This is a genomic window from Paenibacillus sp. H1-7, from assembly GCF_022354825.1.
Lineage (GTDB): Bacteria > Bacillota > Bacilli > Paenibacillales > NBRC-103111 > Paenibacillus_S.
Genome location: NZ_CP031168.1, coordinates 7,932,229 through 7,989,899 on the forward strand (window position 1 = coordinate 7,932,229; position 57,671 = coordinate 7,989,899).

Annotated in this window: 54 protein-coding genes, 1 pseudogene and 2 riboswitches (2 of these 57 only partly in view); of the genes and pseudogenes, 24 read left to right on the top strand and 31 right to left on the bottom strand. The window is 53.1% G+C overall.

Translation table 11 applies throughout. The features are described 5' to 3' along the window. From DVH26_RS35010 to DVH26_RS35035, 6 genes are all read right to left on the bottom strand, one after another. A protein-coding gene (locus DVH26_RS35010) for an ABC transporter substrate-binding protein (protein ID WP_239630206.1) crosses the window boundary here: on the bottom strand, window positions 1-295 show its beginning. Its footprint begins 791 nt before the window's first position; the window shows 295 of its 1,086 coding nt (coding positions 1-295); its start codon is at window positions 293-295; its stop codon lies beyond the left edge, outside the window. Between the two features lie 608 nt (window positions 296-903). Next, entirely contained in the window at window positions 904-1,263 is a 360-nt protein-coding gene (locus DVH26_RS35015; RefSeq protein ID WP_239630207.1) for a DUF2294 domain-containing protein, read from the bottom strand. A gap of 218 nt (window positions 1,264-1,481) precedes the next feature. Beyond that, entirely contained in the window at window positions 1,482-1,886 is a 405-nt protein-coding gene (locus DVH26_RS35020; RefSeq protein ID WP_239630208.1) for a bleomycin resistance protein, read from the bottom strand. A gap of 20 nt (window positions 1,887-1,906) precedes the next feature. Next, on the bottom strand, window positions 1,907-2,656 hold the full coding sequence (locus tag DVH26_RS35025; RefSeq protein WP_239630209.1) for a response regulator transcription factor: 750 nt from the start codon (window positions 2,654-2,656) through the stop codon (window positions 1,907-1,909). Then, on the bottom strand, window positions 2,635-4,506 hold the full coding sequence (locus DVH26_RS35030) for a sensor histidine kinase (RefSeq protein ID WP_239630210.1): 1,872 nt from the start codon (window positions 4,504-4,506) through the stop codon (window positions 2,635-2,637). The genes DVH26_RS35025 and DVH26_RS35030 overlap by 22 nt, the downstream gene beginning before the upstream one ends. Before the next feature lie 138 nt (window positions 4,507-4,644). After that, window positions 4,645-5,193 carry a GNAT family N-acetyltransferase gene (locus DVH26_RS35035; protein WP_239630211.1) on the bottom strand — a complete coding sequence of 183 codons (549 nt, stop codon included), beginning with the start codon at window positions 5,191-5,193 and terminating at the stop codon, window positions 4,645-4,647. Between the two features lie 97 nt (window positions 5,194-5,290). Between DVH26_RS35035 and DVH26_RS35040 the strand changes: the two genes are divergently transcribed. Next, window positions 5,291-5,950 (top strand): DUF2306 domain-containing protein, encoded by a 660-nt coding sequence (locus tag DVH26_RS35040; RefSeq protein WP_239630212.1) that lies wholly within the window; start codon window positions 5,291-5,293, stop codon window positions 5,948-5,950. A gap of 61 nt (window positions 5,951-6,011) precedes the next feature. On the opposite strand, the gene DVH26_RS35045 is transcribed toward DVH26_RS35040, so the two are convergent. Together DVH26_RS35045 and DVH26_RS35050 are read right to left on the bottom strand one after the other, a co-directional pair. Continuing rightward, window positions 6,012-6,440 carry a YdeI/OmpD-associated family protein gene (locus DVH26_RS35045; RefSeq protein ID WP_239630213.1) on the bottom strand — a complete coding sequence of 143 codons (429 nt, stop codon included), beginning with the start codon at window positions 6,438-6,440 and terminating at the stop codon, window positions 6,012-6,014. 263 nt (window positions 6,441-6,703) lie between these two features. Continuing rightward, window positions 6,704-6,985, bottom strand: coding sequence for a hypothetical protein (locus DVH26_RS35050; RefSeq protein ID WP_239630214.1), 282 nt, complete (start codon window positions 6,983-6,985; stop codon window positions 6,704-6,706). A 236-nt stretch (window positions 6,986-7,221) separates the two neighbouring features. On the opposite strand from DVH26_RS35050, the gene DVH26_RS35055 reads away from it, so the two are divergent. The 3 genes from DVH26_RS35055 (at window position 7,222) to DVH26_RS35065 (ending at window position 9,859) form a co-directional block, all read left to right on the top strand. Continuing rightward, the gene (locus DVH26_RS35055) at window positions 7,222-7,539 is read left to right on the top strand and encodes an antibiotic biosynthesis monooxygenase (protein ID WP_239630215.1); all 318 of its coding nucleotides are present in this window, start codon (window positions 7,222-7,224) and stop codon (window positions 7,537-7,539) included. Window positions 7,540-7,686: 147 nt separating this feature from the next. Beyond that, window positions 7,687-8,670: a glycerophosphodiester phosphodiesterase family protein gene (locus DVH26_RS35060; protein WP_239630216.1), complete on the top strand. Its 984-nt coding sequence runs from the start codon at window positions 7,687-7,689 to the stop codon at window positions 8,668-8,670. Between the two features lie 250 nt (window positions 8,671-8,920). Then, window positions 8,921-9,859, top strand: a complete 939-nt coding sequence (locus DVH26_RS35065) for a DMT family transporter (RefSeq protein ID WP_239630217.1) — start codon at window positions 8,921-8,923, stop codon at window positions 9,857-9,859. Between the two features lie 361 nt (window positions 9,860-10,220). Here the strand turns inward: DVH26_RS35065 and DVH26_RS35070 are convergent, their stop codons facing one another. The 5 genes from DVH26_RS35070 to DVH26_RS35090 all read right to left on the bottom strand — a co-directional run bounded on the left by DVH26_RS35070 (window position 10,221) and on the right by DVH26_RS35090 (window position 14,584). Beyond that, window positions 10,221-10,808, bottom strand: a complete 588-nt coding sequence (locus DVH26_RS35070) for an LOG family protein (protein ID WP_239635594.1) — start codon at window positions 10,806-10,808, stop codon at window positions 10,221-10,223. 264 nt (window positions 10,809-11,072) lie between these two features. Further along, the gene (locus DVH26_RS35075; RefSeq protein WP_239630218.1) at window positions 11,073-11,570 is read right to left on the bottom strand and encodes a DinB family protein; all 498 of its coding nucleotides are present in this window, start codon (window positions 11,568-11,570) and stop codon (window positions 11,073-11,075) included. Between the two features lie 122 nt (window positions 11,571-11,692). Then, the gene (locus DVH26_RS35080; protein WP_239630219.1) at window positions 11,693-12,730 is read right to left on the bottom strand and encodes a TRAP transporter substrate-binding protein; all 1,038 of its coding nucleotides are present in this window, start codon (window positions 12,728-12,730) and stop codon (window positions 11,693-11,695) included. 54 nt (window positions 12,731-12,784) lie between these two features. Then, window positions 12,785-14,083, bottom strand: a complete 1,299-nt coding sequence (locus DVH26_RS35085) for a TRAP transporter large permease (RefSeq protein WP_239630220.1) — start codon at window positions 14,081-14,083, stop codon at window positions 12,785-12,787. Beyond that, on the bottom strand, window positions 14,084-14,584 hold the full coding sequence (locus tag DVH26_RS35090; protein ID WP_239630221.1) for a TRAP transporter small permease: 501 nt from the start codon (window positions 14,582-14,584) through the stop codon (window positions 14,084-14,086). It lies immediately after the preceding gene. A gap of 232 nt (window positions 14,585-14,816) precedes the next feature. On the opposite strand from DVH26_RS35090, the gene DVH26_RS35095 reads away from it, so the two are divergent. Then, on the top strand, window positions 14,817-15,773 hold the full coding sequence (locus DVH26_RS35095; RefSeq protein WP_239630222.1) for an SPL family radical SAM protein: 957 nt from the start codon (window positions 14,817-14,819) through the stop codon (window positions 15,771-15,773). Window positions 15,774-16,013: 240 nt separating this feature from the next. Here DVH26_RS35095 and DVH26_RS35100 read toward each other — a convergent pair whose 3' ends face one another. Then, a complete protein-coding gene (locus DVH26_RS35100) occupies window positions 16,014-17,189 on the bottom strand; it encodes a glycine C-acetyltransferase (protein WP_239630223.1) in 1,176 nt (391 codons plus the stop codon). Further along, entirely contained in the window at window positions 17,164-18,273 is a 1,110-nt protein-coding gene (tdh, locus tag DVH26_RS35105) for an L-threonine 3-dehydrogenase (RefSeq protein ID WP_239630224.1), read from the bottom strand. Before tdh ends, DVH26_RS35100 begins: the two co-directional genes overlap by 26 nt. 227 nt (window positions 18,274-18,500) lie before the next feature. Between tdh and DVH26_RS35110 the strand changes: the two genes are divergently transcribed. Beyond that, window positions 18,501-19,064 carry a helix-turn-helix domain-containing protein gene (locus DVH26_RS35110; RefSeq protein WP_239630225.1) on the top strand — a complete coding sequence of 188 codons (564 nt, stop codon included), beginning with the start codon at window positions 18,501-18,503 and terminating at the stop codon, window positions 19,062-19,064. A 115-nt stretch (window positions 19,065-19,179) separates the two neighbouring features. Here the strand turns inward: DVH26_RS35110 and DVH26_RS35115 are convergent, their stop codons facing one another. From DVH26_RS35115 to DVH26_RS35130, 4 genes are read right to left on the bottom strand one after another with little or no spacing between them, the layout of a single operon-like run. Further along, on the bottom strand, window positions 19,180-20,364 hold the full coding sequence (locus tag DVH26_RS35115) for a Gfo/Idh/MocA family protein (RefSeq protein WP_239630226.1): 1,185 nt from the start codon (window positions 20,362-20,364) through the stop codon (window positions 19,180-19,182). Window positions 20,365-20,388: 24 nt separating this feature from the next. Then, window positions 20,389-21,786, bottom strand: coding sequence for an enolase C-terminal domain-like protein (locus DVH26_RS35120; RefSeq protein WP_239630227.1), 1,398 nt, complete (start codon window positions 21,784-21,786; stop codon window positions 20,389-20,391). After that, on the bottom strand, window positions 21,783-22,634 hold the full coding sequence (locus DVH26_RS35125) for a sugar phosphate isomerase/epimerase family protein (RefSeq protein WP_239630228.1): 852 nt from the start codon (window positions 22,632-22,634) through the stop codon (window positions 21,783-21,785). Before DVH26_RS35125 ends, DVH26_RS35120 begins: the two co-directional genes overlap by 4 nt. A gap of 18 nt (window positions 22,635-22,652) precedes the next feature. Next, window positions 22,653-23,615 (bottom strand): hydroxyacid dehydrogenase, encoded by a 963-nt coding sequence (locus DVH26_RS35130; RefSeq protein ID WP_239630229.1) that lies wholly within the window; start codon window positions 23,613-23,615, stop codon window positions 22,653-22,655. Window positions 23,616-23,788: 173 nt separating this feature from the next. Between DVH26_RS35130 and DVH26_RS35135 the strand changes: the two genes are divergently transcribed. Further along, complete coding sequence (locus tag DVH26_RS35135; RefSeq protein ID WP_239630230.1) at window positions 23,789-24,541, top strand: helix-turn-helix transcriptional regulator; 753 nt, start codon at window positions 23,789-23,791, stop codon at window positions 24,539-24,541. 77 nt (window positions 24,542-24,618) lie between these two features. Here the strand turns inward: DVH26_RS35135 and DVH26_RS35140 are convergent, their stop codons facing one another. Next, window positions 24,619-25,974: a dicarboxylate/amino acid:cation symporter gene (locus DVH26_RS35140; RefSeq protein WP_239630231.1), complete on the bottom strand. Its 1,356-nt coding sequence runs from the start codon at window positions 25,972-25,974 to the stop codon at window positions 24,619-24,621. A 404-nt stretch (window positions 25,975-26,378) separates the two neighbouring features. Then, on the bottom strand, window positions 26,379-27,245 hold the full coding sequence (locus DVH26_RS35145; protein WP_239630232.1) for a helix-turn-helix transcriptional regulator: 867 nt from the start codon (window positions 27,243-27,245) through the stop codon (window positions 26,379-26,381). Window positions 27,246-27,386: 141 nt separating this feature from the next. On the opposite strand from DVH26_RS35145, the gene fabF reads away from it, so the two are divergent. Both fabF and DVH26_RS35155 read left to right on the top strand, forming a co-directional pair. Beyond that, complete coding sequence (fabF, locus tag DVH26_RS35150; protein WP_239630233.1) at window positions 27,387-28,625, top strand: beta-ketoacyl-ACP synthase II; 1,239 nt, start codon at window positions 27,387-27,389, stop codon at window positions 28,623-28,625. A gap of 391 nt (window positions 28,626-29,016) precedes the next feature. After that, complete coding sequence (locus DVH26_RS35155) at window positions 29,017-30,579, top strand: MDR family MFS transporter (RefSeq protein WP_239630234.1); 1,563 nt, start codon at window positions 29,017-29,019, stop codon at window positions 30,577-30,579. Window positions 30,580-30,662: 83 nt separating this feature from the next. On the opposite strand, the pseudogene DVH26_RS35160 reads toward DVH26_RS35155, so the two are convergent. From DVH26_RS35160 to DVH26_RS35180, 5 genes and pseudogenes are all read right to left on the bottom strand, one after another. Beyond that, window positions 30,663-31,423, bottom strand: a pseudogene (locus DVH26_RS35160) (sulfite exporter TauE/SafE family protein). A 42-nt stretch (window positions 31,424-31,465) separates the two neighbouring features. Continuing rightward, window positions 31,466-32,116: an amino acid ABC transporter permease gene (locus tag DVH26_RS35165; protein WP_239630235.1), complete on the bottom strand. Its 651-nt coding sequence runs from the start codon at window positions 32,114-32,116 to the stop codon at window positions 31,466-31,468. Between the two features lie 18 nt (window positions 32,117-32,134). Then, the gene (locus DVH26_RS35170) at window positions 32,135-32,788 is read right to left on the bottom strand and encodes an amino acid ABC transporter permease (RefSeq protein ID WP_239635595.1); all 654 of its coding nucleotides are present in this window, start codon (window positions 32,786-32,788) and stop codon (window positions 32,135-32,137) included. 87 nt (window positions 32,789-32,875) lie between these two features. After that, window positions 32,876-33,742, bottom strand: coding sequence for a glutamate ABC transporter substrate-binding protein (locus DVH26_RS35175; protein WP_239630236.1), 867 nt, complete (start codon window positions 33,740-33,742; stop codon window positions 32,876-32,878). Window positions 33,743-33,763: 21 nt separating this feature from the next. After that, entirely contained in the window at window positions 33,764-34,492 is a 729-nt protein-coding gene (locus DVH26_RS35180) for an amino acid ABC transporter ATP-binding protein (RefSeq protein WP_239630237.1), read from the bottom strand. A gap of 432 nt (window positions 34,493-34,924) precedes the next feature. On the opposite strand from DVH26_RS35180, the gene DVH26_RS35185 reads away from it, so the two are divergent. Next, entirely contained in the window at window positions 34,925-35,560 is a 636-nt protein-coding gene (locus DVH26_RS35185) for an FMN-dependent NADH-azoreductase (protein WP_239630238.1), read from the top strand. 92 nt (window positions 35,561-35,652) lie between these two features. Here DVH26_RS35185 and DVH26_RS35190 read toward each other — a convergent pair whose 3' ends face one another. The 3 genes from DVH26_RS35190 to DVH26_RS35200 all read right to left on the bottom strand — a co-directional run bounded on the left by DVH26_RS35190 (window position 35,653) and on the right by DVH26_RS35200 (window position 38,539). After that, window positions 35,653-35,811, bottom strand: coding sequence for a hypothetical protein (locus tag DVH26_RS35190; protein WP_239630239.1), 159 nt, complete (start codon window positions 35,809-35,811; stop codon window positions 35,653-35,655). Between the two features lie 186 nt (window positions 35,812-35,997). After that, window positions 35,998-36,615: a nitroreductase family protein gene (locus tag DVH26_RS35195; protein ID WP_239630240.1), complete on the bottom strand. Its 618-nt coding sequence runs from the start codon at window positions 36,613-36,615 to the stop codon at window positions 35,998-36,000. A 235-nt stretch (window positions 36,616-36,850) separates the two neighbouring features. Then, on the bottom strand, window positions 36,851-38,539 hold the full coding sequence (locus DVH26_RS35200; protein WP_239630241.1) for a methyl-accepting chemotaxis protein: 1,689 nt from the start codon (window positions 38,537-38,539) through the stop codon (window positions 36,851-36,853). 164 nt (window positions 38,540-38,703) lie between these two features. Between DVH26_RS35200 and DVH26_RS35205 the strand changes: the two genes are divergently transcribed. Together DVH26_RS35205 and hisJ are read left to right on the top strand one after the other, a co-directional pair. Next, complete coding sequence (locus tag DVH26_RS35205) at window positions 38,704-39,192, top strand: DnaJ family domain-containing protein (protein WP_239630242.1); 489 nt, start codon at window positions 38,704-38,706, stop codon at window positions 39,190-39,192. 106 nt (window positions 39,193-39,298) lie between these two features. Further along, window positions 39,299-40,132 carry a histidinol-phosphatase HisJ gene (hisJ, locus tag DVH26_RS35210; RefSeq protein ID WP_239630243.1) on the top strand — a complete coding sequence of 278 codons (834 nt, stop codon included), beginning with the start codon at window positions 39,299-39,301 and terminating at the stop codon, window positions 40,130-40,132. On the opposite strand, the gene DVH26_RS35215 is transcribed toward hisJ, so the two are convergent. After that, on the bottom strand, window positions 40,129-40,968 hold the full coding sequence (locus tag DVH26_RS35215) for a protein-glutamine gamma-glutamyltransferase (RefSeq protein WP_239630244.1): 840 nt from the start codon (window positions 40,966-40,968) through the stop codon (window positions 40,129-40,131). The genes hisJ and DVH26_RS35215 overlap by 4 nt on opposite strands. 239 nt (window positions 40,969-41,207) lie before the next feature. Here DVH26_RS35215 and DVH26_RS35220 point away from each other — a divergent pair, with 239 nt between their 5' ends. From DVH26_RS35220 to DVH26_RS35235, 4 genes are all read left to right on the top strand, one after another. Then, a complete protein-coding gene (locus DVH26_RS35220) occupies window positions 41,208-41,666 on the top strand; it encodes a MarR family winged helix-turn-helix transcriptional regulator (protein WP_239630245.1) in 459 nt (152 codons plus the stop codon). A 161-nt stretch (window positions 41,667-41,827) separates the two neighbouring features. Then, entirely contained in the window at window positions 41,828-43,354 is a 1,527-nt protein-coding gene (locus DVH26_RS35225; protein ID WP_239635596.1) for an MDR family MFS transporter, read from the top strand. Window positions 43,355-43,803: 449 nt separating this feature from the next. Continuing rightward, on the top strand, window positions 43,804-44,004 hold the full coding sequence (locus tag DVH26_RS35230) for a cold-shock protein (RefSeq protein WP_239630246.1): 201 nt from the start codon (window positions 43,804-43,806) through the stop codon (window positions 44,002-44,004). Window positions 44,005-44,262: 258 nt separating this feature from the next. After that, window positions 44,263-44,406 carry a cold-inducible protein YdjO-related protein gene (locus DVH26_RS35235; protein WP_481857630.1) on the top strand — a complete coding sequence of 48 codons (144 nt, stop codon included), beginning with the start codon at window positions 44,263-44,265 and terminating at the stop codon, window positions 44,404-44,406. Window positions 44,407-44,520: 114 nt separating this feature from the next. Here DVH26_RS35235 and DVH26_RS35240 read toward each other — a convergent pair whose 3' ends face one another. Next, window positions 44,521-46,503 (bottom strand): LTA synthase family protein, encoded by a 1,983-nt coding sequence (locus tag DVH26_RS35240; protein ID WP_239630248.1) that lies wholly within the window; start codon window positions 46,501-46,503, stop codon window positions 44,521-44,523. A gap of 226 nt (window positions 46,504-46,729) precedes the next feature. Between DVH26_RS35240 and DVH26_RS35245 the strand changes: the two genes are divergently transcribed. The 8 genes from DVH26_RS35245 to DVH26_RS35280 form a co-directional block, all read left to right on the top strand. After that, the gene (locus DVH26_RS35245; RefSeq protein ID WP_239630249.1) at window positions 46,730-47,479 is read left to right on the top strand and encodes a YwmB family TATA-box binding protein; all 750 of its coding nucleotides are present in this window, start codon (window positions 46,730-46,732) and stop codon (window positions 47,477-47,479) included. A gap of 135 nt (window positions 47,480-47,614) precedes the next feature. After that, window positions 47,615-49,978, top strand: a complete 2,364-nt coding sequence (locus tag DVH26_RS35250; RefSeq protein WP_239630250.1) for a UvrD-helicase domain-containing protein — start codon at window positions 47,615-47,617, stop codon at window positions 49,976-49,978. Between the two features lie 165 nt (window positions 49,979-50,143). Continuing rightward, window positions 50,144-50,989, top strand: coding sequence for a YitT family protein (locus DVH26_RS35255; RefSeq protein ID WP_239630251.1), 846 nt, complete (start codon window positions 50,144-50,146; stop codon window positions 50,987-50,989). A gap of 97 nt (window positions 50,990-51,086) precedes the next feature. After that, a riboswitch (cyclic di-GMP riboswitch) is annotated at window positions 51,087-51,170 on the top strand. A gap of 42 nt (window positions 51,171-51,212) precedes the next feature. Further along, window positions 51,213-51,479, top strand: a complete 267-nt coding sequence (locus tag DVH26_RS35260) for a hypothetical protein (protein ID WP_239630252.1) — start codon at window positions 51,213-51,215, stop codon at window positions 51,477-51,479. 127 nt (window positions 51,480-51,606) lie between these two features. After that, a complete protein-coding gene (locus tag DVH26_RS35265; RefSeq protein WP_239630253.1) occupies window positions 51,607-55,572 on the top strand; it encodes a collagen binding domain-containing protein in 3,966 nt (1,321 codons plus the stop codon). A gap of 14 nt (window positions 55,573-55,586) precedes the next feature. After that, window positions 55,587-56,279, top strand: coding sequence for a class D sortase (locus DVH26_RS35270; RefSeq protein ID WP_239630254.1), 693 nt, complete (start codon window positions 55,587-55,589; stop codon window positions 56,277-56,279). Between the two features lie 74 nt (window positions 56,280-56,353). Further along, window positions 56,354-56,446, top strand: a riboswitch (cyclic di-GMP riboswitch). A 16-nt stretch (window positions 56,447-56,462) separates the two neighbouring features. Next, window positions 56,463-57,263, top strand: a complete 801-nt coding sequence (locus DVH26_RS35275) for a transglutaminase-like domain-containing protein (RefSeq protein ID WP_239630255.1) — start codon at window positions 56,463-56,465, stop codon at window positions 57,261-57,263. A 261-nt stretch (window positions 57,264-57,524) separates the two neighbouring features. After that, window positions 57,525-57,671, top strand: partial view of a hypothetical protein gene (locus DVH26_RS35280; protein WP_239630256.1) — the 5' portion only. It continues 255 nt past the right edge of the window; the window shows 147 of its 402 coding nt (coding positions 1-147); the start codon lies at window positions 57,525-57,527; its stop codon lies off the right edge, out of view.

The following is a 57,671-nucleotide window of genomic DNA, read 5'->3' on the forward strand; positions in this document are numbered from 1 at the left end:
AAATCAGGTCGACGTTGGAGCTGCCTTGCTTCACTTTGTTCAAGCGCTCGGCGTTGTTGCCGATTTCCAGCACGATTTTGACATTATGCTCTTTCTCGAACGGCGCATAAATTTCTTTGCGGAAGAAGTCCTCCGAGAAGCCCCAGGTGGAAATGACGAGCTGTGTCGGCTCTCCTTTGCCTGCAGCCTTGTTGTCTGCTGCTGCTCCGCCTTGTTCTTTCGGCGCCCCGCATCCTGTAAGTGCAAGTCCTAGTACGGATAAAGATAGAATCCCGGAAACCCATTGTTTTTTCATCTGTCATAACCCTCCAATTTTTGGTCTGAATCGTGTCAGGATCGGTCCAAGAAATATTTACTAGTATTTTTCAAACGCGGCAATCTAATGCATTCGCCCGCGCCGAATTCCCGGCTTCTATTTCTTCCGATGCCCCCCTGTTGCGGTTTTATGAAATGAGTGTTTAAAAAGTCCGGTTTCAGAACCGAGAAGGTTGGACGAAAGTCGAGGAAGGAGGAACGGAGCGTAGGCGTAACCTACGTGAGTACCTCAGAGCTTTCCGAAGGAAAGCTTGCATCGTAAGCATATCTTCCCGGCTTTGTTCAAGATTCGATGTCGAACTTCTTCTCGATTCGCTTCGTTATAAGAAAACCTCCGATCGAAGTCATTCAAAGTAGAACGACCGCTAATAGATGTTGGTTTTCTTGTGGCAAAGAATGCTTTCAGTTTCTTTGCCGTTCAAAGTGGACTTTTTAAATTTCCTCATAAGAAAAAAAAGAAAAGTACCCTTGGTAGAAATAAATCTTCTAACAAGAGCACTTTCCATTGTAAACAATGTCCAGCGGCATCCGTTGATGTTACGTGGGTTCGGTTTCCTCTTAAGATAAATCAAAAGAGAAACGGCCGATCTATTCGGTTGTTCTTTCGTTATCCACCACAATGATGTTCGTGATAGCCCACTGCGTGTGCGGATCGTAATCTCTTAAAACCGCCTCGATAGCCAGTCCCATATCTTGTTCGAGCTTTTCCCGGATCCGCTTCTTGTAAATCGACGACATGTAGAAATCGACCTCGTACTTCAGCGACGGCGCTTCGCCCTCTAACGCGGTAGACCGCGGTGAGCGGCGGTGCCTTGCTTGAAAGGTGACCATATTGTTGTCGATCGTTGCTTTAAGCAGAATCGTACCGAAACCGAACAATTCCTTCGAAACTTCATTGTAGATGTGACACAGCTTCTTCTTAAACTCATTCGAATCGGTTAGGGGCATATGTTCACCTTCTAAAACCATCATCGGATTCGGTAACACTCATAGATTCATAATACTGAAAAACGACTCTTTTTTCAAGACAATCGTTCGGGTTTCTTTACTAGAATCGACTTCCAGCCCTAATTTTTGACAGAAAACAGGGAATTTCCCGAATGAAAACAAGCGAGCGTTAGGCAAAAAGCGCCCTTGTCCTTGCCCATGCCCATTCAACGTCTCCTCTATGAAATGCGTCTCTCGTAAAATGTAATCAGGTTGCCGTCCGGGTCCAGGACATCAAACTCCCTCACACCCCATGGCCGGTCCCCAAGCTTGGTGTTAGGATGCATTATGCCGAATGGCATGAGACGCGAATGCAGCTCATCCACTCCCTCGACCCGTATGCGGAAGCTTGCCGTACCCGCAATGAACGATTCGGCACCGGAGATAATCGGTCGCTTGTCCTCCCGCGTACGCCAGCTTTCATCGCCCGAGTGCCACAAGTGCACCTCCACCCCGCCGCATTCCAGCACAGCGAAGCCGCCTTCCCAGTGGCGTACGGTAAACCCGAGCAGGTCGCGGTAAAAGCCCACGCTCCGCTCCATCTCCCGAACCGGCATGGCCGGAATAGCTTGCAGCATGTTCATCCGTATCTTCTCCCTTGCCTTTAGCTTTGTACGGCTGCTTTGCGAAATTCCGTAGGCGTACAGCCGTTCCATTTCTTGAACGTGTTGCTGAAATAAGCGACATCCGCATAGCCCACCCGGTCGGCAACTTCACTGATGCGCAGCGAGGTGACCTGCAGCAGGCGCTTGGCCTCGTCCATTCTCGCTTCGACGATGAAGTCGACGAAATTGCGGTTCAGCTGCTGCTTGAACAGCTGGCTCAAATAGCTCGGGTTCAGATGCACCCTCGCCGCCGCTTCGGTTAGCGTCAGGTCGCCGGCAAGGTTGGCGCGAATATAATCGATCACTTGCTCGACGGGAGACAGCGCCGCAGAATCGGAAGGAACCGCAGCATTCGCTTGCATGGACCGGCGCTGCGCTTCCCGCTCCATCCACTTGCCCAAGCATTGCGCCATGTCCTCGGTCTCTACCGGTTTAAGCAAATAATCATACACACCGGAGCGCAGCGCCTGTTGAACATAATGAAAATCGTCATAGCCGCTAATAACAATGATGTGCTGCTCACGGCTTCGCTCGCGGATTTCGCGGACGAACTGCAGCCCTTCCATCACCGGCATTTTCACATCGGTTATGATTAGGTCGGCCTCATGCTCCTTTAGCCAGTCCAAACCTTCCAGGCCGTGCGAGGCCTCCTTGACTACCGTAAAAGGCAATTCCGTCTTCTCGATCACCCGCTTCAGCGACGTGCGGACCCACCGCTCATCGTCAATCAGCAAGATTCGATACGCCATTCGCCTCCTCCTTCCTCAATGGCAGGCTCGCCCTTTTCCTTGTATGGCAGCCGGATATGAACCATCGTGCCCTCCCCTCTCTTGCTCTGCAGCAGCAAACCATAGACTGTGCCATACAAATAAGCGATTCTCCGGTGCACGTTGGCAATACCGATATGTGCTCCGCCAGCCAATACGTCCTTCCCTTTCAAATCTTGATGGATGCTGTGCAGCTGCTCCTCCGACATCCCGACTCCCGTATCTTGAACCGACACGTGAAAGGAATGCTCCGTATCCCGAGACGCAGTTATATGAATGTGCATGAGGCCGATTCCCGGCTCGATGCCGTGAATCATGCTGTTCTCCACGATCGGCTGAAGCGAAAACTTCGCGATTTCCTGATCCATCGCCCACTCGGGCACACTCAGCTCGTATTCGAGCTTATCGTCGAACCGGTACTTCTGAATGCGCAAGTACAGCTCGCAAAAGCGCAATTCCTCCCGCAGCGTGACGATGGGCGAATCGTTCTTCAAATGATACCGCAGCAGCTTTGCGAGCGACGCCGTCATACCGGCCATATCGTCCATATCCTGATCCAGCGCCATTCCTCGTAGCGTTTCAAGAGAGTTGTACAGGAAATGCGGATTCATCTGCGATTGCAGCGCTTTGAGCTCCGTCTCCTTTTGCCGGAGCAGCGCCTCCGTTTCCCGCAGCCGAGTGAAGTAGATTTCCTCCAGAAGCTCCTCGAGCTTCTCCACCATTTTGTTGAAGCCGTGCGTCAGCAGCCCCAGCTCATCCTTGGAGCGAACCTCCAGCTTGCCCGAAAAGTCGCCGACCTCGACCTTTTTCATAAACCGGTGCAGCCGGCGAATCGGACGAAGCAGGCTTGCTGCGAACCCGATGCCGAGCACATACGCAGCGACCAAAGTGACGGCAAGCGTCCCAAATATCGTCCGCCCGATATACCCCGTCCCGCTCGTCAATTCCGAATAGGGAATCGACGTGACGAGGCGCCAGCCTAAATAGTGCGATAAGCTGAACGTGAGAAAATGGCTTCCCTGCTCATCCTCCATCATGGAACCGCTTTCGGTCCGCTTCAAGGTTTCGAAGTTCCGCGCATTGGCTGGCTTGCCGACCTGCTGCAAATCCGGGTGGTACACATAATGGTTTTGTGAATCGATCATGTACAGGAAGCCGGTTCGTCCGATGGCAACCTTCTCGGCGATTTCCTGAATGCGCTTGAAATTGACGTCCATGATCATGATCCCGACCGGCTCCAGCGTATTCGGGCTAATAAGCCGGCGAACGATCGAGATGACCTGCTCCGGGTGGTCCTTCCACCGGATCACGCGGCTGATCAGCTTCGGCGTGCTGTCCTCCGGAATCGTCTCGTACCAATATTCCTGCTCCAGCTGCCGTGCCGAATAAGGGCTGTCGAAATCTATCGCGTCGATCACCTGCTCGTCATGCAGAACGACCGTAATGTTCGAAATGTCCGAACGCGAATAGGCCGCATTTTTCAGCACCTGCTCGATATCCGCCCGGATGCCGCTTTGCCGTATCTCATCCGTCGTCCGCATTTTCAGAAACCGGTTCATATCCGGATGGTTAATTATGCGCAGCGTATCGATCTCGAAATCCTGCACGTAGTATTCGACGTGCGTCTTCACCTGCTCGATAATTTGCCAGCTGTACTGCCCCGCCTCCTGCTCCAGCACCTCCGACGACCGTTGGTACGAGATCGCACCGACGAGCAGCAGCGGGAAGACGACGATCAATGCGGAGTAAAAAAACATTTTGACCGTCAAAGGCCGGTTTCGCAGCAAAATATACCGTTGAAACCTATCCAAGAAACGTGTCCATGATAGCAAGCTTGGCAGCAGCTCCTTTCCGTTTCAAACGTGCAGCTTGAGGCTTGCCTAGGTCTGCATGTGCTTCTGCATGTGCTTCTGCATGTGCTTCTGCATGTGCTTCTGCATGTGCATGTGCATCTGCATCGGCCGCCTGCTTCAGCTTTCCGGCTTTTCGGTTCCCGATTTTCTTCCCAGAAGGGTCATGTCGCTCCAGCCCAATGCCGTTTCCATCAACGTGCCGGAGCCGATTTTTATAGGCTTCTCACTTATGAATTGCCCGCCCAGCCGCCTATAAAACCCAATAGAAGGATTGTCCGTCAGCACCCAAACCATCATCGAACGGTAGCCTCTCGCCATCAGCTCTTCCGCCAGCGCAGTACATAGACGCCTCCCGCATCCGCTTCCTTGAGCCTCCTCCAACAAATAGAGGGCATAAATCTCCGCTTCGTACGGCATATCGGATTCTCTGCACGCGCCGCCGGTAACGAATCCGGCAATTTTCCCGTTGGAGCCAGCCGCTACATAAATGATTTGATCCCGATAAGGATGCTCGAAGGTCCGCTGCCAGCGCCGTATTCCTTGCTCCACCGTCAGTCCGGATAAATGCTTCTCATCGATAATCCCCTTGTATGTGCTTTGCCAGCTTGCCACATGGACCTTCGAGATCGCCTGAATGTCCGTCGGCTCTCCTATCCTTATATGCATTTCGATGCACCTCCCAACCACTTTATTTGGAAAATGAAGGGATGATTTCCGCTTCAGCGTCTTGTAGTGCAGTAATTATAGAAGGGATGGAAATAAAATGGTAAAAAAGACAATCGTTCGGCTGATCGTTTCCTTGCTGGCCTTTGTACTTCTGTATTATGTCGTCACGCAGTACGGACTTTCGGATCCGACGAGCAAGGGGCTCCTGCATGTTAAGCTCTCCGAGCCCGACTTCAGTCTCTCTCCGTGGATCTATGTGCTGTATGCCCATATAATTACGGCCTGTCTAGCGGTAGCCATAGGACCTTTTCAATTGTTCATCAAGCCCAAAAGAAGAGGTGTCCGCCTTCACCGCGTATTAGGCTATATTTATGTGGCGTCAATCTATATTAGCGGACTCGTCAGCATTTATTTATGTATATTCGCGACAGGCGGCTGGAAAGCCGGTTTAGGCTTTTTCTCGCTGGATATTTTATGGATGGCCTCGACATGGATCGCAATACGCCAAGCCGTAAAAAAGAACATAACGGCTCACCGAGAGTGGATGCTGCGCAGCTACGCGCTGACGTTGGCGGCGTTTTCTTTTCGGGTATGGCTCATGCTGGCGACTCCGCTGTTCGGAGACCAATTCCTGTCGGCGTATCAGCTGTCGGCATGGCTGTGCTGGGTTGGCAATCTAGTGTTCATGGAGCTATTCATTGTCATGACGCGTAAGAAAAAAGGCATCCAAACCGGCAGCGGCTTAAACTTGAGGTAAAAGAGCAGCCCTGGACTAAAAGGACTGCTCCGCGCCTAAGCTGCAATAGTGGAATGGGCGGCTACAGCCTTTGCCCTTGCTCCGACTTCTCGATCAGCTGCGCAAGCCGCTTGAGCCGCGTCTCTTCCTTTTTAGCGCTGCCAATCCAGTGGATGGACACCTTCCGGTAGTAGGGAGGCTGCGACTGAAAAAACTCCCATGCCTTCGGATGAGCGCGAAACTGCTTCTCAAGCGCTTCTCGGCCGGACCTTCCCGCTCGTACGAATAGACGGCGGACTTGTCCTCCTTGCGCTGCTCGAATGCCCGCAATCCTGCCGGATGCATGAGACCCAGCCGACTCAGCTCCTCCATCCGCGCTATATTGACGGCACTCCAAGTGCTGCCCGGCTTGCGCGGCGTGAACCGGATCGAGTAGCTGGCATCGTCGATTCTTCGGCGGACGCCGTCGATCCAGCCGAAGCACAGCGCCTCGTCTACCGATTCGGGCCATGTAATGCTTGGCCGTCCGCTGTCTTTTTTATAAAATCCGACCAGCAGCTCCGCAGCCTTTTCGTGATTCTGCTCCAGCCATGCACGGAACTCGGAAGGAGTTGCAAAAAATTCGGCACTCATAGCTTACGCCTCCTTAAAGTGCTGTTGGATTTTTATCCTTAAATAACAATTTCCATTTCCAGAGGTTGTTTTCCTTTCCGGCTTCCCTGTCTCGGAACAAAAAGAAAAGGAAGGACTGCCCCTTCCTTTCCTCCGATTTCATTACCAGCAATATTGTGCATCGTAAATGTTAGCACTGTACTCGGGATACATGTACAAGTATTCGTCTGCAGCCGCCTGAGCGTCGGCATAGTCCTCGAACGGGCCCATAGTCGTGATTTCCGTCGTCCCGGAAGAATTTACAAGATCAATGTCTACAAAATATTTGTAAAGATTGCAGGTACATCCGTGACACTGGTATCGTCCGTCTGCAAAAGCAGTCGAAACCGATGCCGTAAACATGGTAAAAGCGAATAATATCGTCGCGAGCTTTTTCATTCTCATCAACATCACCCCCTTTCCATTATTTAGTATATAGAACGAGAATTTGATTTAATATACTCATTTAACATAATTATTAAATATTTCTATAAATTGGTTTAAACAAGGATTAACCTTCATACCATCCTCGCTTCCCGAGCCTGATAAGCCTGACTGCCGCCAATTGAAAATGAGAATCTTTATCAAATACAATGTTGTGTGTAAAATGTATCCATTTATTCTAGGGGGCGTACTGATTCATGATCATAGAAACGTTAACCATCGTCGTCAAAGAAGGCTTCGCCGATCAGGTCGTTCACGGCTTCAGCCAAGAGGCTGCGGTAGAAAAGTCCCCGGGCTTTATCGACCTGAGCGTCTTGGTGAAAAGAGCGAGCAAAGGCGAGGAGGAAGTCATTGTCATGATCCGCTGGGAAAACGAGGAGCGCTGGAAGCAGTGGGAGCTGAGCGAGGCTCACCTCGAAGGCCATCGCAGAGAACGCGAGCGCGGCAAACCGGATTTTGTGCTCAGCTCCAAAAGCAGCATTTATGAAGTGAAAGCCGTTAAGCTGCCGGGCTAGGAGGATTAGCTCGTTCCCCTCATTTCCCGTCCATCATCGAATTGTTATGGATCAGCCATTGTCTCGATTCCTTATGTTGGGTATGCTTGATCTCGTTCCCCATCCCGTTTTCGGGACGCTGACGCATTTTTCACATCCGTTGGAGGCATGATCATGAACCTATTGAAGCGAAAACGACTATGGCTGGCGCTCCTGCTGCTTGCTATTGTGTACATAACGAACAGCTCCCTGCTTGCCAAGCCCCGAGACGAAGCCCCGCTGCTGCTGGCTCACCGCGGGCTCGCCCAAACGTTTCATATGGAGGGTATTACCGACGAAACCTGCACCGCTGAACGTATATACGAGCCAGAGCACCCTTACCTCGAAAATACACTGGCTTCCATGGACGCCGCCTTCCGGGAAGGAGCCGACATCGTGGAATTTGACGTGCAGCCTACCAAAGACCGTAATTTTGTCGTCTTCCATGACTGGACACTGGATTGCCGCACGAACGGCAAAGGCGTAACAAGGGAGCATACAACGGCGGAGCTGAAGGTGCTCGACATCGGCTACGGCTATACGGCGGACGGCGGGGCGACGTACCCGTTTCGCGGCAAAGGCATCGGCATGATGCCGACGTTGGACGAAGTGATGAGTACTTTTCCGGACCGGCAATTCCTCATTCACGTCAAAAGCAACGATCCCGCGGAAGGCGTCCAGCTTGCCGAATATTTGCAGGCGCTGCCTGCGCAAAGGCTGGAGCAGCTGACCGTATACGGCGGCGACGAGCCGATTGCGGCGCTGAGCAAGCAAATGCCTCAGCTGCGGACGATGTCCAAGGCTTCGCTGATCAAGTTCGTGCTCACCTACACCGCCGTCGGATGGACCGGCTATGTCCCCGCTTCGATCGGCCATACCCAGGTGCATATCCCGGAAAAGATCGCTCCTTGGCTGTGGGGCTGGCCTACACGGTTTATCAACCGCATGGAGGACGCCGATACGAGGGTCATTCTGGTCGGCGGAGACGGAAGAGAAGCTTCCAGCGGCTTCGATACTCCGGAGGATGCAGCGCAGCGGATTCCGCACAGCTATACCGGGGGGATCTGGACCAACCGAATCGATCTCGTAGCGCCGATGTATTTGAACCGGTAATGCTGCACCAGGCCGTATACCCCGCCCCGCACGCGGAGAGCGGCTTTTTTCATTGCCCAACACTCCGTTCCCCTAACACTAACAAATGGTGGAACCCGCCGATTTACGATTTCCCTCTAGGGCAATCTGTGCTTTAATAAGAGTAGGACGCAGGCCTTCGTTTGAGAAGAACGCCCTGCTTTTTTTGTGTTGGATTTTATAAAGAAATCATACCGGCACACACTTCATTCAGGATAGGAGCTAACATGCTGTGGGAACCGCCAATAACAAATGGATGTATGTCATCCTGGCCCTAGTCGTAGCTTCTTGGGGTCTTAATATCGTGATGGTCAAATATTTGACCGAGACAACGCCGCCCTTTCTCGTGGCTGCCGTACGGATGCCTCTGGCCGGTCTTGCCCTGCTTCCGTTCGCGCTGCGCAAATACGGCTGGTATAAACCGACGCCGAAGCAATGGCTCCTGCTCACGCTCATCGGTCTTACCTCCATTTTCTTTCATCAATTGTTCCTCGCTTCAGGAGTCGTTACGACCACGGCGACTAACGCTTCGCTGATTCTCGGGCTGAATCCGCTCACTACCGCCCTTCTAGCTGCCCTGTTCATAGGCGAAAAGATGACTTTCCGGCTGTTCGCGGGCATTTTAGCCGGCTTCTCGGGCGTAGTTATGGTCGTTCTGTCCAGCTCGGGAGAGGCGTCTATCGAAATGTCCGGCTGGGGGGACCTGATCATGGTGCTGTCAATGCTCGGCTATGTCGTCGGCGGCCTTTTGATCAAAGCGATATCGTCCACCGGCATTCCCACCCTCGTCACTACCGCATACTCGACCTTGATCGGGGGCGTGATGCTGAATATCGGCTCGTTTGCAACCTATGGGCCGTCGGCGTACTCGCAGGTTCATTTTACGGCTATGGGTTGGGTGGTCATGCTGCTGTCGGCATGGCTCGCTTCCTCGCTCGGTACCTTAGGCTGGAACCACGGCATCAAGCTGCTCGGCGCCAACAAGACCGCCATGTTCATCAACGGGATGCCGTTCGCCAGCATGGTCGGAGCGGTCCTATTCCTCGATGAGCACGTGCAATGGATCCATCTGCTTGCCTTTGTGCTGACTACTGCGGGTATCGTTATCGGAACGTACCATCCTAAACCGAAAGCAAAGGCGCCATCTCAGGCACAAACGGTCAACCACTAAGGCGACGGCTTCGTTCAATGTGGGAGCTCCGAAAAAAAAAGAAGAACCGTCTGCGAGGACGGTTCTTTGCTTGTTTACTTTTATGGATTTTTTCGCAAAACTCCAGAACGGCCCGTTTGATGAGCAGGGTTGCATTCGTTTCGGACCGTAGATCCGTTATTCCGCCAAAGATGGAACTATTCCCATGGTGATCGGACTACAGATCCTTTATTGCACTAAAATACACTGTTTTCGCACGAAAAAATAGCAAATAGCGGATTCTATGTCCGATCGTACTGCAAAAGAAGCCTATTTCCAAGGAATAGCGGATTCAGTGTCCGATAAACCGCCAGCGCTATTTTCCCAAAACAAAGGGTGAAGCTTACCCTTTGTTAGCGAGCTCGACCCACTTTTGCCCTTGCTCGATCGGAACATAATTAAGCAATCCTTCGACCAGCCGCTCCGGGTCCGATTCTACTACGAGCAGGCCCAAGTTCTCCTCCCGCATGAATCCTTCGCGGACGGTATGCTTCAGCATATCGATCAGCGGATTGTAAAATCCGCGGACATTCAACAACCCGATCGGCTTCTTATGAATGCCGATTTGCGACCAGCAGGCCGCCTCGAACAGCTCTTCGTACGTGCCCAAGCCGCCCGGAAGTGATATGAACGCGTCGGACAAGCTGGCCATGAGAGCCTTACGCTCATGCATCGTTTCCACTTCGTGAAACTCCGTCAGACCGGTATGTGCCAGCTCTCTGCGGAACAGTCCTCTCGGCATTACGCCAATGGCTTGGCCTCCCGCCGACAACACTTTATCGGCTACGCGGCCCATCAGCCCTACACTCGCTCCCCCATACACCAAGTCCATGCCGTGCGTGACAAGAGCGTCCCCCAGTCGGTTTGCCGCCTGCTCATACTCGGCATGATTGCCGGGATTCGACCCGGAAAATACGCAAATACGTTTGATCTCGTTCATATTCTACCTCCTTAATACTTAATACAGTATAAGATGTTTAGGACTCGATTGCATTATGAACTTGATTCATCGTCGTTCCTTCATAGTCGAGTTATCCTCTGATGTCAACTACAGGCTCTGCGATCTGCGCAGACTGCAGACTAGACTCATCCCGGACAGCCGAAAAAAGCGCACATTCCCCTGAGTAAAAAAGGAACGTACGCTTTTCATAGCCATTCAATCCTCTAAAAACGGCTTCACCGCACAAAAGCTTGCTTATACTGGAGCCGGCACGCCGATTGCCGCCCACTCTTCTTTCGTCGGCCCATAGACCCCGGACATCTTCACCCAGGCTTGGCGCATTAATACAGTCAGCTGACCCCGGTGATGGATTTCGTGCTTCACGAACAAATCCAGCGTCTTGCCATTTTTCCATTGCTCACCGAAGATGGTTGAAGTCTCCTGCAGCTTTTCGTCCGTCCATTGGGCTTCCACGGCTTCCAAGAGAGATTCGGAGGCGAAGCGGTAAGCTTCGGCTATAGCTGCAGCAGAAACGGGAGGCTCAATGGATTCTTCCGGAGCGTCGTAACGGAGTCCCGTCGGCTTCAAAATGCCCCCGTTAGGTACCAAATGCCAAGCAAGATGGCCGATCGTCCGGTAGCCCGGAGCTACCTCCTGTTTGAGTGATTCATCCGTCAAGGCCTCCAGTAGTCTGTGCGTCGCCGCAGCTTCGTTGCGGTATTCTTCTACAAAGTTTTGAATCGATACGTACATAATCGTCGCCTCCATAAAGTGGATATATTTTATTTTAATGTGTGCTCACATGCTTCATGCTTATACTATAGCCCCGAAACACTGACAGCTGTATGTCACACTTTGGGAGGCGGAAAAAATATTTACTTTTTCCTCGCCGCATCGATTTGCTCCAGCACCTCTTTATATTCCGTCCGGTACTTGTCGATCACCGGCTTGACCGCGTCCTGCCAAGGCTTGACGTCCTTGACCTCCGTAATGGTGACGCCGGCAGCGCGCACCTTGGTTTCCGCTTCCTTCTCGTATTTGTCCCACGATTCCCGCTGCGTCTTGACCGAATCGATCGCTGCCTGCTTTACGATTTTGCGGTCCTCCTCGGACAGCTTGTTCCAGGCCGACTGGCTGATCAGCAGCACCTCGGGAACCCGCTGGTGTCCGTCCAAGATCATATGCTTCGCCACCTCGTAATGGTTCGAGGATTGGTAGCTCGGGAAGTTGTTCTCCGCCGCGTCGATAACGCCGGTCTGCAAGGAGCTGAACACTTCGCCGTACGCCATCGGCGTCGCATTCGCTCCGAGCGCCGACATCAGGTCGATGTTGATTTTGTTCTGGATGACGCGAACCTTTTGCCCCTTCAGCTCCGCCAAATTCGTCACCGGCTTGCGCGAGTAGAAGTGCCGCGCTCCCGAGCTGTAGTACGCGAGGCCCTTCATCTTCGAGCTCTCCAGGCTGTCCAGCAGCTTGTTGCCGTTATCGCTCTCCAGAAACTTCCATAGATGCTGGTCGCTGTCGAATACGTAAGGAAGGCTAAACACGCCGAAGTTCTTGTTGAATTCGGCCAGCGGCCCGCTGCTGACGCGGGTGAACTCGATGGCTCCGAGCTGCACCTGCTCGATGACCGCCTTCTCCTCTCCAAGCTGCGACGAGGGGAACACGTCGATTTTGATGCGCCCGTTCGTCCGTTCATTGACCAGATCGGCGAATTTCTTGTCTCCGACGACCGTCGGGTAATCCGGAGGGTGCGTGTCCGCCAAGCGGAACGTGTACTTTTTGCCTTCGGCTTTGTTGCCGCCGCCCGCCGCCGCTCCCTGAGCCGGCTCCTTCGTGCTGCAGCCCGCAATAACGGCTCCCGCGATAGAAAGTATGGAAATGACGTTCCATGTTTTCATCCATGATTTCATCGTACGATTCCCCTTTTATTATTCATTTTATAAAGCCCGGCTGAGCAGAGCGCCTTAATGCTTCATCATATTGGGCAGCCACATGACCAGATCCGGTATGTACGTTAGCAGCAGCAGCACGAGACACATGACATAGAAGAAGGGCATCATCGCTTTCGTGCCTTGGCTGATCGATATTTTGCCTATGGCGCAGCCGACGAACAGAACCGTTCCGACCGGCGGAGTCAGCAGGCCGATGCCCAGATTCAGCATCATGATGATGCCGAAGTGGACCGGATCCATCCCTAGATGAGTGACGACCGGGAGCAGGATCGGCGTCATGATCAAGATGAGAGGGGCCATATCCATAGGCGCTCCGAGCAGCAGAAGCACGATATTGATGATAAGCAAAATAATAATCGGGTTGTCGGACACGGCCAGCATCGCGTCGGTCACCATACCCGGTATTTTCAAGTAAGCGAGCAGCCAGCTGAAGGCGTCGGATGCGGCGATCAGGAACAGCACCATCGAGACGGTGCGGAACGTTTTTTTCAATATGAGTCCCATCCGGCGAAGCGGAATATCCCGATAAATAAAGAAGGTCAAAATAAATGCATACAAGCAGGCGAGAGCCCCTGATTCCGTCGCCGTGAACCAGCCGCTGAAGATGCCGCCGAGAATAATAGCCGCGGTCAAGAGCGACATCAGGCCGTCCAGCACAATCTTCGGGATGTCCTTGCGCTCTACCGGATCGCCCTTGGCATAGCCGCGCTTGATAGCATATACGTAGCTTGTCGCCATCAACGATACGCATAGGATCAGTCCAGGGACGATGCCCGCGAGAAACAGGCTCGCTATCGACACGCCTCCCCCCGCAGCCAGCGAATACAGCACCAGATTGTGACTCGGCGGCACAACGACGCCTTGAATGGCGGAGGATACGGTCACACCGACCGCATAGTCGGTATCGTAGCCTTTTTTCTTCATCATGGGAATCATGACCGAGCCGATCGAGGATACGTCCGCAACGGCCGAACCGGAAATGTTGCCGAAGAACATGCACGCAACCGAGTTCACCATCGCCAAGCCGCCGCGAATGCCGCCTACGATCAGCTGCGCCAGGTTGACGAGCCGCAATGCCAGCTTGCCTTCGCTCATAATATGGCCGGCCAGGATGAAGAACGGGATCGTTAGAAGCGAATAGGAGCTGATCCCTTGGATCATCCGCTGTCCTACGACAGCGAGCGGAATGTCCAGATAAATGACCGTCAGCAGCGTAGACAGCACCAGCGTCAAGGAAATCGGAAACCGCAGCAGCATGAGCAGGACGAAGCTTGCCGTTAGGATCCAAATGGCCACCGTCATCTCTTCCATTTAAGCGTCTCCCTCCTCGTTGCCCCGATGTCTTCGTGTATCGATCCCGATAAACTGCAGCAGGGAGTAAACGCACACCAGCACGCCTGTGATAGGCATGACGGCGTAAATGACGCTGTTCGGCAGCTTCGTTGCCGCAAGAGTGCTTTCATTCATCAATATCGTAAACTCGGTGCCGGATACGACCAAATAGATGCCGAAGGCAAAAATACTCGCATAAATGAGTTTATCGAGAACCCGATTCCACGATGACGGAAATTTGCTTGTCAGCGTATCGATAGCCAAATGCAAATGCTCCCGAAACCCGAAGGCAATGCCCAAAAAAGAAAACCATACTAACAGCAGCAGCGTCACCTCCTCCGACCAGAACAGTACAAAATGAAACAGCTTCCGCGTCATCACCTGGGTTGTCACAATAAGAATCATGGCGAGCAGCGCCGTCAACGAAAACATTTCAAAAAAGCTGTCCACCCATAATGCCGCCCGTTTGATTGTTTTCAATCTCCATCCTCCCCTCTGATTTCGCCCCTCGTGTAAGCACTTACAATTCAAGCGACAAATTCATTGTAATGAAGGACGGCGCGAAAGGGTACGCCACTCGTTTTAGAATGTTTTGTAATTTTTTTAGATGTTTACCGATTTCCAAATGGTTCCATAGCTTGAAATCCGGTCGCAGCTTTGGTACGATCAGTATGCGAACATACATTCCTATTAAAAGAAACGGATGATGGCTATGAAAAAGCCCGTCAAAATACAATATGAGCCGATGCAGGCCAAAACGATTCTAAACCCGGTCAAGGCTCCATCCATGCCGTTCGACTGGTCGATCAATCCTTATCGCGGCTGCCAGCACGGCTGCAGCTTCTGCTATGCCCGCTCCACGCATTCCTTCCTTGGCGTGGAGGCGGACGATACGTTTCAGCGCCATATTTTCTTGAAGCAATCGGCTCCGGACATTTTGCGGGAGCAGCTTCGCAAGCGGATGCGCAGCAGGAAAGCGGCCGAGCTGGGTCAAATCGCCATCGGCACCGCTACCGATCCTTACCAGCAGATCGAAGCGAAGGCGCTGCTGACGCGAGGCTGTCTGGAGGTATTGGCCGAATTCCAGGCTCCCGTCACAATTACGACGCGATCGCCCCTTATTTTGCGCGATCTGGATCTATTGAAGATGCTGAAGCACGTCTCCGTCAACATCAGTGTGAGCACGTTAAATAACACCGTATGGAAACAGTTCGAGCCTTCCACGCCATCTCCTGCACAGCGGCTTCGCACCGTCCGGGAGTTGAACGAAGCAGGCATACCGACCGGCATTTTCGCCGCTCCGATTCTCCCCCATATAACGGATGGCGAAGCCGATTTATCCGAGCTGATCCAGGCGGCTGCAGACGCCGGCTCCCGGTTCGTTATGCCTTCTTATCTCCGGCTGAGCACGCGAGAGGTGAAGGTGTGGTTTTTCCAAACATTGCGGCAGCACTATCCGCAGCTGGCAGGAGTCTATGCCGACATGTACCATGCTTCGTCCTCTACGCCCGCTCATTACAAGGCCCCCAAGATGAAGCTGATCGATCAATTGCTTCAGAAGCATTCTACGCTGCAGCGCTCCTATCACCCGGCGGATGCTGCACAAAAAGAACCGGCCCGGACGATCTCCATCGAGACCTCCGAACCGGTTCAGTTGACGCTGTTTTAGAGTTTGTCCTCGTTGTTGAGAAACCCATGACACTAAAAAACTGCAGGGTAACCCGGTGGGGTACCTCCCTCCGGCCGCTGTTGTTTTCGGGAATAACTTAATTATCTCTTTCCAGCGGTAATTTCCCAAAAACAAAGGCGGTCGCTCGCGCTCCTCCGGGAGATACCCCACCTAACCCCTTAAGCATTTTCTGATTACACGCATTATGACAAGCTAAGCCACACAAGAAGTGAGGCTCTGCTACAGCATTCCGAGCTTCTGCCCGGCCCGCTTCAGCGCATCCAAAGCAAAGTCCAGATCCTGCCGTGTATGTCCCGCCGTAACGATGAAGCGGACACGGCCTTTGTCCATAGCTACCGTCGGATAGACGATGCCTTGAGCGAATACGCCCTCCTCCAGCAGCAGATCGGAGAACTGCATCGTCTTCGCCGGGTCTCCGACAATGACAGGGATGATCGGCGTTTCGCTCGCGCCGGTATCAAAGCCGAGCGACTGGACGCCGGAGCGGAAATAGTCCGCATTGGCCCACAGCCGGCCGATCAGCTGGTCGCTCTTTTGCAGAACGCGGATCGCCGCCAAGCAGGAGGCAGCTACCGCCGGAGTCTGCGAGGTGCTGAACAAGAACGGACGCGCCTTGTGAATCAAGTAGTCCTTCAGCACCTGCTCCCCCGCGACGTAGCCTCCGACGACACCGACCGCCTTGGACAGCGTGCCGACTTGCATATGGACGCGGCCGTTCAAGCCGAAATGGTCGGTGCTGCCTTTGCCGTTTTTCCCCAGAACACCGCTCGCATGGGCATCGTCAACATAGACGAAAGCGTCGTAGGCCTCGGCCAGCTCTACAATAGCAGGCAGCGGGGCAATGTCACCGTCCATGCTGAACACGCCGTCCGTAACGACAACGCGCTTCTGGAACCCGGCGCTTTGTTTCAACGCCGCTTCCAGCTGATCCATATCCTTATGCGCATAAATTTTCCGGCTCGCCTTGGTCAAGCGGATCCCGTCGATAATGCTGGCATGGTTCAGCTCGTCGCTGATGACTACATCGTCGGGACCGAGCAGTGAAGCAAGCACACCCTGATTGGTCGTGAAGCCGGACTGAAATACGAGCGCCGCCTCCGTTCCTTTGAAAGCAGCCAGCTCCCGCTCCAATTCATCGTGAATGCGGAGAGTTCCGGTAATCGTGCGCACGGAGCCGCTTCCTGCGCCATATTCCCGGATAGCCTGCTCGGCGGCCTCCTTCAGCTCCGGATGCTCGGTCAGTCCCAAGTAGTTGTTGGACGACATCTGCAATACCCGCCGCCCGTTCAGCGTCATCCAAGTGCCGGAGCTGCTGTCCCATACGGTCAGCGGGCGATACCGCCCCTCCTTCTTCAGTTGCTCCAGTTCATCATGCAGTGACTGCCAGTTGGCCATGGCTCGTTTCTCCTTTCTCTTTATCGTCCTCGATCACGTTCTCTTCGTGGGTAAATACGATTTTGCCGCACTGGCCGGAAGCCATAAGACCGAACGCCTCCTCATAGCGGTGCAGCGGAAACCGGTGGGTGATGAGCGGAGTCAGATCGATGCGGTTCTGCTCCAGCAGCCCTTTTACTTGATACCAGGTCTGGTACATGCGCCGGCCCGTAATACCATCGATATGCAGCCCTTTGAAAATAATGTGGGACGACAGATCGAGCGACACCTCACGCGTCGGGATACCGAGCAGCGATACGCGCGCAGCGGGTGCGGCCGCCTCGAAGCCTTGCCGGATCGCCTCCGGATGGCCGGACATTTCGAGGATCACCTCCGCTCCCTCGCCTCCGGTATAATCCCGAATTGCCTCGGACAAGATCACGTGCCGGCTGTCGATCGTATGGTCGGCGCCCATCCGCCGGGCCAGATCCAGGCGGTAAGGGTTTACATCAACCGCGATGACGGCCCCGGCTCCGCAAGCCTTCGCCACTGCAATGGCCATCAATCCGATAGGGCCGGAACCGATCACGGCAACGGACTTGCCGACAATATCCCCCGACATCACGGTCTGCACGGCATTGCCGAGCGGGTCCTGCAGACAAGCCAGCTCGAACGGCAGCTCCGGCCGGTTGTGAATAACGTTGGATGCCTTAAGAACGGCATATTCGGCGAAGCAGCCGGGAGCTGTAATCCCGAAGCTGCGCGTGTTTGGACAAACATGAGCGTTCCCTGTCCGGCACGCTTTGCATACGCCGCAAACGATATGCCCCTCTCCGGATACCCGGTCCCCCGGCTTCACGTGTACGACCTCCGATCCGACCGCCTCGACAATACCGGCGAACTCGTGACCGAAGACGTTCGGGGTGACTACTGTCCGCGCCGCCCAATCATCCCATTGGTAAATATGAACGTCCGTTCCGCATATGGATGTCGCTTTCACCTTCACCAATACTTCGTCGGGTCCATAGACAGGTACGGGCACCTCCTTCAACACCGCTCCCGGCCCCCGGGCTTCCTTCACCAAACCGACCATCGTCTTCTCCATGCCGTCCATCCTCCTTTTTACAAAACGCTCATCATAACGCACATTTGTACACGATATAGCACATATATGTTATTATATTATACATATGTACAAGATAATGTACAGACATTCGCCCGGATTATTGAAAAATATTTTTATCCTCCGCAGCCATCGGCTGAGCGGATTGTACGTTTCCCGCATCCTTCGTATATAATGAAAACTAAATCATTGGTTAGGAGCATAACCGCATGGAACACGATCAAATCCATAAAAAAATCGGCCGCAATCTCCAGGCCATCCGCAAGGCAAGGTCACTCAGCCTGGATCAAGTCGCCGAGCTGACAGGCGTCAGCAAAGCCATGATCGGCCAGATCGAGCGCGGCGATTCCAATCCGACCATCTCGATCCTGTGGAAAATCGTCAACGGTCTCCACATTTCGTTCACCACCCTTATTGAGGAGGAGACACCGAGGGTAACCCACATCCGATTTGACGAGCTGGAGCCGTTCTGGGAGGAAGATGGACAGTACCGCGCGTATCCGCTCATCCCTTTCGACCAGAATAAACAATTCGAGGTGTACACGGTCGAGATGGATACTGGATGCGCTCACGAATCCGAGCCCCATAACGAAGGGGTCGAAGAATATATTTTGATGTCCCAGGGCGAGCTTGAGCTTGCGTTCCAACAGGAGACGTACCGGCTGCAGGCGGGCGACGCCGTCCATTTTACAGCCGACAAGCCCCATACGTACAAGAACCTGTCGGACGGCAAGACGGTATATCACACGATCATTTTTTACCCGAAAAATTAAATGCCGTCCCGAAAAGCCCCCTTCAGGACTTCGGACTCACCTGCTTAAGCTCGCAAAAAAAAGACGCTCCCTTCCCACTTGTAACGTGGTATTGGAAGCGTCTTTTGTTATTAGCTTACCGGAATGAATCCTTCACATCCACGGTTACGTGGTCATGGTTAGCCTCCGGCTTGCGGTACGTTGAATTCGCAATAAGCTTCTGCAGCTCGCGATCGTATTCGTTGCCGTCGAACGGCAAGCGCACTTTGCTTTCACGCAGGGACGATAGCACCATGCCGTTGATGAGCATGAGCGAGTTCAGCCCTTCCGCTGCGGGCACCATCGGCCGCCGCTTGTCGATAATCGCTTGCACGAAGTCATTCAAAATATGCTCATGGCCGGGCCCGGTAACATCAGCCCACGAAATCTCCGCTACGTCATGCTTAACCATACCGAAAGCCTGCTTGGCATGCTGGATATATTCGAGCGCGGACTCCTTGTTATGGTAAAGTGTCACTTTTTTATGCTCGTATACCAGCTTGCCGTATTCTCCTACGATTTCCAGCCGGTCCGTGCCTGGAGCTTCCGAGGTCGAAGCAATGAAGCTTCCCATCAAGCCGCCGTTGTACTCGAGCATGGCGTGTACCTCGTCCTCGACCTCGATATCGTGGTACTTCCCGAAGGCAGCAGTCGATGTGATAGCCTGCGGGAGGCCGAACAGCCACCACATCATATCGAGGTTGTGCGCGCACTGATTTAGCAGAACGCCGCCGCCCTCCCCTTTCCATGTGCCGCGCCAATTGCCTACGTTGAAGTACGCCTGCGGGCGGAACCAGTTCGTAGTAATCCAGGAGAACCGCATCAATCTCCCGAGCTTGCCGTCTTGTACCTGCTGCCGGATATACTGCCATTGAGGCAGCGTGCGCTGCTGATAAATGGCGGCGAACACCAGATCGGGCGCGAGCTTCTTCTGCTCTTCATAGACGGCATTCATACGCTCCGCATCGTTGACATGAGCAGCCACCGGCTTCTCCACGAGCACATGAATGTTCCGGCGCAGCGCCTCTACCGTCACCGTCGTATGCTGATAATGGGGCGTTGCTACGATCACTGCATCCAGATTGCCGGCATCCAGCATAGCGATATAATCCGTGAACCCTTGTACTCCATATTCGGCGGCAAGCTTCTTAACTTTTTCTTCCTTTTGGCTCCATATCGAGACCACCTGACAATGCTCCATGCGGGATAACTGTTCGAAATAAAGCTTCCCCATATTGCCCATCCCAATAATCCCGACATTCACCTTACCGTTTGCTCCCATAGATTACACCGCCTTTCCGCTTTTCTAGTAAGCTGCAGTGGGTTCCGGGAGAGGCCTTGCGATTTCATCGACCCGATAGCCGAATCCGTAACCGGACAGGCTGCCGAGCCGCACCTTGCCTTCTTGTCTCCGATACAATCCCGGATGAATGACAGCTTCATAATGAGAAGCCTCAGGGTAAAATTGCATCCCGTTCGTTTCCACTCCCATAATTGTACCTGCATGATACGCCAACAGCAAATGAGGAATTTGCGCAAGCATCGGATTCGTTAAATCCTGAACCATCAGCGTCATGCCATGCGCCTTGGCCCAGCATAAGCTAAGCAATGCTCCCGTCTGCGTCTTGCACGTCTTGAGCGCCACGCCGGTCCACCCGAGCTCGCGCCCCAGCTTCACCAGCTCCCAGTCGTGCGCGCTTTCGTCCATGAACAGCGGTTTTCTGGCGCTGACACTGCGGACGTCGAGCTGATGCTCCTCCAGCTCATAGGGGAAGGGCTGCTCGATATACAAGATCGCTTTATAAATTTCCGGATGCTCATGCATTAACCGGTCCAAAATTTCGTTCACGTAATCGCAATCGGTGACCTGGCAATTAAAATCCGCCGTCAGCCATACGACCTGTCCCGCCAACGCTATATCGCCGACCTGAACGAGTCTAGTATAATCCCAGGCCGCATCGTTGCCTGTCAGCTTGACCTTCAGGCATTTCAAGCCGTCCCGCTCGATCCAATCCTCTAGCGTATAAGGATACCCGTCATCCTTCTCCTCACCTGTCAATTCATGCCGGTACAGCAAATCTTTGCCGCCGACCAAATGCCAGGCTACCAGCTCGTTTTGAGCAGGGATGCTGAAAAAGTCTTGCGGGTACAAGCCTTCGAAGCTTACGGACGACCCCGCTGCAGGCTCCAAATAGGCCGACAAATCGTCGTTCATATAGTTGCCGTTGTAAGTCTCGTAAATGTTAACCCGATTCGTGTGCCCATAAGCATCATGAAGCGCAATGTCAAAGAGGGAGAAGCAGACGAGCGCCGCCAAATACGGCACAGGCTCAGACAGGCCGGAGATGGCGTTAAAGGAATCGACCACTCGGGACAGCCGCTCCTTCTGATACCGCGAACCTAGCTCGAACGGATGGCCTTGCTCCTTCCATTGGGACAAATCATCGGCGATGAGCCGGCATATCGCCTTCAGCGCATGCTCGCGTACTTCATAGCCAAGGGAACTCGGCCATACCCACTGCACGCTTAAAGGAGTCTCCCCCCAGCCTTCGCCGCGCTCGCCGCGCCGATTTTCCGTCTGGATGCGCACTCTTGCGCAGGTTACCGTAGTGAGCACCTCGGCTCCGAATTTCAAAGGAACACGGGTTTGCACAGGCAGCTCATACAGCTGCAGTCCGGTAATCGCTATATCGTACGGCTTCACGCTGTCCCCTCCCCCGTCTCTTGCATCGCTTTCTTAATGTAGGCCACCTCTTCCTGCAGTGCAGGGATGAGGAGATCCAGGTTATTGCTATGGTAAAACGGCTGGAAGTTGAGCACGCCTTGAAACTTCGCTTCGTGCAGCGTCTTCGCAATGACATGCCAATTCGTCACACCGTCCTGGCAGGGCGTCCATTGCTTGCTCCAGCCTTTGTTCGGAGCCGCTTTGTCCTCGGAATTGAACACGTACCGGGCATCCTTCATTCCCATTCCGGCCAAATTGGCCCCTAGTGTAGAGATCGCCCTTTTCCAATTATCGGTCCCTTCATGGAACTGGTTGCCCGGGTCCAGCATGATGCCGACATGCTCTGCAGGCAATCCATCGACTAGTGTTAAAGCGGCATATGCATGGTGAATGAGCATCCGTTCGCCATGGTGAACCTGGTAAACCGCCTTCAGGTTGTACTTGGCGCACAGCTCCGCCATTTGCTGCATCGAGGCGCGCGCTTGCTCCATCTGGGCGAATAACGGTTCACGCTCATCATACGAGAAGTATGACATACGGAAGCCGCGGATGCCGATATCGGACATCACCTTCAAAGGTGTATCGTCTTGAGCAAGCATTTCGGGCGAAAACCCCGTCGTCGCGAACTCCACCTTCATATGATTGCGCTGCATCGCCTGCACGAACGCCGGCGCTTCTTCAGCAAATCGCTCCGGAGTAACCCAATACCCGTCGCGCACAACCAAATCGACCGCATCGAAGCCGCTGGCCTGGGCCACCTCAGCCAGCCGATGCACATCCAAGCTTTGGAAAAACTTCGGGAATAACGTGTACAGCATCGTATTCATCTATTTCCCCTCCAACGGCTATGCCAAGCGGTCCAGCATTTCCCAAGTGACGACCATTTTCGGCTTGGAGCCGTTCAAATAGGCTTTCACATCTTCAACGACTTGGTTACCGATATGGTAGCTTTGTCCTCCCGCCAAGTGGGAAGTATAAATGCAGTTAGGCAGGTTGCGGATCGGGTTGCTCATCTCTGCAGGTTCCGGATCGGACACGTCAAGAAACGCAAACAGGCGTCCTTTCTCCAGCTCGGCGATCAACGCCTTCTCATCGATGCAGCCTCCGCGGGAGGAATTGATAAATACGGCGTCGTCCTTCATCGCCTGGAATTCCTTCGCGCCCATCATGTGGCGGGTGCTGTCCGTCATCGGCGTGTGCATGGTGATAGCGTCGCATTCCTTACACAGCTCGAGTAGTGTATCAACCTTCGTTGCGCCGAGCTCCGCTGCGGCTTCATGCGTTAAATACGGATCATAGATCAGCACTCTCGGCCCGAACGGGCGTACCAGCTGCAGGAAATACCGTCCTACCTGGGAGGCGCCGATGATACCGACAGTCGCGGCAGCCAAATACAACTTATTAGGGACCGGTTGTCTGAATTCGGTCTGGTTCGATTGAGCATTTGGAATGATGCGGCGGAGGCCTATGATCATTTCGCCGAGCACCATTTCGGCAACGGTTCTTCCGATAGCAGGAGCGCAGGATGCGATCATCAGATCTCTGCCGTGCAGCTCGTCGGTGAAAAAGGCTTTGACCGATCCGGCGGCATGCTCCCACAGCTTGAGAGAAGGACATGCATCCAAGATCGTTTTCGAGGGCTTAGGCGTTCTCCACGAGCCGATCGACACTTCGCAATCTGTTAAAAATGCCGCCGCTTCGTCATCGTTGAATTGTGCTTCCGTCGGGTTCCAAGCTACTTGCGCCATCGATTCGAGCTCACTGCGGCTAGCTTCGGAAAATATAGCATTTTGCATACTTACAGGCATTAGGACTCCTATTTTAACCATGAATTACTCACGCCTCTCCGTCATTATTTTTACAAAGCAACTATAACACCCCGCCACGTGGGGACGAATGGCAAAATCGAAGCAATACTTGTCGTTTTGTGTGATCATTGGTATGGTATGGATATGACCATAAGATAGAAGGAGGCGCGGCGATGAACCCGAATCTGCTCATCTTGTTTAAAGGCGAACGACACGACTACGGGAAAGTGAACATGCACGCGCACAAGTTTTGGCAGCTGGAAATTGTCACGCGACATCATGTTGCTTATACGATGCTAAATGAAGAGCGCCAGCTCCTGAGCGCCGGAGATATGCTGTTGATCCCTCCCGGTCTGGAGCACGAGTTCGTTTACGAGCCTCCCGGAGCCGCATGGATTACGCTGAAGTTCGAGCGCAGTCCAGCCGATTGCTTACAGAGGGAAGTCACCCTGCGAAAATCGCTGTTTACCGAAAAGTTCACGGCGTCGCTCCTCGCTATGGTTACAGGCACTATTTTGCGGCCCTATGAAAAAAGGTTCGTAGAGGGGATGCTCGAAGCTTTATTTATGTATCTCGAATCGGAAGAGGCGGACCAGACGGAGGATGCCCCTAGCCAGCTGATACGGACCGTTACGGATATGGTGCGAGAACGGAACGGCAAGCCTATCAGTGTGGATGAGATTGCACAGGAGTTGTCTTACACGCGAAGCCATATATCGAAGCTGTTCCGGCAGCTGACCGGGGAGAGCTTGAAGTCGTTCATCGACCGGATCCGGCTGGATAAAGCGAAGGAAATGCTAAGGTACAGCGAGTTCAATATTTCTTATATCACGGAGGAATTGGGGTTTAAGGATATTTTTACGTTTTCGCGGTTTTTCAAGCGGATGACGGGAGCGAATCCGAGGCAATACCGTTCCGGGAAATAAAAAGCCGGCAAATGCAAAAAAACAGCGATACAAGAATGGCTTCTTGCAGCGCTGTTTTCTTTTGTTCAATCTGAAGCTTATACCGCGTTCAATTCCATTTGATCCTCTTCGTCGCGGTTGAACGATTCACGGTCGAACTCGCCTTCCGAGTTTGCGACAAGCAAGGAGCAGACGGTAGTTCCTGTTGCATTCACCGCTGTACGACCCATATCCACCACGGCATCGATGGCAAGAACAAGACCCAAGCCTTCGACCGGCAAGCCAAGAGCCGTCAATACAACCGTTGTCGAGATAGCGGCAGGTCCAGGTACCCCTGCAACACCGATCGAGGAAATCATGCTTACGATAACGATCAAAATATATTCGGAAATACCCATTGGCACGTTATATACGCGAGCTACGAAAATCGCTACGATGGCCGGCCATACGCCGCCGCACCCGTTCATGTTCATCGTTGCGCCAAGAGGAGCTACGAAGCTGGCGATACGCGGAGATACGCGCAATCGTTTGGTAATAACCTCAAGGTTAACCGGCAGCGTTACATAGCTGCTGCGTGTTGTAAAAGCAACGGCGATAGTCGGATATGCTTTGCGGAAAAACTTGATCGGATTGACTTTCGCCACGAAGGTGACCAATCCGCCGAACGTAATAATGAAGTGCAGCAGCAAAGCTACATAAGTCGCAATAATAACTTTCACGAGCGGAGCCAACGTTTCCAAACCGTATTTGGCAGCCATAGCACCGATCAGGGCATATACACCGTATGGAGTCAAACGGATAATGTATTTCGTTACTTGGTGCATAATTTGAGCAAACGATTCAACGAAGTTCTTGACAGGCTGAACCACTTCAGGCTTCTTCGATCCGACCTGTACCATAGCGATACCCACGAAAATTGCAAACAGCAGAACAGGTACGACTTTGCCTGCAGCCATATCGCTGATAGGGTTCGAAGGAACAAGATCCAAAATAACTTGCGAGAAAGTCGGGATTTCACGAGGCTTGAATGTCTTAGGAACCTCTTGTGCGATACCTGCTCCCGGGTCAAACGCCAAAGCCACCAGCAAACCGATCAATGCGGCAATCCCTGTCGTAATGAAGAACAAGGAAATCGTTTTGACACCGATCTTGCGCAAATGGCCAAGACTGGAGATCGAGGTGATACTGTTAATGACAAGAACTACGACCAGCGGCATAACAAGCATCTTGACCAGGTTGACGTAAATCGTACCGATCGTGCTGACGCTTACTGCACTAATCTTATAAGTATTGAAGAAAATTCCGGCTACAAGCCCGAGACCCAGAGCGAGAAGGACGCGTGTGCCGAAGCCTACCCGTTTCTTAGCCAAGAAGAATAATAAACCGATAATTACTAAAGAAATAAGCAAGCTTATCCAGTTAGTCTGAAAAGCTACAATCAAGTTGTTATTCAAGCTACCCATCCCCTTTATACCCTACTTATTTAGTAGGATTTATGCGCTACAAGAATAATACTGCCATCACTGAAAGCTGTCAAGAATATTTTTTGAGCGAAAAGACATGCATTTTTAAGGAAAATAGGCACTTTTGAACCATATTCTACCCAAATCTCTTCATCCTATTATCATTGTTACGTCGATACAGCGATTTAAGAACTTAGGGTACAAAGTTTCCTAAGCAACGTTAATTCATGCCCAAAGGGACTATCGCATCAAGGCGGCGTGAAGTGTCTGGCGGTGAGGAGGGAAGGGGGAGGGGCAGCTTCATTGCCGTGTGCGGCTTCTGCCCCAATATGATTGCGGACAATAGAAATCGGTATGTTACGTTATATTACACAATTAAGATGACGCGACCGTGCTCAATCTGCCGGCGACACGGACGGCGGAGCCTTGCGCTCCATAAGCCGATTGATCTTCGCCTCCGTAGACGAATCGGGGACCGGCGTGTAGACGCTGCACCGCAGATCCGATTCTCCCTGCACCTGCAGCGATGTCAGGTGAAACAGCATTTTGCCCGCCTTGGCATGGCGGAATTCGATCAGTACCTCCGGCGCGGAGCTTACCCTGCTTTGCTCCCATAAAGGCTGGAAATCCGGATGATGCTCCCTCATTTCCCCAAGAAATTGCTCGTACCACTCGTCTTCGACATATTGACCATAGTACGCGCGGAATATGGAAAGAAAGCCGCTGACGAAATGCTCCCAGTTGACCGCCAGGCTGCGGAATTCTTTGCGGGTGAACAGCAGGCGGATCATATTCCGCTGCTCGTGCGGCAGCTGCTCGAAGTCGAGAAACACATGGGAGGCCGCCTGATTCCAGCCGACGATGTGGCATCTCCGGTCTGAGATAATCGTCGGGCAATTCCGCAGCTCCTGCAGGATCGTCCGTAAAGACGGGCTGATTTCCGGCTGCTCCTCTTTCAGTACCGTCATTCCGGCTCCCGTCTCCAGAGCGAGGGAGAATAAATATTTGCGCTCGTCCGAGGTCAGCTTCAAAGCGGCGGCTACGCAGTCCAGCACCGAGGAGGATGCCCGGATATCTCTCCCCTGCTCGAGCCATGCGTACCAGGTCGGGCTCACTCCCGCGAGCTGGGCGACCTCCTCTCTGCGCAGGCCCGGCGTTCTTCTCCGTCCTCCAGCCGGGAGTCCGGCGGCCTCCGGGGACACCTTGGCCCGCTGCGCTTTCAAAAAAGCGGACAATGCCTGCAGTCTTGTCTGTTGATTCATGCTCATATCCCCTTATCTGCCTATATCATGGTACTGATTATACTATGATAAACACCAACTTGTAATAGGATATCCACTGTGCCATAATAATTTTTAGTACCAGGTCCTAAACATTTCTATTGGGAAGGAAGGGATTGTACGATGGAAAGAGCAGTGATTACCGGACTGGGGATCATCTCCCCTCTGGGCAATGATGTAGAACGGTTTTGGAGCGGTTTGGCAGGAGGGCAATCCGGCATTTCCCTCATCGATACGATAGATACGTCGGGCTATAAAGCGAAAATTGCGGGGCTCGTCCGCGATTTTGACGCCGATGCCCGCTTCGGCCGCAAGGAGGCGCGCCGGATGGACCGGTTTTGCCAATTCGCCTTGGCCGCGGCCGAGCAGGCGGTGGAAGACTCCGGACTCGTGATGGAGAACATCGACAAAGAGCGGATGGGAGTCTACGTCGGCTCCGGCATCGGGGGCATCCAGACCTTGCTGGAGCAGGACCGCGTGCTGAAGGAGCGCGGCCCGGACCGGGTCAGCCCCTTCCTCGTGCCGATGATGATATCGAACATGGCTGCAGCTATGATCAGCATGAAGTTCGGCGCAACCGGACCGACCTTGTCGCCGGTGACCGCCTGCTCCATCGGCAATACCGCCATCGGCGAAGCGATGCGGCTGATTCGTCTCGGCATCGCGGACGTCGTACTGGCCGGCGGCTCGGAAGCGGCGGTCACCGACATCTCGCTGGCGAGCTTCGGCAATGCCACCGCCCTGTCGACGCGCAATGAGGAGCCCGCGAGAGCGAGCCGCCCGTTTGACGCCGAGCGCGACGGGTTCGTTATGGCCGAGGGATCCGGCATTGTGGTGATCGAATCGCTGAGCCACGCGATGCGCCGCAATGCTAGGATCTATGCCGAGGTGATAGGATACGGGGCAAGCTCCGATGCTTACCACATCGTAGCAACCCATCCGGAAGGAGCCGGAGCTTACTTGGCAATGAAAGCGGCCCTCGCCGAAGCGGGCATCCAGCCCGAGGACGTAGATGTGATCAGCGCTCATGCGACAAGCACCGAGGCGGGCGACAAGTCGGAGACGCTCGCGATCAAGAAATTGTTCGGCGAGCTGGCCTGTCGCATTCCCGTTACGGCCAACAAGTCGATGACCGGCCACATGCTTGGCGCCGCCGGCGGCGCGGAAGCTATCGCCTTGGTGAAAAGCTTGCAGGAAGGCTTGATCCCTCCTACGATCAATCTCGAACATTCGGATCCAGTCTGCGATCTGGACTATGTGCCCAATCAAGCGCGGCGTGCCGATATGACGATAGGCATATCCAACTCGTTCGGCTTCGGGGGACACAATGCGGTTATCGTTCTTAGGAAATTTCAGGATTAAACCGGCTTCAGTCAGGAAACACTAGCTTTAGATAAGGCAGCCGCCGGTTAGGTATTCTCTTTCATGAACATCAGCAAGCCGACCCATGCATACCGGGTCGGCTTTTCTAACCATAATAGAATGTTTAACTTTCCGGGGGCATCGGATGTGAAATTTCTATTTGCGATAAAACCTACCTCTAAGCGCGGTCGCTCCTCTGTGAAAGGACCTCGATAGAGGTTTTTCTCATGTAAAGATGGTAATGAAAAAAGTTAATGATCCACAAACATCGCTGACATACAGCTGTCAGCGTTCCGCCTTTATAGTAAGAAGCGTAGAGAACAGGCAAATGACGCACCGTCCCTCACAGGCGGCGCGATCGTCTAATAATGAATACGAAAGGAAGTTGTTCATGAGCACACCGTCAAACAAAATCGGAATCGTAATCGGAGGGCTGCTGCTGGCTATCCTGATGGCCTCCATGGATAATACGATTACCGCAACCGCAATGGGCACCATTATCGGAGAGCTGGGAGGCCTCGACAAATTCGTCTGGGTTACCTCCGCCTATATGGTCGCAGAAATGGCAGGGATGCCGATCTTCGGCAAGCTGTCCGACATGTACGGCCGCAAGCGCTTTTTCATCTTCGGCATCCTCGTCTTTATGTTCGGCTCCGTTCTATGCGGAACGGCGACGTCGATCGAGCAGCTCAGCTTGTACCGCGCTGTGCAGGGGATCGGTGCGGGAGCCTTGATGCCGATTACCTTCACGATCATGTTCGATGCCGTCGCACCGGAGAACAGAGGCAAGCTCGGCGGATTGTTCGGCGCCGTCTTCGGCATGTCGAGCATCTTCGGCCCGCTGCTCGGCGCCTACATTACCGAGTACATCCATTGGGAATGGATCTTTTACATCAACCTGCCGCTCGGTTTGATCTCGTTCGCCATGATCGCGTTCTTTTACAAAGAGTCGCTGGAGCATTCCAAACAGAAGATCGACTGGTGGGGCGCGGGCTCACTCGTCTGCGCTATCGTCTGTTTGATTTTCGCCCTGGAGCTGGGCGGCAAGCAGTATGCATGGACTTCGCTGCAAATCGGCAGCTTGTTCGCCGGATTTCTCCTTTTTGCCCTACTGTTCCTGTTCGTGGAAAAACGCGCGGAGGAACCGATCATTTCCTTCGCAATGTTCCGCACCCGCTTATTTGCCACGAGCAATGTGCTGGCGATGCTGAGCGGAGCCGCTTTCATTACTGCCTCCGTCTACATCCCGATTTTTATTCAAGGCGTATTGGGCGGGTCTGCAACCAATTCGGGTTATGTACTGCTGCCGATGATGCTGGGAACGGTAGTCACGGCTACTGCCGGCGGAAGCCTGATGACACGCATACCTTACCGTTCGATCATGATCATGACACTCATTCTGCTTGTGGCGGGAATTGCCCTGATGACTACGTTAACGACCGGCTCCTCGCGATTTACTATCACAGTGTATATGATTATGATCGGTCTCGGAATCGGTGCCTCCTTCTCGGTGCTGAGCAACGCAGCCATCCATTCCTTCTCGATTAGACAGCGGGGAGCGGCCAACTCGACGCTTACCTTCCTGAGATCTCTTGGGATGACGCTTGGCATCACTATCTTCGGCATCATTCAAAGCCACACTTTGACAAAGCATTTGACCGAGTCGTTCGCCCAAGGCAGCCAGACAGCCGTGCCTCAAGGCATTGACTTCAAGGATCCGCATATGCTGCTGGATCCGGCTACGCGGGCTCATATCCCCGCTGAAGTACTGCGTGTCATTACGGAAGGACTCTCGTCCTCTATTGTAACCACCTTCGCCTGGGCGCTCATTCCCGCCGTGCTGGCGCTGGCGGCAGCTTTCCTGATGGGCAAAGATAAGCTGGATCCTGCCGCAGAGGCGAGGGAATTAGAGGAAGCTAAGGCCAAAGGAGAAGGCTACGTGCCTTCCCACTAAAACGATAAAGCCTGCGTATCCGATACCATTGTTCGGATTCGCAGGCTTTTTGGTCCGCTTGCGGACGGCTCTCAGGCCTGTAGCTAGATCAAGTCCAGCAGCTGCTTCCCTATGAGCAGCGCCGTGACGGCAATAAACAGAGGGCGCACATAAGCCGCGCCCTTGCGGATCGCGATCCGCGAGCCGAGCAGCGCGCCTCCGATCATGGCGATGCCCATCGGAATGCCGATGCTGTAATTAACGAGCCCGAGGTACATGAACGTTCCCAGACTCGCTATGTTGCTGGCGAAGTTCAATACCTTCGAATTGCCGGCCGCCTTGACGAAGTCGAAGCCCAGCAGCAAAAACGTAAACAGCAGAAACGAGCCGGTCCCGGCCCGAAGAAGCCGTCGTAGAAGCCCAGGCCGAGCGCAGCCGCGGCGGCCACCGCTTTGGACCCGGGCGACAGCTCGCTGTAAGTCGATTCGCGTCCCCACTGCTTTCGGACCAGCGTGTAGATCGTGACCGCAACGAGCATGACGACCACCATCGGCCGCAAAAACGACGATGGGATGAATTGAAGCGTTAAGGTTCCCGACACGGAACCGATAAGCGCCAGCGGGAACAAGTAGCGGACGAGTCCCAGCTCCACCTTGCCTGAGCGCATAAAGGCGATCATGCTGGTGCAGGAGCACATGGACGCAGCCAGCTTGTTGGTGCCAAGCGCGGCCGTCGGCGGCATGCCGGTCAACAGCAGAACGGGAACGGCGATAAGACCGCCGCCCCCGACAACCGCATCGACAAAGGCGGCCGCGAAGCCGCCGATCACAACCCACAAGAGCATCTGTACACCAAGCTCCTCCATTGCATACCTTCTTTCCTCACTATGCAGCTGCAGCGGCGTCTTCTACACTTGCCGTGCTTCCAATCGTTTGGCCACAATGGATAGCGCGTAATTAACGACAAAGTACATAACCGCGGTCAGCAAAAGCACCGGGATTACGAAGTTGACGTCCTGTCCGTTAATGATCTGGGCGTTGTGCATCAATTCGGCCAGAGATATGACGACCGCAAGCGACGTATCCTTCAATAGCGATATGAACTGGCTGACCATCGGCGGCATCATCCGGCGAAGCGCCTGCGGCAAAACGATGTGGCCCAGCGTCTGAAGGTACGTCAGTCCCGACGAACGGGCCGCTTCAATCTGCCCCTTCGGGATCGAGTTCAGGCCGCTGCGCACCACTTCCGAAATCATCGCCGCCTCGAAGACGGTTAGCGCCACAATGGCTGCATGCTCCACGCTCAGCTTGATGCCAACCTCAGGCAATGCAAAATAAGTGAAGAAAATTATGAGCAATAAGGGCAGATTGCGGATGACTTCCACGCCTACCGCGGTAAGCTGCGATACGACCGGAAGCTTCGTATATCGAATCGTGCCGAGCAGGCACCCGATTATAAAGCTGAAAATAATCGCAATGACGGCGACCCGCAAGGTGACTCCGAGCCCTTCGAGCAAAAAGCGGATATGATCCCACGTATAAGCGTCTGCGAAATTCATGCTTTCTCACCTCCGCGTCTAGTTCGTTCTTGCCATGCGCCGCTCCAGATAAGCGACCCCGAAGCTGAGCGGAATGGTGATGACCAAATAAAACAAGGCTACGAAAATGTACACACTGAAGGTGACGAAAGATTTGGTAGAGATAAGATCGGCATAATACATCAGATCGAGTCCGGCGACGACGCTTAGAACGGAGGAGTTTTTGACCAAATTCAAAAACTGGTTCCCTAGCGCAGGAATCACGATTTTCAGAGCTTGCGGCAAAATAATATAGCCCATTGTTTGTATGTAGGTAAGTCCGGACGAGCGGGCGGCCTCCGTCTGCCCTCTCGGCACCGCCTGAATGCCGGCCCGTATCGCCTCCGCAATAAAAGAAGCGGTGTAGATCGTCAGCCCGATCGTTCCCGCGGCGAAGCCGCTTAAGCTGAACCCCAGCGCCGATGGACCGAGGAAGAACAGGAATACGATCAGAATGATCGGGATGTTCCGAATAAATTCCACATATACAGCCCCGAGCCAATTCAACGGTTTGACAGGAGCTATGCGCATAACTGCCACTAAGGTCCCCAGCAAAAAGCTGCCGATCAGCGCGATGACGCTCGCCTGCAGCGTATTGAGGAAGCCTTCCATATACATGTCCCAATATTTGAATAAGATATTGAAGTTGATCATATCCATCCGCGCGGGCCTCCTTCCGTTACGGTGAACGGAATAGGATGAACGGCTCTTTGGTAAGGCCATTCATCCTGCTCCGGCAGCTTATTTGCTCGGCTTTTCGCCGATCCACTTCTCGTGCAATTTATCGTATTCTCCGCTGGCTTTCATGCCTTTGAGGAAATCGTTGACGTAGGTTACGAACTCCGTATCTCCCTTGCGGATGGCAATGCCGTAAGGCTCATCCGTGAACGTGCCGCCTACGACCTGATAGTTCGGATCCTGCTTCGTCATGCCGTACAGAATCGCATTATCCGTCGTCAGCGCGTCCCCCTGTCCCGCTTTTAACGCAGTGAAAGCCTCCTGGTAGTTTTCAAACTCCAGCACGGTGGCTTCAGGCGCCTTCTCCCGTATGTTTTGCGCCGAGGTGGAGCCTTTGACGGTCAACACCTTGACCCCTTTCTTGATATCGGCGACGGAAGCGATCTTGCTGCCTTTCTTAACGAGCAGCGATTGGCCCGCTTTGAAATACACGTCCGAGAAGTCGACCTCCTGCTTGCGTTCCTCTGTGATTGTCATAGTCGCGATAATCATGTCGATATCGCCGTTTTTAAGCAGTGGGATACGGGTTTTGGACGTAACCTCTTTCAGCTCGACCTTCGATTCGTCGCCCAATATTTTCTTGGCCAGCGCCTTTGCGATATCGATATCGAAGCCTTCTACATTACCGCTCGCCGGGTCCTTAAGCCCGAACAGCTTCGTATCGAATTTGACGCCTGCTATCACCTTGCCGCGCTGCTTTATTGCATCCAGCGTTTTCGCCGGTGCACTTCCGCCATCCGCTTTGCCTGTATCGCCCGACCCCTGGGTCCCCGTGCTGCCGCCTTGCGTCCCACAGCCGGCCAGCACCATGGTCAGCAGCAAAACAACAGCCAGCGCGGCAGCTCCAAGCTTCTTTCTCCTCTTCCTCATGCAACAATCCCCTCTCTATCGCTAATGTTGTAATAACCGTTTGAGAAACAGCTGCGCCCGCTCCTCCCGCGGACTTGAGAAAAACTGCTCCGGCCCCGCCTCTTCGACGATTTGCCCCTGATCCATGAACACGATGCGATCGGCAACCTCGCGGGCGAAGCCCATCTCGTGCGTAACAACGACCATCGTCATTCCTTCATGGGCCAAACCTTTAATGACGTCAAGCACTTCGCCGATCATTTCGGGATCGAGCGCTGAGGTCGGCTCATCGAACAGCATAATTTTCGGCTTCATCGCAAGCCCTCTGGCTATAGCCACGCGCTGCTGCTGCCCACCGGACAACTCGGACGGATACGCCTTCGCCTTCTCCGGGATTCCCACCTTCTCCAAGTACCGGACGGCTATTTTTTGCGCTTCCTCCCTGCTCATTTTGAGCACCTTCATAGGGGCAAGGGTGATGTTGTCCATCACCGACATATGCGGATACAAATTAAAATGCTGAAACACCATGCCGATATTCCGCCGCAGCTTGTTGACATCCGCTTTCTTGTCGTGAAGCTTGGCATCACTCACGTACAACTCCCCATCCGTAATCGTCTCCAGCCGGTTGATGCAGCGCAGCAAGGTGCTTTTCCCGGAGCCGGACGGCCCAACAATGACAACGACTTCCCCCTGCTGAATCGTCAGATCGATTTGCTTAAGGACATGGAAATCCCCATAATGCTTGTTGACGTTGCGGAATTCAATCATAGGCCACCTCCCTGCCTTGGATTACGACAACTTTACTCACATGAACATAACGCTTTAATCTCGCTGTGATCCAACACGTAGTTACAAGTTATTACCCAAAGCTGAAAAGTATGACACTTGAAAGCGTTATTTTGGAACAACCTTCGTTTTTTGGCGATGGACAGGTATTCATACCTAGACAACGCTAACGTTAGCTACCGGCTGTTCGCAGTCTAAGGTTCAAGTTCCGGATAGCTGAAGAAAGCGGGAAATTCACAAAGAAATCTGGAAATTACGAGGGATGTAGAGCAGGAAAATCAGTTTAGGAGAGGGCTTGGCAGGGACAAATTTCAAACATATTAACGGGGTCCGGTGGGCAAATTGTAATTGTACGAAGGGAAGGGACGGGCCTGCCCGGCGTAATAAGCTAGAGAAAAGGATGATATGACATTTATGGCTACTTTACTTTACATTACGGCACATCCTAACAACGAAACTCAATCGTTCAGTATGGCTGCAGGACAAGCTTTCGTAGACGCTTACCGCGAAGCTCATCCTCAGGATGAGGTGATTTATCTCGATCTGTACAAGGCGCATATTCCGCATATTGACGCAGATGTGTTCAGCGGCTGGGGCAAGCTTCGTTCGGGCAGCGATATGAATCAGCTGTCAGCGGAGGAAAAATCGAAGGTAGCCCGGCTCGGAGAGCTGACGGACCAATTCGTGGGGGCTGACAAATATGTATTTGTAACTCCGATGTGGAACTTTTCCTATCCGCCGATTATGAAGGCTTATATCGACTCCATTTGCACGGCGGGCAAGACGTTCAAGTATACCGCCGAAGGGCCGGTAGGGCTCCTTCCCGACCGTAAGGCGCTTCACATTCAAGCACGCGGCGGCATCTATTCCGATGGACCGGCGGCAGCCATGGAGATGGGGCATCGCCATATCGGGGCGATCATGCAGTTTTTCGGCATTACCGATTTTCAGGGGCTGTTCATAGAAGGGCATAACCAATTCCCGGATAAGGCCGAGAGCATCAAGCAGGAAGCTATAGGGAAAGCTGCAGCATTGGCAAAATCGTTTTAACCTTCCTCATCTATCTCGTATAAATAAAGGGAGCTTAGACTCGGCACAGCGAGTTCAAGCTCCTTTTATTTTTTCATATCCAGCTCAAGTGTCTAATTCTCTCCGGGAACGTAATCGAAGATTTTATCCTCGCTAACACCCAGCTGATCCTCTAACAGCTTCTCGTTGGCTGCATTGAGCTCCCCGCGGTTCACCGTCTTCTCCGCATCATGCTGCTCATCCGCTGACTGCTTGGTTTCTTGTTGTGTCATGCTGCAAGCTCCTTTTTGTAAAATGACCTGATGACCATCGTTAGTAGGATGTTCTTAAGCTGAATGATTTATTATTTAGTCCCGCAAAGTGGAGCTTCAATCAGTCCTTTGCAGGGAGCCCCGCCCCCCTGATACAATCAAAAAAGAGGATGTCCTGCAAGCAGGACACCCTCCAGTTCATACCTATTAGAAGCTTTCGCGAATGACCTGGTGCTCCAGCGGCAAACGCTCTGTAGGACGTCCAGATGCAGCTGCTTTGCCGATTGGAATGATCATCACCGGTACATAACGGTCCGGAATGTTCAGCTCCTTGATCAAGGCATCCTTATCGTATCCGCCCATAGGCACGGTATCGTAGCCTTTGGCTTTAGCCGCCAGCATCAGCTGCATGGCTCCCAAGGAACCATTGCGGATCGCTTCGTCTCTAGCCAGCTGCGGATTGTTCTCGTAAGCTCCGTTGATTTGTCCGATCATCATATCGCGGATTTCCGGAGCCGCCTTCTCATATACGGCGGCAGCAGCGAGATTCGCTTGAAGATCGCCGAGCACTACTACAACAACAGAGGCGTCGACCGTTTGCTGCTGGTTGAAGGTTACAGGAAGCAGTCTTTCCTTAATCGCTTGATCGGTAACCACCAGAAACCGCCAGTGTTGAAGGTTCCAGGAAGACGGGGCGCTTGCAGCCAAGGACAAAATGTCATTCAATTCCGCTTCCGGAATCGTTACTCCGCGCTCGTATTTGCGGACGGAATGACGGGAAAGCATCACTTCTTCAGCAGATAGCTTTTGATCTACAGAACTCATTATGGAATGCACTCCTATCTATATATGATCTATAAATGCCTGCGATAAAGATCTTGTTGACTATAACCCAATTACTTCTGTTAAGTAAGCATTAATTTGTAATATCAATAAGAAGATAGGAAATGTGAATTGAACCTGAACCTTGCCCAAAGACTCCTCCTATAGCGTCACCCGAAACTCCGATTGTATGTAGCTCAGCGGAGTGTTAATGCATGGAACGGCACGCTTGTCCACATTAAGTAACCTTGTATTGGACAACCAGTCGATGCAAATCTTCCGAAATGCCGGACAAGGCATTCGCCGACGACGTTATCTCCTGGATCGAAGCCAGCTGCTGCTCGGTCGTCGCGGCTACCGTCTGGGCCAGGCTTGAGGTTTGCTCGGCTATCACTCCCATGGTTGTCACTGTAGCCGCTACTTCCTCCGAGCTGGCCGACATTTCCTCCGCAGCCGCAGCTGCCTCCTGAACCCGTTTTGATACTTCCACGGTCGAATCGACAATCATCCCGAAGGTCTCCTCGGCGCGAGCTACCGCCTGCAGCCCCTCCTGCACCTCAGTCAAGCCCTCATCCATAGAGCGGACGGCTTGTACCGTACTACTGCGGATTCCTTCAATGACCTCGTTGATTTCCTGGATCGAATTAGCCGTTTGCGCCGACAGCTTCTGGATTTCGCCCGCTACGACGGCAAAGCCTCGTCCGTGCTCTCCCGCTCTTGCCGCTTCAATAGCTGCGTTCAGCGAGAGCAGATTGGTCTGTGCAGCAATCTCTCCTATAAATAAGGAGATCCGGTTAATGTTATGCGAGTGCTCTTCCAACTCACGAATGACTCCGCCGGCTTTGCCTACCGCGCTGCTGATCGAATGAATTTTGACGGAAGCCTGCTGGATCACTTCCGCTCCTTTTTCTGCACGGGAGGACGCCTCTGCGGATAGCTCCGAAATATCGGAGGTTGCCTCTGCGATCCGCTGAATGCCGATCGCCATTTCGTCCATAGCCCGTCCGCATTCCAAAGCGCTTTGCGCCTGATTCTCCGAGCCGGAGGCAACGTCCTGGATCGAGGTCGTCACGTGCTCGGAAGCAGCCGCATTTTGCTCGGAGCTGGCAGAGAGCTCTTGTGCGGAAGCCGCGACGAGATTGGAAGCCTCCTGCATCCTCAAGACGGAATCCCTTAATGATGCCGATACCCGATTGACCGAAGAAATCATCGTGCCGATTTCGTCGTGAAATTTATAAGCGATGGTGCGGCCGGTCAAATCCCCTTGGGATATGCGCTGCAGCGCCTCGGAAGCCTGAACGACCGGTTTGGAAATATACCGGTTCACCAAATAGCTGATGACAATGACAGATACAAACGCAACCGCGAGGAGGACGATCAGCTCGATCATACTGACCCGGTACAGCTCGTTGCTGTCCAGCTCGGATTGTCTTGCCCCCTGGTGGTTATACTCCACTATAATATCGATACTTTCCTGTACATCAGCAAATGCTTTCGAGAGCTCGGCAGAAGCCTCTCCGCCCCCTTTGCCCGCGGCCTTCTGGCGATTGTTGGTCTCCTTGAACAGGTCCCAACGCTTTTTCAGCAGCGCAAAATTGGCCGCATCCTGCTCGTCAGCCAAAGCAGATTCATATTTCACAAGCTGATCGTCGATTTGCTGAAACGTGGCCTCCGTCTGCTTGTTGATCTCTTCCTTCTTGGCGGGATTCGGCTCCAGAAGCTGCTGATAATAAAGCGTTAAAATATGCTCCTTGGCATATTTGACCTGATTGGCCACCTCCGTGCCTATTAGCCAGTTTCTCGTAATCTCTCTAGTATTCTCTTGCAACCCCCTCATGTTTTTCAAATCCATGAACCCCATGACACCCATAATCACTAAAATCAGGATGTACGTTAAAACCAGCTTCCTACCTACTGTCAGCACCATCAATGACACCCTCCTGAGACATCTTAACTATGTATGGTACCATTGTAGAAGGAATAGTTTAGAATTCTTAAGGAAAACCTATTTGTTTTATATGAATTTCACTAATAGTTCTCTAACATTTTGTTATAATGAAATCAACAATTCAGCACAAAGGGGGATAGTCTATGTTCTTCTTCCGTGACCGCCGCAAAGCCAAAGCCGATCCGGAGCCGTCACCTGAACAGCAGGAAAAAGCGTTCATCCCGCTCCCGGCCGAGACGCTGGAGGATACCGCGGTAAGTCTCTCCATGCAGCGGCAGGTTCAGAGCTGGGTCGATGAAGCGTATCAGGAGTTCGTCAAAAACGGAGGACTGGAGCATTTGCCCGGATTCGGCAAGCCTCTGGAGGTACCGACAGGAGACGTATTCGAGACGATCATGAAAAACGCCAAGGTGAAGCATCCTTGGATTATGCTGCGGCAGGAAATCAAGCAATTGATGGAGCTGACGCTGGAGCTTATAGATTCGGGAGCGGCGCCTGAGCTGGTGGAGGAGCAGGTTACCGTCATCAACGATTATATTAAAGAGCTGAATCTGCAAGCTCCGAGCCTGTCCTTGCATCGCAAACGGGTCACCGCCGGCACCTTGCGGGAGCAGTACGAGCAGTGGCTCTAGCTCATCGGCTATCAACGGAATCACTAGATGCCGTTCTTTACAACCTTTTCGGCTTCATGTACCTTTATGTACATGAGCTTTTTGCTATATAGAAGGAGGGCTTAAGATGGCCATAATGAAATGGGACGGACATACGCATACCCGCTTCTGCTATCACGGAAACAGCGCTCCGTCGGAGCAGTATATCGACCGGGCTATAGAGCTGGGGTTTGAGCGGTATACGCTAAGCGAGCACCCGCCTCTCCCGCAAGGCTGGATTAACGACCCCGCTTTGTTCCGGGAGCTGGCGATGCCGGAATCGGAGCTGCCGGATTATATGACCTATGCGCAGCAAATGAAGCGCCAGTACGAGGGGCGTATCGATATTACCGTAGGGCTCGAGCTGGATTACTTGCCCGGCCGGCTCGATTACACCGAGCGGATCGTCGACCAATGGCAAGGACAGCTGGAGGACGTAGTATATTCCGTCCATTACTTGCCTGGCATCAACGGCATTCGCTGCATCGACTTTACAGCGGACGATTTCCGCGACGGCTTGATCGCGTACTACGGCACGATGAACAAGGTGGTCGAGGAGTATTATAACCACGTGGAGGCAGCTATCGATTGGGCGGCCAAGCTGCCTGTGCGGACACGGCTCGGGCATATCAATCTGATCGAGAAGTTCCGGCTCGCCCTTCCCGACATCGATCCTTCAATAATCGATCGGCGCCTGAAGGCTATCGTTCCGCGGCTCGCCAAAGCGGGAATCGGGATCGATGTGAATACCGCCGGACTGCGGGTAGCTACCTGCGGCAAGCCTTATGCTCCCGAATGGTTCATCCGCGAATGTATCGCGCAAGGGGTTCCTTGTATTTACGGTTCGGATTCCCATAAGCCTGATCACGTGGGAACCGGGTGGGACTGGTTCGAAGAGCAGCTGACAAGCGCGTCCGCTTAAGCATACCAGTTATAAATACCGGTTAAGCTGCCGATCTTGGCAACGACTTGACCCGCTTTGGCCTTGATTCTTGAAGAAGCCACTACGGCCAGCGGGTCGGCGCTCGTTGCTATTTTGTGCAAATAGGCAAAATCCGGATGAGTCACATCGTCCATCAAATAAGCCGATTTCGTTGCGCCCGGCACCCTAAGCTTGTTCAGCTTCTCAATGATGTACGTCCCGCTCTCAATTCCAACCCCGTGGCCGTAATAGAGATCCGGTCCCATCTTCACCGCATTTTCCCCTTGCCATTCGATCCATTCGGGATTGACCTCCGGATTTTTGAAATACAGAATATCTCCTCCGAACGATTCCGCTCCGGTATGATCGGTAATAAGCTTCAAATCGCGGTCGTAATTCCATGAGTACAAATACAAGTCCGCAAACAGCTTGTCGAATTTCTCATCCCCGATAACATCCAAAACCGCTTTATAGAGCACAATAATAATGGCCGTTGCGCACTCAAAGGCGTACGCGCTTCCGTTAAGAAAAATGTCTCTCACCGCCGCGCTCGGGCTGACTCCTTTTTTCAGCAAAAAAGCGCCGTTCTCCTGGCGTTCCCAATAAGCCTCATTGCAGCGGGACTTTTTGAACGAAGCAAAGGAGGCCTGACCGGAATTCAAATCCGAGGCGGCCCGGATAATGGCTTCTCTCATTTTCAGTTCAAACACCAGAGCATCCCATGAATCGTATTCGTAAGTAGTAGGGCTTACCACTTTCTCATTATAGATCGCTTTCTGGATATCGGATAAATTAGCGTTGTCGGGAGGAGCACTTAGATTCGGAATACGGATCACAGCATCCCACCTGCCTTTGGTTAGAATCCCTTCCTCAACAGTAGGGTTACTATCATCCTATGTGGCTGCGTCTCGTCACATCCCACTCATTTCTACAGCTTGTAATATCTGCTTGTACCGCCCGGCTTGCATTAACGGAAGGTATACAGTAAAATACTTTAATAGTTTAAATGTTATACGATCGAATATTTATACTATCTAAATATTTGTGCCGCAAAGGAAAAGGTGGAGGGCTGAAGGTGAGTTCGACAAACTCGTTGCAAACCGAGAGATTCGAGAAGGCATTGTGGGGTGCCGCCCGCAAATTGGGGCCGGAGATGGTGGCTGATTCCAGCATTCCTCTGACCCGACAGCAGTTGTTCATGCTTTATTTCATATCCAATAAAGGCATTTGCAAAGTAACGGAGCTGGCCGAAACGATGGAGGTTAAGCCAAGCGCAGTAACCGTTATGATCGACCGGCTGATCAAGCGGGGCGTCGCCGAGCGAAAGTATGACCCGAAGGACAGGCGAATCGTTCTGATTGAGCTGACCGAGCAGGGTCGGAATCTGCTGCAAGAATTCAAAGAAAAGCGCAAGCACATTATCGGAAGCTATTTATCGAACATAGACCCCGAACGGCTCGATATCTTTCTTGACGTGTTCGAACACATTTTGGATAACATCATGCAGTCCCATGCCACCGAATCCACTCTCTGATCCTAGGCACATTCACCATGAACAGGAGGCATGCACGAATGGATACATCTGCATCAACATCTGTATCTTCCACATTGGAAAATAAACAACCATTAGATAATCAAAGTATCACGGAGCCGGATTCCAAGAGCGGGATACTCATAACCGGCTTGATTATCGCCATGCTGTTCGCCGCTCTCGACGGTACTATCGTAGGAACCGCAATGCCGCGGATCGTCGGAGAGCTCGGCGGACTCGGTGTCATGGCCTGGCTGACGACCGCCTATATGCTCAGCTCTACCGCGGTAGTCCCAATCGCCGGGAAGCTGGCGGATTTGCTCGGACGCAAGAGCGTCTATGTAGCGGGACTGCTCATCTTTATCGCCGGCTCGGCCCTCTGCGGCATGTCTCAGACGATGAGCCAGCTGATCTGGTTCCGCTGTCTGCAAGGGATCGGCGGCGGCATTATGATGCCGATGGCCATGATCATTATCGGTGATTTGTTCACCGGTAAACAGCGCGCCAAATGGCAGGGCGTCTTCGGAGCCATCTACGGCTTGTCCTCCGTGATTGGCCCGCAGGTCGGGGGCTGGATCGTCGACTCCCTGAACTGGCGCTGGGTATTCTACATTAATCTGCCGGTCGGATTGCTTGCCGTCGTCTTTATCGCCATGGGGCTAAAACGCCACAGCGCTACAGGTCCCGTCAAATTCGACGTTGCCGGGATGGTCACCATGATTGTCGGCGTCGTCCCGCTGCTGCTTGCCCTAACGTTCGGAGGCAAAGAATACGCATGGGGCTCCTGGCAAATTATCGGGATGATCGCGGTGTCGGTCTTATCGCTGATCGCCTTCGTTATCATCGAATCGAAAGTGGAGGAGCCCATTTTGCCGATGCGGCTGTTCAAAAACCGTACCTTCACCGTCATTAACGGGATCGGCTTCTTGATGAGCGTAGGCATGTTCGGAGCGATCATGTTCGTGCCTCTGTTCATGCAGGGCATTGTAGGGATAAGCGCTTCGGCATCCGGTACGGTTATGACGCCGATGATGATTACGATGATCGTTGCCAGCGTTATCGGCGGCCAGCTCGTGCAAAAGCTCGGCGTCCGCACGCAAATGACCATCGGCATGTTCATCATGGCCGCAGGCTTCGTCCTTCTTAGCACGCTGAGCATGACTACGACCAAGCTGCTCGCCTCCTCCTATATGATGACGATCGGCTTGGGCATCGGGCTTGTTATGCCGATTCTGACGCTGGCGCTGCAGGAGAGCTTCCCCAAATCGGAGCTCGGGGTCGTCACGTCCTCCAGCCAGTTTTTCCGCCAGATCGGCGGCACGTTCGGCATGACGATTCTTGGAGCGGTTATGAACACCCGCTCCGACCACGAGCTGAGCGATAAGCTCGTTCCGGTGCTGAAGCAGCTGCCCGAGCAAGCGAGCGGCATCGCCAATGAGATGACGAACATGATTCACACCAATCCGCAAGGGCTGTATTCCGCCCTGCTTGACCCGGCATCGCTGGCCAAGCTGCCGCAGGCGCTTGTCGAGAAGCTGGTGCCGATTCTGAAAACGTCGCTTGTCGATTCGCTTCACGGCGTATTTCTTGTCGGTCTCATCTTCGTCCTTCTTGGCGCGGTGCTTACGCCGCTCTTGGGACGAATCCAGCTTACCGATCGTAAAAAAACGGAGGCCGCACCGGTGGAATGATCGCTGCTCTCCATCCTGCGCCTTCAACAATCGAACGGCCGTCACGGCGCTTCATTGCCGGGGCGGAGCTCCGTTCGATTGTTTTTTTATAAAAAGTGGGATGAAATTCCCTCTAGATGGATACAATAGGCATCGGGGCCAAACGGGCCGTTTCGCCATGAACATCTCAAGCCTTTAACAACGTCATATCGTCATGCGAGTTCCTAATTTATTGTGATAAACCGGTATGCTGCTGCATAACAATGTAATGGACAAAGTCGGTTTCCTTCAGCTTCAACTAATGCTTGTTATCCCTTACCATCAGTGGTATAGTTAGGTAACGGCGTAGTGATGTTGAAATTCACATATTAGAAAGGGTATTACTCGGCATTAGGTACTCTTTCTAATGTGTGAATTTTTTTATTCATGCAAATATAATAAGCAACAATTTATTGGAGGGTTTTAAGAAGATGGAAACAGGAACAGTGAAATGGTTTAACGCGGAAAAAGGATTTGGCTTTATCGAAGTAGAAGGCGGCAAAGATGTATTCGTACACTTTAGCGCTATCACAGGAGACGGCTTCAAAACCCTTGACGAAGGACAACGCGTTCAATTCAACGTTGTTCAAGGCAACCGCGGACCACAAGCTGAGAACGTTGTAAAACTGTAAGCTTCATTCACCAAGATGGGGAACTGCCCTTCCGGGCAGTTCCTTTTCAGTGACAGCCGTTCCGCCCAAGGCCCGTCCACCCGATTTTCTCCAAACATGAGTAAGTATGGCTGAATCTTCACCTGCAGCAAGCCTTTGCCGGGAATGTACCTACCGGGAATTTTGCCTAAGGACGCACACAAACCACAAGGAGGGGTTACATTGTATTTCTCGAAGAAAACCGTGGAACCAGTACAAGAAGAACAGACAGCGGTCTGGATGTGCAGTAAAGAAGGATGCTCTTGCTGGATGAGAGAAAATTTTGCCTTGGAAGAACTCCCTTCCTGCCCTTTGTGTCAATCGGAGATGGTAAAAAATACGAAAATGCTCCCCACTCTATTCAATCACCATAAACCTTACTAACGAAAGATAACCCGCTTAACGATCCTGACCCGTTGGCGGCAAGCATACATACGAAAAAGCGCTGACCGGTAAAGGCCAGCGCTTTTCGCTTTTTATCTATATCGATTCCATCGGCTAGGAGCCCTGGTTTTCACTCGGCTCCTGACTTTCCGTCACTGGAGGTAAAGCAAACTCCTGATTGTAGTCAGGCAGCGCTTCTTTGGTCAAATAATCCTGATCGATATATTTGGCCAAATACTGCTTGCCGAACAGCTGGTCATATTGCAAATCGCTGTACTGGCCCACCAGCGGCTGATACTGTTCCGGCACCGACCGGTACAGGCTTCCATTGGCATCGACGACCAGATCGCGCAAGAGACCCGGCGTTTGCTGCAGCAAAGCATCGTTAATCGCCAGCGATGCAGGCTTCTCCATGCCGAGCTTATTCAGCACGTACGTTCCAAGGAACGAGTCGCTAAGGCTTGGGACATGCTCCTGCGGCAGCCCCACATTCGACCACATCACGAACGGTACGCTGTGCATGCTCTTTGTTTCCTCAAGCGACCATTGGCTGCTGCTGTTGATCATGCCTCCTTGCTTATACACATCGTAGTCCATCCCGAGCATCGGCAGATGATCGCCATAGAACACAACGACGGTCGGTTCGTCCGACTGCTCGAAATGATCGATCAGCTTTTGCAGGCTCTGATCCGCATCATGGGCGCCCTGCGTGTACGTTTCCAGCGTATTCTTCGCACTCGCCGTCAAATCACCCTCGGCGCTGATCGAATTGCCGCCATAGCGGTTATCGTCATACGGACCGTGGTTTTGCATCGTCACGGCATAAATGAACATCGGCTTCTCCGTCTCGTCCACCTGCTTAATAATTTGCCGCGACACTTCGTCGTCGGAAATAAACGTGCCTTTATATTCCGGATTGTCGAATTGATCCTTGCTCATAAAGCTTTGGAAGCCGAGCTGTTTATACACATTCTCGCGGTTCCAGAACCAGCCCTCGTAGGAATGAATCCCCATGCTCTTGTAGCCCTGCGTTTCAAAATAGCTCGCCAGACTCGGAACCGGCTTATTGATATATTGCTGGTACGGAACGGAGCCGTCCGGCAGGAAGCTCATCGACTGTCCCGTCAGCACCTCGAATTCCACATTGCTCGTGCCGCCGCCGAATTGCGGGGAGAGCAGATAGCCCGATGTCGATTCCTTTTGCAGCTTGTGCACAGTCGGAATCGGATCTTCGCTAAACTGCACGTTCGGCAGGAGCGTCGGATCCCAGAACGCTTCGTTCATGATGAAAATTACGTTCGGCTGCTTGCCTTGGAACGGGTCGCTTTTTTTAGCGGAGGCGGTTTGGACCGCGCTTTGATCCGCCAGATTTTGCGCGAGCGCCGCCATGGCCGGCTCCCCGTAGCCTTCCGGCTTCGGAACGATGGCGTTTTTCACATTCATCGTAAAAGCCAGCGCCATCCCGTTATTGGCGTAGTTCTCCTGCTGGTTCCAGACGATTTCGCTTACGCCCATTTTGTTAATCAATTGCCCTGCCCATGGGGTTCTGACCCCTAAAGAGTACAAGGCGAACAGCGACAGCAAGCCCAGCGCGATCCGGCTTCCTTTGCCCACTCGAAGGCGCGGCCAGTAGAAGCAAAGTACGACCAGAACGAGCACGATGACTCCGACGACGGACAAACGCTTAATCGCCTCCGCCCCGGTGACCAGCGGAATAATGTTCATGCTTTCTTTTTTCAGAAAAATATCCCACGGAAAGAATGGCTCTCCGATTAATTTCGTTTTGAAATAAGTAATTAAAGCCATAATAAATAAGAGCAGCGTGGCGACCGCAGTCCCCGCCATAATGGAGTTGAACAGCATATAAAAGATAACAAGCACGCACAAATTGATCAATGCATTCATCGCCAAAAGCTTACCATTTTGCACAGCCCATACGGTTGTTTCGGCCAACGAGCCTCTTTGAATCCACTCCACACCCACAACAAGCAATACCGATACCACTGCAAGCATTATCAAGACTACGGCGTATTTCTGAGCCGGGTTCCGCTCCCATTTCGCGAGCTGCTTCTCCCTGGCTTTCCCCCTACGCTTCATCGCATATCACTCTCCTTATCCTATTCCGGGTTCCGCGCCGAACCGCAATATTAATTAATTGTAAAGGAGAAACCTGAAAGCCACCTGAACATAAGCTGAAAATCGCTTGAAAGGGATAAATTGGGATTTTAATTCACGACTGCTGAAGTATAAAAACGCCCGATTCCGTCCATGCTTTTTAGTAGATTCGTAGATTCATAGAAACTACTTGGAAGAGGTGCAAGCGATGAGGCGAATAGCATTGGCGTACGGGATTTGCGCCATCATAGCATTAGGAGCATGGATAGGCGGGTGGGCAGCTCATGCGGACGCCGGACGCGAAGCCGCTCTCGGCTTGCTGCTGCCCGTATCGAGCGAGGTCATGTCTGCCGGCAATCCCAAGATCGTCATGAAACACACGAGCACTTATATTCCTTATGAAAATAAAGAGCAGCTGCTGCGCACAGGCCAAAGCTTAAGCCAAACGCTAGGACTCCCTGCCAGTCAAGCTATGATAGAGGATGGCGATCATCTGCTATATAAGTCGGCAAGCACCGATGCAAGATCCGGGATCGAAACCACCCTGCTGTGGATCGGCTTCGGGGACGGAACGACGGAATTGATCGTGTCATCGCAGACGGAAGGAACGGCCGGCGCTGAGGAAGCGATGATACGGGCTCAGCGGGAGCTCGACGGGAAGCTTCTGGCACTCGATATCAAGCCGCAGTGGAACATTATGATCCAGGGGGAGCTGTCGGATTCCGGCGCTGATCCGGAGCGTCTGCTGAACACGCTGTCGCGCCAGCTGCAAGGGCAGGAAGTAGAACGGTATGAAGACCGGGGAAGCACAAGCGTAACCTATTACTCACCGGCCCTTCAAGAGAGAGTTTCGAACGGGAAGCACGCCATGAACGTGCAAATCGCCGTGCACCGCGACTCCGTTACCGGGAAACAGCGGATGACGATCGGCGTTCCAGCCATATCGATAGAGTATTGATTCCCCTTCGCTGCCCTTGTCCGAACAGTTGTTCTTTCCGCACTTTTGTTGTACACTCTCATAGTGCCGATACCTAAGCAGAGGCTTCACAACATTTTCGGCGCGCAGGCATAATAAACAAAGGTGATTACGGAAATGACTCCATGGATCTCATACAATACGCCTCTTGGCGCTAGCGGCAAACCCATCCCCCGTGCGGCGATGGCTCCCGCCAAAACAACCAAAGATCTGGTGTCCGATGATCAGTCGGACGCCTTTTATTTTCGCGCGCTGGAAAGCCGCGGCATTGCATTGAACGCCCGACAGCTGGAAGCGGTCCGCCACTTCGAGGGACCGATTCTCACCCTCGCCGGCGCCGGTTCCGGCAAAACCTCCGTGCTGGTTGCCCGCACAGGCTATTTGATGACCGTCCGGCAGGTTCCGCCGGCGAATATTTTGCTTGTGACCTTCTCGAGCAAGGCGGCTGCCGAGATGAAGCAGCGGATTGCCGGACTGCCCGGCATAACAAGCCGCATGGCTCAGGAGGTGCAGGCGCGCACCTTCCATTCGTTTTTCCTCCTGCTGCTGCGCAAGCAAGGCTACAGCCAGGAAATTTTCAGCGAAACGCGCTACCAGCACATCGTCCTAAAGCGTCTGCTCCGGGAACGGGGGCTTGCCGACGATTACGAGCCCGAGACGATACTGGCCGCTCTCTCTTCCTATAAAATGAACCTTGTCGATTTGAGCGGCCTTCCCGAACGGACGCCGGATGAGGCGAATATTAAGCATATCTTTATGCAGTACGAGCAGTGGAAGGCTGCGAATGACAAAATGGACTTCGACGACATTCTCTTGTTCGCTCATCGTCTGCTGAAGGAATCGCCCCAGCTGCTCTCGTCGCTGCAAAACCGGTTCCGTTACGTCATGAACGATGAGTTTCAAGACACGAACAAGCTGCAGTACGAGCTTGTCCGCATGATTGCCGCACCGCAGAACAACCTGATGGTCGTGGGCGACGACGATCAGACGATCTATACGTTTCAAGGTGCGAGCCACGAGTTTATTTTGCAGTTTCACACGGAATACCCCGGCGCCAAGACGGTTACGCTGGACATTAACTACCGCTCGACCGCAAGCATTGTCGGCTTGGGCAACGAGATCATCCGGCACAATACGCAGCGCAAGAGCAAGACGCTGCTCGCCACCAGACAAAGTACGGAACTTCCGCAGTATATGCGTCCCGGAGATACCGACGAAGAGGCGCAGCAGGTGCTGAGCCGGATTCGTCAAGAAGTGGAGCAAGGGAAGCGCTCGTACAGCGACTTTGCCGTCCTGTACCGGAGCGCGAGCAGCAGCCGGGCGATGCTGGAGGAGCTCGTCGTTCACAACATTCCGTTCGTCCATTACGGCAATGTCGATTTATTTTATGAGCAGTGGGCGGTACGGCCCTTGATCGACCACCTGCGGCTTGTTCTCGACCGCCGCAACTTCGAGGCGCTGGGAGGCATTCTTCAGACGCTGTATATTAACCGCGACAGAGGAATGGAATTTATTCACCGCTGCGAGAAGGTGAAGAAGAAGAAAGGGCCGTTGATTCATCTGCGAGAGCTTCCCGAGCTGAAGGATTTTCAGAAGGACAAGGTGATGGAACGGATCAAGCTCATCCACATGCTTTCGGATATGAAGCCGGCCGATGCGATCCGGCACATGCGGCGAAGCTTCTACGACGCCTTCATGGAGACGGCGGACGGCCGTTCGCTCACGGCCCACAAAGAAATGCTGAAGGAAACGCTCGATGAGCTCGAAGCGTCGGCCAAGCGGTTCGACACGGCGGCCAAGTTCGTCGAGCATATCGATCATATGACGGAAATGCATCAGGCGATGGAGCAGCTGCGCAGCGACCCCGGCGCCGATACCGTCACGCTGATGACGATCCATAAGGCCAAAGGCTTGGAATTCCCCGTCGTGTTCGTGATCGGCGCCTCCGAGGGCATCCTGCCGCACAGCTCCGCACTGGAGCCCGGTGAAGGAGCAGCGAAGAACGAGAAGCGCGAGAAGCGGGAAAAGCTGCAGCCGCAGGAGGACTCCCGCGCCGCCCTGGAGGAGGAGCGGAGGCTCGCCTATGTGGCGATCACGAGAGCGAAGGAGGAGCTGATCATCAGCTCCCCGGCCTACTACCGCGGCAAGAAGGCGCACGTGTCGCGCTTCATTCTGGCGCCGTTCGGCGCGGCGTCATCCGCGGCTAACGGCGCAGGCTCCGGCGGAGGCGGCTCCGCTTCCGCCGCTAAAGGGCCGTCGGCGCGCCCGGTCCCTGCCGTCCGTTCGGCGTACGAACGGACAGGGCAGCAGCGGGGCGGCTCGCCAACGAAGCTGGTTACGGTGCAGGCATGGCTCTGCACCGCGGAAGGCTGCGCTGCCTGGTCGCGGATCAGCAGCGTCAAGGAAGGCAAGCTTGCATCCAAGGCTTGCCCGTTGTGCCAGTCTCCGATGCGGCGGGGTACCCGCGACGTGCCGGTATAACCGCCGGCGCGGCGTTGCTCTCCGCTCCGCTCCCCCGCCTCCACGCCGCGCCGCTGCTCTAAAGGATGCGCACGATGAAGCGCAGATGCATTAATGGGAATCATTGCAAGAAATAGGGATCCGGCATATAATCTCTTCAAACAAAAAGAGAAGAGGCATCGGATCATGCAGCAGCTCAAACGGTACGCCACCATAGCCGCCGGCACATTTGCCGTCGCTCTCAGCTTCAACTGGTTTCTCAGCCCGAATCAAATCGCCTCCGGCGGCTTGTCGGGAGCGTCTATTTTGCTTGGAAGCTTGTTCCGGGTCGACCCTTCCGTCATGCTATGGATCGGCAGTTTGCTAGTCCTGCTCTTAAGCGTCTATCCTCTCGGCATCCGCTCGCTAGCGGCTTCCGCTGCGGGCTCTCTGCTGCTTCCTTTTTTCGTCTACATTACAAAGTACTGGGAGCCGCTCACCGGCAATCCTCTCCTCGCTTCGATTTACGGGGGCATTATGACCGGAATCGGTCTCGGACTCGTCATCCGTGCTCAAGGTAACACAGGCGGCTTCACGCTGATCGCCCAGATCATCTACCGGTGGAGGGGCGTCAAGCATAGCAAATCGCTGATGGTGATGGATTCGATCGTCGTGATTGCGGCGGGCATCATGTATGCCCCGGAAAAAGCGCTGTACGCCCTTATTTGCGTATTCCTCACCCGCAAAACCATCGATGTGACGCTCAAGCTGCATCGCGAATCCAAGGTCGCTTACATTATTTCCTCCGCTATGTACGAGCAATCGATCGCGAGAACCGTGCTCCATGATCTGGACCGCGGATTGACCAAGCTGTCGGGAACCGGCGGCTATACGGACGATAAACGCGTTATTATGATGACCGTGCTTGGTGCCGGAGACGTCCACAAGCTCAAGCTGCTCGTTCAGTCGATCGATCCGCAGGCGTTTCTCATTTTTTGCAATGCGGAGGACGTGGTTGGCGTAGGGTTTACAGATCGCCAGATGGCACTTTAACGGACATTTTTAATTGGCAAATATTTTATTTTGTGGCATATTACACATATAGGCAGTGGATTATCACACAGAAATGCGCGCAGCCCTATGCTAATATATTTATTGGGTAAGCGACGAGATCGAATCTGTATCTGGGCACTTGGATTCGATGGAGCTAGTAGTGCAACCGGACCACCTTTCTTCGATGAAGGGTGGTTTTTATTTTTCCAGAGGAGGCTTTACTATGAGACAAGCTTTGGATTGCGAACGCATCATTCATGCTTTGGGCATCTCTCCTGAACGGTTCAAGGAGGTAATGGCAGCATCGTTTGCAGCCGGGAATCCGCCCCATGAATTTTCAGTCAGCGAGTATGCTGCATCCGCGCACTGCGACCTATTGCCGCCAAGCGGAAAGCGCCATCATATTGTTCCGGCACAGCTGCTTGCCGTGCCGAACCTTGCACAAGACACTTCACACTCTTTACATATAAATCAACTCTGCATTAGATGAAGTGCGATTACAGGGAAAGGAGGTATCGATGAATCTGCGTGCATCCGAGGCTGCAAGCCTGGGCAAGGCCAGGCAATAGGGTTTTGGGAATAACGACAGGACAAAAAACGGAGGTGCCATAGAAGTCATGGTAAAGAAGATAAGTACACTGCTCGCTTCTCTTATGCTCATGGTACAGGTGATGTATGCAGTCGGCCTTTCGCCACAGGCAAACGCCGCTGCGATACCCGGCAGCATTATTAACAGCGTAACGATGACGGTGTACGACAAATCCGGTCAAGTGGTAACGGAGACGGTATACGAGCAAGGCGCTAAAGTCCAGCTGGACTATACCTGGTCTCTGCCCAACGGCCACCCTTACAAGAACGGGGACACGTTCACGTTCAAGGTGCCGGAGCAATTCAAATTTTACAATGATATTCCCGAGCAGCCGCTTCTGTCCGGCAGCGGTGAAGCCATAGGGAAATTCAAGCTGAATAAAGACCGCCACGAGGTAGTCATGACCTTGCAAACGATCGAGCATTTGGTCGATGTGCAAGGAACCTTAACGTTCCTGACCGAGTTCGATACCCAGGTCATCCATGGTAGCACGACGCAGATTATTAAAATTCCCGTTTCAAGCGGGGAGCAGGTGTTTACGCTCCATTTTAGGCCGAATGTGACTTCCGCCATTGCGAAAAGCGGTGTGCCGAAAGGCTATAACGCAAAAAGCATCGATTGGGAAGTCGACGTGAACAAGGACCTGTCCGTCATCCAAAATGCGGTCGTCACCGACCCGATTCCAGCGGGGCTCGGATCACCTGTTACCGTGGCTGTATACGAGCTCAATATGAATCTGGATGGAATTGCAGCTCCAGGCGCCCCGCTTGCTGCCGGCAAATACAGTGTCAGTACGGCCGGCAATCTGCTTACCGTCAGCTTTACCGACAGCCCTATCCGCTCGGCGTACCGCATCCAGTACGAAACGCCGATTGCAGATGAGGACAAGCCGATCTTTGAGAACACGGCAACGCTTCAAGGAAGCGACAGGCAGCCGGTCAGCGCAACAGCCTCCGTTAAGGTGCAGCGAGGCGCCGCATTGGACAAGTCGTCAACGAAATACGATAGCTTCACTCAAACGATTGACTGGGAAATCAAATACAATTACAACGAAAAAACGATTGTTCAAGCTAACGCTTATGTAACGGACTTATTCAACGATACTCAAAAATTGGTCGATCATTCCATCCATGTGTATCCGGTGACGATCGGCTCGAACGGATCCCAAACCGTCGGCGCCGAGCTGGCTGCATCCCAGTATACGGTAAGTCCGGCGACAGGCACGGGAACCGCCGGATTTAAGCTGCAATTCCACAGCAGCATCTCGTCCGCTTACCTGATCAAGTATCAGACTAAGGCCATCGACCGCGTGCTTGACAACTCTGTGGTGACGAACAAGGTTACTTCCGGCAGCGGGGACAACAAAACGGCAACGCGCCCCATGATTCAAGTCGTTATCGGTAAAAGTGCTGGAGCGGTAAACTATGCCGCCAAGACGGTAGACTGGACCATCGCCATTAACCGCGACAACCAGCCGATGAGTGACGTGGTCGTTACCGATACGTTCCCTAACAAAGGGCTTCGTCTTGTACCGGGGTCATTGGTTGTGAAGGAAGGCAGCAACCCAATGCCGGCATCCGATTACACGGTGGATCCTGCCATACCGGCCGATCAAGGCTTCAAGGTGAGCTTCAACAAGGCGCTGAACAGCTCGGTAACCATCACCTTCCAAACGGAATTCCATTTGGATTGGCTCGTTGGAAGCGGGACGAATTTCCCTAACCATGCCTCCGTCGCTTGGACGGACAGTGCATCCAAGCCGCAGGCGAAGACGGTTTCCGCAGCGTTCGATCCAAGAGTCGAGGTGAAGAACAATGGCTTCAAGAACGGCGTCTATAACGCCTCCTCCAAGCAGATTACATGGACGATCGGCGTGAATTATAACGGCAAACCGCTTGCCGAAGCGATCGTTGACGATACGCTGGAGTCGGGTCAGAAGCTCGTCGACAACTCGCTTGCCGTGTACAACATGACCATCCCTGCCAACGGCAGCCCGTCACTAGGGTCTGTAGTCGACAGCACCTATTACAGCTACGCCGTCAACGAGAACAATAAGCTGGTTGTAACTTTTTTGAAGCCTATATCCGCTCCTTATACCGTTGTTTTCACAACAAGTCTTGATGGGAAGCTTATCGGCAATAAGGTTAACAACACCGCTGCTGTCTTCGATGGAGCGACGGCGGTTTCGAAGCCGCTGACGGCTTCCGTCCCTATTCCCAACGGCGGCGAATACGTGAACAAGAGCGGCCAGCAAACCGGCAATAAAATCGCCTGGACCGTCGCTATCAACCGAGGACAATCCACGGTAGCCGATGCCAAGCTGATCGACACACCATCCGATAACCAGCTGCTGCTGCCCGATACGTTCAAGCTCTACACGACCGTAGTTAATGCAGGAGGAACGGTGACCAAGGGTGCGGAGCTGATCAAGGGAACGGATTACTCCCTGGATTTTCGGACGGATAGCGACGGCAAGCAATCGTTCGAGCTAAGCTTTCTGAAGGTTCTTTCCACATCGGCCATTTTGGAATATCAGTCTCTCATTGTCGCCAACGACAAAGATGCCGTATCCAACCAAATTGCATTCTCGGGCAATAATGAAATTACGGTAACCAAAGATACAACCAACACGATCATAGTAGGAGTCAGCAGCGGCTCCGGTACGATCAGCGGGATCCGAGGCTCGCTCACGGTCACCAAAGTGGACGGGTCTGACCATACGGTTCGGCTTGGCGGCGCAACCTTCGAGCTTTACCGGAAATCCGGCTCGGAGAAGCTGCTTATCAGCACTTTGACAACCGATGCAAGCGGTACAGCCGAATTCAAGAAATTGCTTGCAGGAGATTACGTCGTGAAAGAAGTCGCCGCTCCTGAAGGCTATATTCTCGATTCCAAAGAATACTCCGTGCCGATTCAAACCGCGAGCGGATTCCAGATAACGGTGTCCAACACGAAGTCTTCCAACCCTAAGCCGCCGGTCAATGAAAGCTCTCTGACCATCCGCAAAATCGATTCGGCCCAAAGCGAGCTGCTGCTCAGCGGAGCTGTCTTCGAGCTGTTCCGGAAGCAGGATTCCGGATTGACTCGGATCGGTACGGCAACGACGGACGCCGGCGGAACCGCCACCTTCAGCAAGTTGGCGGTTGGCGATTACGTTGTGAAGGAAACGGCGGCTCCGGCCGGCTACGTGCTCGATTCCAAAGAGTATCCGGTCACTATTCAGAGCACGGGCAACATTCAGCTAACCGTTGCCAATACGAAAACCGACACACCTAAGCCGCCGGTCACGGAAGGCTCCCTGACGATCCGCAAAGTCGATTCGGCCCAAAGCGAGCTGGTACTTAGCGGAGCTGTCTTCGAGCTGTTCCGGAAGCAGGATTCCGAGCTGAATCGAATCGGCGCGGCAACGACGGACGCCACCGGAACCGCTGTCTTCGACAAGCTGCCGGCAGGCGACTACGTTGTGAAGGAAACGATGGCTCCAACTGGCTACGTACTCGATTCCAAAGAATATCCGGTCATCATTCAGACAGCGAACGGCAGCAAGTTGACCGTAACCAACTTGAAGCTCCCGGACACTTCCAACCCGGGTTCAACCGATTCATCGGGATCATCCGATTCACCGGATTCACCGTCAACGCCGGTACCGGTGCCAACGCCTGGAGCCGTTCCGCCAACCGATCCGAAGCAGCAGGAGAAAGAAACCATAATTGACGGCGACATCAAGGTCCCGCTAGGTCCTCCGCCTGTCGTGAAGCCGGAGAACGGACAAGACACGGCCCAGCCGGGTCAGCCCGAGACCAATCATCCGGAGATCATCGTGGATGTTGAGCCTCAGGAAGTGCCGCTTGGCAGTCCGCAGCCGGACACTGGAGCACCTGCAGCGACGCTTCCCAAAACGGGACAGTCCAGCCCTGTTTATGTACAAGCTGCCGGTATCGCCTTGATCCTTCTGGGCTTCATGCTGCGCCGCAAATGGCTGAAAAACTCGTAGGTTAGGTCATTCTGATGATCAAAAGAATGTTACCGTCGCTTTGTATTTTGCTGGGGATGCTTATTTTTCTCTATCCAACGCTCAATGACCGCTATGAAAGCTACCGGCAGGAACAGCTTATGAGGCAATGGACGGAAACCATGAAGCGTATCGATCAAGGGCCTGGGTCGCCGGATACCCGGCAAACCGTTACCCCTGTCCCGATATCGGCTATTACTGCGCCTCCCTCAGCGGAAGTTCCGCCGGAAGAACAACAACAGCAGCCATTGACGCCCGAGCCGACGTCGGCGCCTGACCCTCTTCGCAATAAAAAGCTCGAGGGAGTGCTGAGCATCGATAAGATTAAGCTGAAGCTGCCGATCATCACCGATGCAACCACAGCCAATCTTAAGCTTTCCGTTGCGAGCATTGCGGGTACAGGCCAACCGGGCGCTGTAGGAAACTACGCCATTGCGGGTCATAGAAGCTTGACCTACGGGAAGAACTTCAACAGGCTGGATGAAGTAGAGCAAGGTGACGTCATCGAAGTAGACACGGGACAACAGCAGTACCGTTATGAAGTATACGAGAAGCTGTATGTGCTTCCGGAGGATGTCTGGGTATTGAAGGGCAACGGCAAGGATCGGGACATTACATTGATTACGTGCCATCCTATCGATACTGGGACCCATCGTATCATCGTTAAGGGGAGATTGGTAGAAAAGTAATAATTGGAAAGAAACTGTACAAAGTTCGACAGTCATATGGTATGATAGAACTATAAATAATTTTCGGCGCTTTCAACCGATAAAGGCAAACCCTGCGAAAGCCGGGGACGCAAAGCTACAGGGCCTTCCTTAGTCCGAACGGACTAAAATGGCAGCCAGTTACCGAAAGGAGAGCTTTTTTTTATGTTCAAAAAACTCTTTACGATGACTTTGCTAGCCGCTCTTCTGATAGGATCGCCAAAAGGTATAGAGGCGGCTGCACCCTACATCATAGACCGCAGCGCTTTGGATAAAGGCATCATCACGGTTGCCGGTTCCGACCTCAACGATACGAAAGCGATCGTGCGCATATCGAAGGACAATAACAAATACGATTATTATCTGACGAACGGGGCCCAATATCCATTGCAGCAAGGCAATGGAACGTACAGCATCACCATCGCCCAATTCCTAAGTGAAAATAAATATAAAGTCGTCTCGCAAGAAAGCATCGAGCTGAAGATGGACGACGAGAACGCCGTATTCTTACAGTCGATCCCGATGATCGATTGGAATAACAATACGAAAGCCGTCGCAGAGGCCAAGCGGCTGACGAGTGACGCGATGTCGGATAGAGAAAAAACAGCCGCCATTTACTCCTACATCGTTCGCAGCATTCAATATGACTACGCTAAGGCACAATCGCTCGATTCCGGCTACACCCCTGATCTGGATGCCGTTTACGATACTTCCAAAGGGATTTGCTATGATTACGCTGCGCTATTTGCCGCAATGGCCCGCAGTCTAAACATTCCGACCCGGCTCGCAATGGGTTACGAAGCTTCGGCCCCGGCTACGTTTCATGCGTGGAACCAAGTGTATTTGAAAGACATTGATCAATGGGTCACCATCGACACAACGTATGACGCTGCGCGCGTTCAAAATGGACAAGATACTCCGATGATCAAGCAAGCCGCCGATTATACTATTACGCAAATCTATTAGTCTAGTTAAACGCCCTTGCCGGGCGCACATTATGGACAGCCTGCATCCCATGCAGGTTGTTTTTTTATGCCTTTGTTCCTCTTGCAGACACTCTCTATGCCTCATAGAACCCCGCTTCGCACTGGTAACCGTAAGTTGCCGCGGTACTGTGCTTCCCTATCCCGTCCCATCGTTTTTCCACATTTGGTCCAAAGTTTTGCCGGAGATGACCTGTACAATAAATCTTGTAAGACACAACAACCTAAAAGGAGATGGAGAAACATGAATATTATCGCAGCAACCGTATTGGCAGGAAGTCTTTTGACAGGAATCGGATCGGCAGGAGCAGGAGCGGATCAAGCTCATCCAGTGGAATTGAAAACATTGACACCCTCCGCACAAGCCATTCAAGTGGATGCATCGCAAACA

Coding starts and splice junctions, on each gene's coding strand:
- DVH26_RS35185 (WP_239630238.1), top strand. CDS start 34,925: ATGGCTACTTTACTTTACATTACGGCACATCCTAACAACGAAACTCAA.
- DVH26_RS35110 (WP_239630225.1), top strand. CDS start 18,501: ATGGAACACGATCAAATCCATAAAAAAATCGGCCGCAATCTCCAGGCC.
- DVH26_RS35190 (WP_239630239.1), bottom strand. CDS start 35,811: ATGACACAACAAGAAACCAAGCAGTCAGCGGATGAGCAGCATGATGCG.
- DVH26_RS35270 (WP_239630254.1), top strand. CDS start 55,587: ATGATCAAAAGAATGTTACCGTCGCTTTGTATTTTGCTGGGGATGCTT.
- DVH26_RS35145 (WP_239630232.1), bottom strand. CDS start 27,245: ATGAATCAACAGACAAGACTGCAGGCATTGTCCGCTTTTTTGAAAGCG.
- DVH26_RS35100 (WP_239630223.1), bottom strand. CDS start 17,189: ATGGCCAACTGGCAGTCACTGCATGATGAACTGGAGCAACTGAAGAAG.
- DVH26_RS35045 (WP_239630213.1), bottom strand. CDS start 6,440: ATGGCCCGAATCGGTAGACGAGGCGCTGTGCTTCGGCTGGATCGACGG.
- DVH26_RS35165 (WP_239630235.1), bottom strand. CDS start 32,116: ATGAATTTCGCAGACGCTTATACGTGGGATCATATCCGCTTTTTGCTC.
- DVH26_RS35200 (WP_239630241.1), bottom strand. CDS start 38,539: ATGGTGCTGACAGTAGGTAGGAAGCTGGTTTTAACGTACATCCTGATT.
- DVH26_RS35195 (WP_239630240.1), bottom strand. CDS start 36,615: ATGAGTTCTGTAGATCAAAAGCTATCTGCTGAAGAAGTGATGCTTTCC.
- DVH26_RS35060 (WP_239630216.1), top strand. CDS start 7,687: ATGATCATGAACCTATTGAAGCGAAAACGACTATGGCTGGCGCTCCTG.
- DVH26_RS35115 (WP_239630226.1), bottom strand. CDS start 20,364: ATGGGAGCAAACGGTAAGGTGAATGTCGGGATTATTGGGATGGGCAAT.
- DVH26_RS35230 (WP_239630246.1), top strand. CDS start 43,804: ATGGAAACAGGAACAGTGAAATGGTTTAACGCGGAAAAAGGATTTGGC.
- DVH26_RS35040 (WP_239630212.1), top strand. CDS start 5,291: ATGGTAAAAAAGACAATCGTTCGGCTGATCGTTTCCTTGCTGGCCTTT.
- DVH26_RS35155 (WP_239630234.1), top strand. CDS start 29,017: ATGAGCACACCGTCAAACAAAATCGGAATCGTAATCGGAGGGCTGCTG.
- hisJ (WP_239630243.1), top strand. CDS start 39,299: ATGGCCATAATGAAATGGGACGGACATACGCATACCCGCTTCTGCTAT.
- DVH26_RS35095 (WP_239630222.1), top strand. CDS start 14,817: ATGAAAAAGCCCGTCAAAATACAATATGAGCCGATGCAGGCCAAAACG.
- fabF (WP_239630233.1), top strand. CDS start 27,387: ATGGAAAGAGCAGTGATTACCGGACTGGGGATCATCTCCCCTCTGGGC.
- DVH26_RS35080 (WP_239630219.1), bottom strand. CDS start 12,730: ATGAAATCATGGATGAAAACATGGAACGTCATTTCCATACTTTCTATC.
- DVH26_RS35260 (WP_239630252.1), top strand. CDS start 51,213: ATGAGACAAGCTTTGGATTGCGAACGCATCATTCATGCTTTGGGCATC.
- tdh (WP_239630224.1), bottom strand. CDS start 18,273: ATGGAGAAGACGATGGTCGGTTTGGTGAAGGAAGCCCGGGGGCCGGGA.
- DVH26_RS35255 (WP_239630251.1), top strand. CDS start 50,144: ATGCAGCAGCTCAAACGGTACGCCACCATAGCCGCCGGCACATTTGCC.
- DVH26_RS35085 (WP_239630220.1), bottom strand. CDS start 14,083: ATGGAAGAGATGACGGTGGCCATTTGGATCCTAACGGCAAGCTTCGTC.
- DVH26_RS35225 (WP_239635596.1), top strand. CDS start 41,828: ATGCTGTTCGCCGCTCTCGACGGTACTATCGTAGGAACCGCAATGCCG.
- DVH26_RS35055 (WP_239630215.1), top strand. CDS start 7,222: ATGATCATAGAAACGTTAACCATCGTCGTCAAAGAAGGCTTCGCCGAT.
- DVH26_RS35035 (WP_239630211.1), bottom strand. CDS start 5,193: ATGCATATAAGGATAGGAGAGCCGACGGACATTCAGGCGATCTCGAAG.
- DVH26_RS35170 (WP_239635595.1), bottom strand. CDS start 32,788: ATGATCAACTTCAATATCTTATTCAAATATTGGGACATGTATATGGAA.
- DVH26_RS35265 (WP_239630253.1), top strand. CDS start 51,607: ATGGTAAAGAAGATAAGTACACTGCTCGCTTCTCTTATGCTCATGGTA.
- DVH26_RS35020 (WP_239630208.1), bottom strand. CDS start 1,886: ATGAACATGCTGCAAGCTATTCCGGCCATGCCGGTTCGGGAGATGGAG.
- DVH26_RS35015 (WP_239630207.1), bottom strand. CDS start 1,263: ATGCCCCTAACCGATTCGAATGAGTTTAAGAAGAAGCTGTGTCACATC.
- DVH26_RS35245 (WP_239630249.1), top strand. CDS start 46,730: ATGAGGCGAATAGCATTGGCGTACGGGATTTGCGCCATCATAGCATTA.
- DVH26_RS35250 (WP_239630250.1), top strand. CDS start 47,615: ATGACTCCATGGATCTCATACAATACGCCTCTTGGCGCTAGCGGCAAA.
- DVH26_RS35240 (WP_239630248.1), bottom strand. CDS start 46,503: ATGAAGCGTAGGGGGAAAGCCAGGGAGAAGCAGCTCGCGAAATGGGAG.
- DVH26_RS35205 (WP_239630242.1), top strand. CDS start 38,704: ATGTTCTTCTTCCGTGACCGCCGCAAAGCCAAAGCCGATCCGGAGCCG.
- DVH26_RS35025 (WP_239630209.1), bottom strand. CDS start 2,656: ATGGCGTATCGAATCTTGCTGATTGACGATGAGCGGTGGGTCCGCACG.
- DVH26_RS35175 (WP_239630236.1), bottom strand. CDS start 33,742: ATGAGGAAGAGGAGAAAGAAGCTTGGAGCTGCCGCGCTGGCTGTTGTT.
- DVH26_RS35235 (WP_481857630.1), top strand. CDS start 44,263: ATGTGCAGTAAAGAAGGATGCTCTTGCTGGATGAGAGAAAATTTTGCC.
- DVH26_RS35130 (WP_239630229.1), bottom strand. CDS start 23,615: ATGCCTGTAAGTATGCAAAATGCTATATTTTCCGAAGCTAGCCGCAGT.
- DVH26_RS35125 (WP_239630228.1), bottom strand. CDS start 22,634: ATGAATACGATGCTGTACACGTTATTCCCGAAGTTTTTCCAAAGCTTG.
- DVH26_RS35275 (WP_239630255.1), top strand. CDS start 56,463: ATGTTCAAAAAACTCTTTACGATGACTTTGCTAGCCGCTCTTCTGATA.
- DVH26_RS35180 (WP_239630237.1), bottom strand. CDS start 34,492: ATGATTGAATTCCGCAACGTCAACAAGCATTATGGGGATTTCCATGTC.
- DVH26_RS35050 (WP_239630214.1), bottom strand. CDS start 6,985: ATGAGAATGAAAAAGCTCGCGACGATATTATTCGCTTTTACCATGTTT.
- DVH26_RS35075 (WP_239630218.1), bottom strand. CDS start 11,570: ATGTACGTATCGATTCAAAACTTTGTAGAAGAATACCGCAACGAAGCT.
- DVH26_RS35135 (WP_239630230.1), top strand. CDS start 23,789: ATGAACCCGAATCTGCTCATCTTGTTTAAAGGCGAACGACACGACTAC.